The 55,530-nt window shown below is 67.9% G+C and carries 51 protein-coding genes and 1 riboswitch; of the genes, 29 read left to right on the plus strand and 22 right to left on the minus strand.

Annotation, left to right across the window (positions count from 1 at the left end; translation table 11 throughout):
* The 6 genes from GQ56_RS0129095 to GQ56_RS0129120 form a co-directional block, all read left to right on the plus strand.
* The coding region (locus GQ56_RS0129095) for an aminotransferase class III-fold pyridoxal phosphate-dependent enzyme (RefSeq protein WP_031402006.1) at positions 1 to 448 on the plus strand (448 nt) is incomplete at its 5' end.
* A gap of 61 nt (positions 449 to 509) precedes the next feature.
* The gene (locus GQ56_RS0129100) at positions 510 to 1,628 is read left to right on the plus strand and encodes a polyamine ABC transporter substrate-binding protein (protein ID WP_031402007.1); all 1,119 of its coding nucleotides are present in this window, start codon (positions 510 to 512) and stop codon (positions 1,626 to 1,628) included.
* Positions 1,629 to 1,816: 188 nt separating this feature from the next.
* Complete coding sequence (locus GQ56_RS0129105) at positions 1,817 to 2,971, plus strand: ABC transporter ATP-binding protein (RefSeq protein WP_031402008.1); 1,155 nt, start codon at positions 1,817 to 1,819, stop codon at positions 2,969 to 2,971.
* Positions 2,972 to 2,981: 10 nt separating this feature from the next.
* Positions 2,982 to 3,968 (plus strand): ABC transporter permease subunit, encoded by a 987-nt coding sequence (locus GQ56_RS0129110; protein ID WP_031402009.1) that lies wholly within the window; start codon positions 2,982 to 2,984, stop codon positions 3,966 to 3,968.
* On the plus strand, positions 3,965 to 4,804 hold the full coding sequence (locus GQ56_RS0129115; RefSeq protein ID WP_031402010.1) for an ABC transporter permease subunit: 840 nt from the start codon (positions 3,965 to 3,967) through the stop codon (positions 4,802 to 4,804). Before GQ56_RS0129110 ends, GQ56_RS0129115 begins: the two co-directional genes overlap by 4 nt.
* Before the next feature lie 159 nt (positions 4,805 to 4,963).
* The gene (locus GQ56_RS0129120) at positions 4,964 to 5,398 is read left to right on the plus strand and encodes a GNAT family N-acetyltransferase (protein ID WP_031402011.1); all 435 of its coding nucleotides are present in this window, start codon (positions 4,964 to 4,966) and stop codon (positions 5,396 to 5,398) included.
* 28 nt (positions 5,399 to 5,426) lie between these two features.
* On the opposite strand, the gene GQ56_RS0129125 is transcribed toward GQ56_RS0129120, so the two are convergent.
* The 3 genes from GQ56_RS0129125 to GQ56_RS0129135 form a co-directional block, all read right to left on the minus strand.
* The gene (locus GQ56_RS0129125; protein WP_152601896.1) at positions 5,427 to 5,942 is read right to left on the minus strand and encodes a hypothetical protein; all 516 of its coding nucleotides are present in this window, start codon (positions 5,940 to 5,942) and stop codon (positions 5,427 to 5,429) included.
* A 197-nt stretch (positions 5,943 to 6,139) separates the two neighbouring features.
* On the minus strand, positions 6,140 to 7,423 hold the full coding sequence (locus GQ56_RS0129130) for a cystathionine gamma-synthase family protein (protein WP_031402013.1): 1,284 nt from the start codon (positions 7,421 to 7,423) through the stop codon (positions 6,140 to 6,142).
* Between the two features lie 138 nt (positions 7,424 to 7,561).
* Positions 7,562 to 8,458 carry a LysR family transcriptional regulator gene (locus tag GQ56_RS0129135; RefSeq protein WP_031402014.1) on the minus strand — a complete coding sequence of 299 codons (897 nt, stop codon included), beginning with the start codon at positions 8,456 to 8,458 and terminating at the stop codon, positions 7,562 to 7,564.
* 124 nt (positions 8,459 to 8,582) lie between these two features.
* Here GQ56_RS0129135 and tam point away from each other — a divergent pair, with 124 nt between their 5' ends.
* The gene (gene tam, locus GQ56_RS0129140; protein ID WP_031402015.1) at positions 8,583 to 9,368 is read left to right on the plus strand and encodes a trans-aconitate 2-methyltransferase; all 786 of its coding nucleotides are present in this window, start codon (positions 8,583 to 8,585) and stop codon (positions 9,366 to 9,368) included.
* A gap of 39 nt (positions 9,369 to 9,407) precedes the next feature.
* Here the strand turns inward: tam and GQ56_RS0129145 are convergent, their stop codons facing one another.
* Positions 9,408 to 9,998, minus strand: a complete 591-nt coding sequence (locus GQ56_RS0129145) for a GNAT family N-acetyltransferase (protein ID WP_031402016.1) — start codon at positions 9,996 to 9,998, stop codon at positions 9,408 to 9,410.
* Positions 9,999 to 10,733: 735 nt separating this feature from the next.
* Between GQ56_RS0129145 and GQ56_RS0129150 the strand changes: the two genes are divergently transcribed.
* A complete protein-coding gene (locus tag GQ56_RS0129150; RefSeq protein WP_031402017.1) occupies positions 10,734 to 11,897 on the plus strand; it encodes a porin in 1,164 nt (387 codons plus the stop codon).
* A gap of 164 nt (positions 11,898 to 12,061) precedes the next feature.
* Positions 12,062 to 12,721 (plus strand): M24 family metallopeptidase, encoded by a 660-nt coding sequence (locus tag GQ56_RS0129155; RefSeq protein WP_031402018.1) that lies wholly within the window; start codon positions 12,062 to 12,064, stop codon positions 12,719 to 12,721.
* 97 nt (positions 12,722 to 12,818) lie between these two features.
* On the opposite strand, the gene GQ56_RS0129160 is transcribed toward GQ56_RS0129155, so the two are convergent.
* The 3 genes from GQ56_RS0129160 to GQ56_RS0129175 form a co-directional block, all read right to left on the minus strand.
* Positions 12,819 to 15,266, minus strand: a complete 2,448-nt coding sequence (locus GQ56_RS0129160; RefSeq protein WP_031402019.1) for a phosphocholine-specific phospholipase C — start codon at positions 15,264 to 15,266, stop codon at positions 12,819 to 12,821.
* Between the two features lie 349 nt (positions 15,267 to 15,615).
* Positions 15,616 to 16,296, minus strand: a complete 681-nt coding sequence (locus GQ56_RS0129170; protein WP_031402021.1) for an HAD family hydrolase — start codon at positions 16,294 to 16,296, stop codon at positions 15,616 to 15,618.
* A gap of 23 nt (positions 16,297 to 16,319) precedes the next feature.
* The gene (locus GQ56_RS0129175) at positions 16,320 to 17,264 is read right to left on the minus strand and encodes a choline ABC transporter substrate-binding protein (protein WP_031402022.1); all 945 of its coding nucleotides are present in this window, start codon (positions 17,262 to 17,264) and stop codon (positions 16,320 to 16,322) included.
* Positions 17,265 to 17,495: 231 nt separating this feature from the next.
* On the opposite strand from GQ56_RS0129175, the gene GQ56_RS0129180 reads away from it, so the two are divergent.
* From GQ56_RS0129180 to GQ56_RS0129195, 4 genes are all read left to right on the plus strand, one after another.
* The gene (locus GQ56_RS0129180) at positions 17,496 to 18,176 is read left to right on the plus strand and encodes an MgtC/SapB family protein (RefSeq protein WP_031402023.1); all 681 of its coding nucleotides are present in this window, start codon (positions 17,496 to 17,498) and stop codon (positions 18,174 to 18,176) included.
* Positions 18,177 to 18,220: 44 nt separating this feature from the next.
* Positions 18,221 to 18,988 (plus strand): DeoR/GlpR family DNA-binding transcription regulator, encoded by a 768-nt coding sequence (locus GQ56_RS0129185; RefSeq protein ID WP_031402024.1) that lies wholly within the window; start codon positions 18,221 to 18,223, stop codon positions 18,986 to 18,988.
* Between the two features lie 131 nt (positions 18,989 to 19,119).
* A complete protein-coding gene (locus GQ56_RS0129190) occupies positions 19,120 to 19,611 on the plus strand; it encodes a molybdopterin-dependent oxidoreductase (RefSeq protein WP_031402025.1) in 492 nt (163 codons plus the stop codon).
* 76 nt (positions 19,612 to 19,687) lie between these two features.
* Positions 19,688 to 20,053, plus strand: a complete 366-nt coding sequence (locus GQ56_RS0129195; RefSeq protein WP_235212787.1) for a winged helix-turn-helix domain-containing protein — start codon at positions 19,688 to 19,690, stop codon at positions 20,051 to 20,053.
* 116 nt (positions 20,054 to 20,169) lie between these two features.
* On the opposite strand, the gene GQ56_RS0129200 is transcribed toward GQ56_RS0129195, so the two are convergent.
* The 4 genes from GQ56_RS0129200 to motA form a co-directional block, all read right to left on the minus strand.
* Positions 20,170 to 21,516: a DUF2325 domain-containing protein gene (locus tag GQ56_RS0129200; protein WP_031402027.1), complete on the minus strand. Its 1,347-nt coding sequence runs from the start codon at positions 21,514 to 21,516 to the stop codon at positions 20,170 to 20,172.
* 120 nt (positions 21,517 to 21,636) lie between these two features.
* The gene (locus GQ56_RS0129205) at positions 21,637 to 22,182 is read right to left on the minus strand and encodes a hypothetical protein (protein ID WP_031402028.1); all 546 of its coding nucleotides are present in this window, start codon (positions 22,180 to 22,182) and stop codon (positions 21,637 to 21,639) included.
* 247 nt (positions 22,183 to 22,429) lie between these two features.
* Positions 22,430 to 23,386 (minus strand): flagellar motor protein MotB, encoded by a 957-nt coding sequence (gene motB, locus GQ56_RS0129210; RefSeq protein ID WP_031402029.1) that lies wholly within the window; start codon positions 23,384 to 23,386, stop codon positions 22,430 to 22,432.
* Positions 23,387 to 23,396: 10 nt separating this feature from the next.
* Positions 23,397 to 24,266, minus strand: coding sequence for a flagellar motor stator protein MotA (gene motA, locus GQ56_RS0129215; protein ID WP_031402030.1), 870 nt, complete (start codon positions 24,264 to 24,266; stop codon positions 23,397 to 23,399).
* A gap of 462 nt (positions 24,267 to 24,728) precedes the next feature.
* Between motA and GQ56_RS0129220 the strand changes: the two genes are divergently transcribed.
* Entirely contained in the window at positions 24,729 to 25,655 is a 927-nt protein-coding gene (locus GQ56_RS0129220; RefSeq protein WP_052007358.1) for a patatin-like phospholipase family protein, read from the plus strand.
* Positions 25,656 to 25,897: 242 nt separating this feature from the next.
* Here the strand turns inward: GQ56_RS0129220 and GQ56_RS0129225 are convergent, their stop codons facing one another.
* The 3 genes from GQ56_RS0129225 to GQ56_RS0129235 all read right to left on the minus strand — a co-directional run bounded on the left by GQ56_RS0129225 (position 25,898) and on the right by GQ56_RS0129235 (position 29,415).
* The gene (locus GQ56_RS0129225) at positions 25,898 to 27,379 is read right to left on the minus strand and encodes an aldehyde dehydrogenase family protein (protein WP_031402032.1); all 1,482 of its coding nucleotides are present in this window, start codon (positions 27,377 to 27,379) and stop codon (positions 25,898 to 25,900) included.
* A gap of 28 nt (positions 27,380 to 27,407) precedes the next feature.
* Positions 27,408 to 28,358, minus strand: coding sequence for an agmatinase (gene speB, locus GQ56_RS0129230; protein WP_031402033.1), 951 nt, complete (start codon positions 28,356 to 28,358; stop codon positions 27,408 to 27,410).
* 163 nt (positions 28,359 to 28,521) lie between these two features.
* Positions 28,522 to 29,415 (minus strand): helix-turn-helix transcriptional regulator, encoded by an 894-nt coding sequence (locus GQ56_RS0129235; protein WP_031402034.1) that lies wholly within the window; start codon positions 29,413 to 29,415, stop codon positions 28,522 to 28,524.
* Positions 29,416 to 29,613: 198 nt separating this feature from the next.
* On the opposite strand from GQ56_RS0129235, the gene GQ56_RS0129240 reads away from it, so the two are divergent.
* The 4 genes from GQ56_RS0129240 to GQ56_RS0129255 all read left to right on the plus strand — a co-directional run bounded on the left by GQ56_RS0129240 (position 29,614) and on the right by GQ56_RS0129255 (position 33,850).
* Complete coding sequence (locus tag GQ56_RS0129240) at positions 29,614 to 29,958, plus strand: cupin domain-containing protein (protein ID WP_031402035.1); 345 nt, start codon at positions 29,614 to 29,616, stop codon at positions 29,956 to 29,958.
* An 84-nt stretch (positions 29,959 to 30,042) separates the two neighbouring features.
* The gene (locus tag GQ56_RS0129245) at positions 30,043 to 31,500 is read left to right on the plus strand and encodes an NAD(P)/FAD-dependent oxidoreductase (RefSeq protein ID WP_031402036.1); all 1,458 of its coding nucleotides are present in this window, start codon (positions 30,043 to 30,045) and stop codon (positions 31,498 to 31,500) included.
* Positions 31,501 to 31,593: 93 nt separating this feature from the next.
* Positions 31,594 to 32,796 carry an MFS transporter gene (locus GQ56_RS0129250; protein ID WP_031402037.1) on the plus strand — a complete coding sequence of 401 codons (1,203 nt, stop codon included), beginning with the start codon at positions 31,594 to 31,596 and terminating at the stop codon, positions 32,794 to 32,796.
* Between the two features lie 133 nt (positions 32,797 to 32,929).
* Complete coding sequence (locus GQ56_RS0129255) at positions 32,930 to 33,850, plus strand: LysR family transcriptional regulator (RefSeq protein WP_031402038.1); 921 nt, start codon at positions 32,930 to 32,932, stop codon at positions 33,848 to 33,850.
* A gap of 41 nt (positions 33,851 to 33,891) precedes the next feature.
* On the opposite strand, the gene GQ56_RS0129260 is transcribed toward GQ56_RS0129255, so the two are convergent.
* Entirely contained in the window at positions 33,892 to 34,722 is an 831-nt protein-coding gene (locus GQ56_RS0129260) for a helix-turn-helix transcriptional regulator (protein WP_031402039.1), read from the minus strand.
* 249 nt (positions 34,723 to 34,971) lie between these two features.
* On the opposite strand from GQ56_RS0129260, the gene GQ56_RS0129265 reads away from it, so the two are divergent.
* From GQ56_RS0129265 to GQ56_RS0129280, 4 genes are all read left to right on the plus strand, one after another.
* Positions 34,972 to 36,696 (plus strand): amidohydrolase, encoded by a 1,725-nt coding sequence (locus GQ56_RS0129265; protein ID WP_031402040.1) that lies wholly within the window; start codon positions 34,972 to 34,974, stop codon positions 36,694 to 36,696.
* A gap of 228 nt (positions 36,697 to 36,924) precedes the next feature.
* Entirely contained in the window at positions 36,925 to 38,040 is a 1,116-nt protein-coding gene (locus tag GQ56_RS0129270) for a polyamine ABC transporter substrate-binding protein (RefSeq protein ID WP_031402041.1), read from the plus strand.
* 87 nt (positions 38,041 to 38,127) lie between these two features.
* Positions 38,128 to 39,696, plus strand: coding sequence for a DUF3138 family protein (locus tag GQ56_RS0129275; protein ID WP_031402042.1), 1,569 nt, complete (start codon positions 38,128 to 38,130; stop codon positions 39,694 to 39,696).
* An 89-nt stretch (positions 39,697 to 39,785) separates the two neighbouring features.
* On the plus strand, positions 39,786 to 40,862 hold the full coding sequence (locus tag GQ56_RS0129280) for a C45 family autoproteolytic acyltransferase/hydolase (RefSeq protein ID WP_031402043.1): 1,077 nt from the start codon (positions 39,786 to 39,788) through the stop codon (positions 40,860 to 40,862).
* A gap of 56 nt (positions 40,863 to 40,918) precedes the next feature.
* On the opposite strand, the gene GQ56_RS0129285 is transcribed toward GQ56_RS0129280, so the two are convergent.
* Positions 40,919 to 42,301 carry an MFS transporter gene (locus GQ56_RS0129285; protein WP_031402044.1) on the minus strand — a complete coding sequence of 461 codons (1,383 nt, stop codon included), beginning with the start codon at positions 42,299 to 42,301 and terminating at the stop codon, positions 40,919 to 40,921.
* 182 nt (positions 42,302 to 42,483) lie between these two features.
* The gene (locus GQ56_RS0129290) at positions 42,484 to 43,347 is read right to left on the minus strand and encodes an XAC2610-related protein (RefSeq protein WP_031402045.1); all 864 of its coding nucleotides are present in this window, start codon (positions 43,345 to 43,347) and stop codon (positions 42,484 to 42,486) included.
* A gap of 218 nt (positions 43,348 to 43,565) precedes the next feature.
* On the opposite strand from GQ56_RS0129290, the gene GQ56_RS0129295 reads away from it, so the two are divergent.
* A complete protein-coding gene (locus GQ56_RS0129295) occupies positions 43,566 to 44,114 on the plus strand; it encodes a YbhB/YbcL family Raf kinase inhibitor-like protein (protein WP_063962875.1) in 549 nt (182 codons plus the stop codon).
* On the opposite strand, the gene GQ56_RS0129300 is transcribed toward GQ56_RS0129295, so the two are convergent.
* Entirely contained in the window at positions 44,111 to 44,479 is a 369-nt protein-coding gene (locus tag GQ56_RS0129300) for a hypothetical protein (RefSeq protein ID WP_031402047.1), read from the minus strand. The genes GQ56_RS0129295 and GQ56_RS0129300 overlap by 4 nt on opposite strands.
* A 32-nt stretch (positions 44,480 to 44,511) precedes the next feature.
* A complete protein-coding gene (locus tag GQ56_RS0129305; RefSeq protein WP_031402048.1) occupies positions 44,512 to 44,904 on the minus strand; it encodes a winged helix-turn-helix transcriptional regulator in 393 nt (130 codons plus the stop codon).
* Positions 44,905 to 45,040: 136 nt separating this feature from the next.
* Between GQ56_RS0129305 and gstA the strand changes: the two genes are divergently transcribed.
* The gene (gene gstA, locus GQ56_RS0129310; RefSeq protein ID WP_031402049.1) at positions 45,041 to 45,673 is read left to right on the plus strand and encodes a glutathione transferase GstA; all 633 of its coding nucleotides are present in this window, start codon (positions 45,041 to 45,043) and stop codon (positions 45,671 to 45,673) included.
* A gap of 108 nt (positions 45,674 to 45,781) precedes the next feature.
* Here the strand turns inward: gstA and GQ56_RS0129315 are convergent, their stop codons facing one another.
* Positions 45,782 to 46,792, minus strand: coding sequence for a sodium:calcium antiporter (locus GQ56_RS0129315; protein ID WP_031402050.1), 1,011 nt, complete (start codon positions 46,790 to 46,792; stop codon positions 45,782 to 45,784).
* Positions 46,793 to 46,857: 65 nt separating this feature from the next.
* Positions 46,858 to 47,026: riboswitch (yybP-ykoY riboswitch) on the minus strand.
* A gap of 385 nt (positions 47,027 to 47,411) precedes the next feature.
* On the opposite strand from GQ56_RS0129315, the gene GQ56_RS0129320 reads away from it, so the two are divergent.
* The 4 genes from GQ56_RS0129320 to GQ56_RS0129335 all read left to right on the plus strand — a co-directional run bounded on the left by GQ56_RS0129320 (position 47,412) and on the right by GQ56_RS0129335 (position 51,241).
* A complete protein-coding gene (locus tag GQ56_RS0129320) occupies positions 47,412 to 47,870 on the plus strand; it encodes a DUF6402 family protein (protein ID WP_031402051.1) in 459 nt (152 codons plus the stop codon).
* Positions 47,867 to 48,172 (plus strand): hypothetical protein, encoded by a 306-nt coding sequence (locus tag GQ56_RS0129325; RefSeq protein WP_052007359.1) that lies wholly within the window; start codon positions 47,867 to 47,869, stop codon positions 48,170 to 48,172. The genes GQ56_RS0129320 and GQ56_RS0129325 overlap by 4 nt, the downstream gene beginning before the upstream one ends.
* A gap of 749 nt (positions 48,173 to 48,921) precedes the next feature.
* Positions 48,922 to 50,766, plus strand: coding sequence for a S10 family serine carboxypeptidase-like protein (locus GQ56_RS0129330; RefSeq protein ID WP_031402053.1), 1,845 nt, complete (start codon positions 48,922 to 48,924; stop codon positions 50,764 to 50,766).
* A 43-nt stretch (positions 50,767 to 50,809) separates the two neighbouring features.
* A complete protein-coding gene (locus tag GQ56_RS0129335; RefSeq protein WP_052001359.1) occupies positions 50,810 to 51,241 on the plus strand; it encodes a hypothetical protein in 432 nt (143 codons plus the stop codon).
* Positions 51,242 to 51,426: 185 nt separating this feature from the next.
* On the opposite strand, the gene GQ56_RS0129340 is transcribed toward GQ56_RS0129335, so the two are convergent.
* The gene (locus GQ56_RS0129340; protein WP_031402055.1) at positions 51,427 to 52,437 is read right to left on the minus strand and encodes a GlxA family transcriptional regulator; all 1,011 of its coding nucleotides are present in this window, start codon (positions 52,435 to 52,437) and stop codon (positions 51,427 to 51,429) included.
* 89 nt (positions 52,438 to 52,526) lie between these two features.
* Between GQ56_RS0129340 and GQ56_RS0129345 the strand changes: the two genes are divergently transcribed.
* Complete coding sequence (locus GQ56_RS0129345) at positions 52,527 to 53,648, plus strand: DJ-1/PfpI family protein (RefSeq protein ID WP_081894990.1); 1,122 nt, start codon at positions 52,527 to 52,529, stop codon at positions 53,646 to 53,648.
* Between the two features lie 216 nt (positions 53,649 to 53,864).
* Here the strand turns inward: GQ56_RS0129345 and GQ56_RS0129350 are convergent, their stop codons facing one another.
* Complete coding sequence (locus tag GQ56_RS0129350) at positions 53,865 to 55,355, minus strand: aminotransferase class V-fold PLP-dependent enzyme (RefSeq protein WP_031402057.1); 1,491 nt, start codon at positions 55,353 to 55,355, stop codon at positions 53,865 to 53,867.
* Positions 55,356 to 55,530: the final 175 nt, after the last annotated feature.

The following is a 55,530-nucleotide window of genomic DNA, read 5'->3' on the forward strand; positions in this document are numbered from 1 at the left end:
GCCGATCATCGACAACGGCGAATTCAACCACGGCCTCACGTACTCGGGGCACCCGGTGGCGGCGGCCGTCGCGGTCGCGAACCTGAAGCTTTTGCGCGACGACGGGATCGTCGAACGCGTGAAGACCGACACGGGCCCGTACTTCCAGGCACTGATGCGCGAAACGTTCGCGCGTCATCCGATCGTCGGCGAGGTGCACGGCCACGGCCTCGTCGCGAGCCTGCAGCTCGCCGAGTCGCCGGCCGAACGCCGCCGCTTCGCGAACGGCGGCGACGTCGGCACGATCTGCCGCGACTTCTGCTTCAACGGCAACCTGATCATGCGCGCGACGGGGGACCGGATGCTGCTGTCGCCGCCGCTCGTGATCTCGCGCCAGGAAATCGATGAACTCGTGTCGAAGGCGAAGAAAGCAGTCGACGCAACCGCCCAGCAACTGGGCATTTCGTAACGGTCTTGCCTACAGGCGTGCGGCGGGCGCCGCATGCCGCCTTTACCAGGGGAACTCCACCATGCGTGCTCGCTTCTTTCGCCAAGCCTGTTCTGCCGCCGCCCTTGCCGCGACGGCCGCGTTCACGTCGGTCGCCAGCCCGACGGCACACGCGGCCGACGAGTTGAACGTCTACAACTGGTCCGACTACATCGCGCCGGACACGATCCCGAACTTCCAGAAACAGACGGGCATCCACGTCAAGTACGACAACTACGACAGCGACGACACGCTGCAGGCCAAGCTGCTGGCCGGCAGCTCGGGCTACGACATCGTCGTGCCGACGTCGAACTACATGGCCAAGCAGATCCAGGCCGGCGTGTACCAGAAGCTCGACAAGTCGAAGCTGCCGAACCTCGCGAACCTCGACCCGCTGCTGATGAAGATGATCGCCGACGCCGATCCGGGCAACCAGTACGGCGTCCCCTGGGCCTACGGCACGGACGGCATCGGCTACAACGTGGAGGCCGTGAAGAAGGCGCTCGGCGACAAGGCGCCGGTCGACAGCTGGGCGCTGGTGTTCGACCCGGCCAACATGGAAAAGCTGAAGGGCTGCGGCGTGTCGTTCCTCGACCAGGCCGTCGACGTGTTCGCCGCCACGCTGCAGTACATGGGCAAGAACCCGAACAGCACCAACCCGGCCGACTACCAGGCAGCATTCGAAGTCCTGAAGAAAGTCCGCCCGTACATCACCCAGTTCAACTCGTCCGGCTACATCAACGACCTCGCGAACAACGACGTATGCGTCGCGCTCGGCTGGTCGGGCGACGTCGGCATCGCGCACCGCCGCTCGTCGGAAGCGAAGCGCAGCTACGAGATCAAGTTCGCGAACCCGAAGGAAGGCGGCCTGCTGTGGTTCGACGTGATGGTCATCCCGAAGGATGCGCCGCACCCCGAGGCCGCGCTGAAGTGGATCAACTACGTGTCCGATCCGAAGGTCAACGCGGCGATCACCAACACGGTGTTCTATCCGACCGCGAACAAGGCCGCGCACCCGTTCGTCACGCCGTCGGTCGCGCAGGACCCGACCGTCTATCCGCCCGAAGACGTGCTGAAGAAGATGGTGCTGATGAAGCCGATGCCGGCCGACATCCTGCGCCTCCAGAACCGCCTGTGGGCCCAGTTGAAGACCGGCCACTGATCGCGGCGCCATCCGGCGGCGCAGGCCGCGCTGCACGCCTGCCCGCCTGAGATCCGCGGACCCGCGTCCGCCCGCGCGCGCCGCGCGCACTGTTCCATCCGGCACGAGCCGTCGTCCGCGAGTCGCGTTGTGCGCCTCGCGCGGGGACGCTCACGCCTGCAATCCGTGAAGAACGAATGGTGAATCCCATGCAATCGATACCCTCTTCCGCTGCTGCACGACAGACCCAGCCGGCCCCCGCGGCCCGTACGCAAAACGACGCCTTCGTGCGCATCGAGAACGTCGTGAAGAAATTCGGCGACAGCACGGCCGTCGACAACGTGAACCTGACGATCGCCAAGAACGAGCTGTTCGCGCTGCTCGGCAGCTCGGGCTGCGGCAAGTCGACGCTGCTGCGCATGCTCGCCGGGCTCGAGACGGCCACCTCCGGCCGGATCTTCGTCGACGGCGAGGATCTCGCGTCGCTGCCGCCGTACCGCCGCCCGGTGAACATGATGTTCCAGTCCTACGCGCTGTTCCCGCACATGACGGTCGAATCGAACGTCGCGTTCGGCCTGAAGCAGGAGGGCACACCGAAGAACGAGATCAAGGAACGCGTGGCCGACGCGCTCGCGCTCGTGCAGATGAGCAAGTACGCGAAGCGCAAGCCGCACCAGCTCTCCGGCGGCCAGCAGCAGCGCGTCGCGCTGGCCCGCTCGCTGGTCAAGCGCCCGAAGCTGCTGCTGCTCGACGAACCGATGTCGGCGCTCGACAAGAAGATCCGCCAGAAGACCCAGCTCGAACTCGTGAACATCATCGAGAAGGTCGACGTGACCTGCGTGATGGTCACGCACGACCAGGAAGAGGCGATGACGATGGCCAGCCGCCTCGCGGTGATGAGCGAGGGCAAGATCGTGCAGATCGGCACGCCCGGCGAAGTCTACGAATACCCGAACAGCCGCTTCTCGGCCGAGTTCATCGGCTCGACCAACCTGTTCGAGGGCCGCGTGGTCGAGGACGAGCCCGACCACATCTTCGTCGAGAGCGACGATCTCGAGGCGCGCATGTACGTGAGCCACGGCGTGACCGGCCCGCTCGGGATGCCGGTGGGCATCTCGGTGCGCCCGGAGCGCGTGCACGTGTCGCGCGAGAAGCCCGGCTCGAAACACAACTGGGCGCGCGGCGTCGTGACCGACATCGCGTACATGGGCAGCTACTCGCTGTACCACGTGCGCCTGCCCAGCGGCAAGACGGTCGTGTCGAACCTGTCGAGCTCGCACCTGATGAACGACGGCGCGCCGGCGTGGAACGACGACGTGTTCGTGTCGTGGTCGCCCGCCAGCGGCGTCGTGCTGACGCAGTGAGGACGACGCGATGAGAACCTCCGCTTCCACTCCGTCCTCGCCGGTGTCGACCGGCGCCGCGGGCGCCGGCGCCGGCCGCGCGCGCGCAAGCCGCTTCGCCGCGCTGTCGCGCCTGCTGCCGTCGGGGCGCGGCGTCGCGATCGGCGTGCCGTTCCTGTGGCTCACGATCTTCTTCGCGCTGCCGTTCGTGCTGGTGCTGAAGATCAGCTTCGCCGACCAGGTGATGGGCATCCCGCCGTACACGTCGCTCGTCGAGGTCAAGGACGGCATCGTGCACTTCGCGCTGCAGCTGTCGCACTACGCGTTCCTGCTGCAGGACGACCTGTACATCGCGACCTACCTCAGCTCGCTGAAGATGGCCGCCGTGTCGACGGTGCTGTGCCTCCTGATCGGCTATCCGATGGCGTACTACATCGCGCGCGCCGAGCCGAACCGGCGCAACGTGCTGATGATGGCCGTGATGCTGCCGTTCTGGACGTCGTTCCTGATCCGCGTGTACGCATGGATCGGGATCCTGAAGGACGACGGCCTGCTGAACCACACGCTGATCGCGCTCGGCATCATCCACACGCCGCTGCGGCTGTACCACAGCGATGCGGGCGTCTACATCGGGATGGTCTATTCGTACCTGCCGTTCATGGTGATGCCGCTGTACGCGCACCTCGTGAAGATGGACCTCACGCTGCTCGAGGCCGCGTACGACCTGGGCGCGAAGCCGTGGGTCGCGTTCACGCGGATCACGCTGCCGCTGTCGAAGAACGGGATCATCGCCGGCAGCCTGCTGGTGTTCATTCCGGCGGTGGGCGAGTACGTGATTCCGGAGCTGCTGGGCGGCGCGGACACGCTGATGATCGGCCGCGTGATGTGGGACGAGTTCTTCAACAACATGGACTGGCCGATGGCGTCCGCGGTGACGGTCGCGATGGTGATGCTGCTGCTGGTGCCGATGGCGCTGTTCCAGTACTACCAGGTCAAGGAACTGGAGGAAGCGAAATGATCAAGCCGAGCAAACCGCTGTCGACGGGCGTCCTCGCCTTCGGCTTCCTGTTCCTGTACATCCCGATCATCAGCCTGGTGGTGTACTCGTTCAACGAGTCGAAGCTGGTGACGGTGTGGTCGGGCTTCTCGCTGAAGTGGTACAGCGCGCTGCTGGACGACGACGAGCTGCTGACGGCCGCGTGGCTGTCGCTGAAGATCGGGCTGCTGACGGCGACGGCGTCGGTCGTGATCGGCACGTGGGCGGGCTTCGTGCTGGCGCGCTTCGGCCGCTTCCGGGGCTTCACGCTGTACACGGGGATGATCAACGCGCCGCTGGTGATTCCGGAGGTGATCCAGGGGATCTCGCTGCTGCTGCTGTTCGTTGCGCTGGAGCAGATGTTCGGCTGGCCGAAGGGGCGCGGGATGGTGACGATCTGGATCGGCCACGTGATGCTGTGCGTGTCGTACGTGGCGATCATCGTGCAGTCGCGCGTGAAGGAGATGAACAAGTCGCTGGAGGAAGCGGCGCTGGATCTGGGGGCGACGCCGCTGAAGGTGTTCTTCGTGGTGACGCTGCCGCTGATCTCGCAGGCGCTGCTGTCGGGGTGGCTGCTGTCGTTCACGCTGTCGATCGACGACCTGGTGCTGTCGGCGTTCCTGTCGGGGCCGGGCTCGACGACGCTGCCGCTGGTGGTGTTCTCGCGCGTGCGGCTGGGGCTGAACCCGGAGATGAACGCGCTGGCGACGCTGTTCATCACGGCGGTGACGATCGGCGTGATCGTCGTGAACCGGATGATGATCGCGCGCGAACGCCGCCGCATGGCCGACATGAAGGCGGCCTTCGCGATGGCGTGAGCGCGGGGGCCGGCACGCACGGGCATTGCGTGCGAGACAGGTGACGCGGGCCGCGGCGGGCACTCCGCCCCGGCCTGCCGGGCGACGCGTTATAGTCATACGATTCCCGGCCCGGGCGGTGCACGCCCGGCGGTTCCCTGTCTCGATCGCCCCCGCCTCATGACGACGCAACCCGACGTATCTTTCCGGCTCACCGACACCGAGCAGCCGGCCGCGCGCGACTTCATCGGTCGCAAGCTCGGCGAATTCAACCATGCGATGACGGGGCGGGACGATGCGTCCGCGCTCGACGTGTACGTCACCGATCCCGCGACCGGCGACATCCTCGGCGGCCTGACCGGCCGCACCTCGCTCGGTCTGTTCTTCATCGAACTGTTCTACCTGCCCGAGGCGCTGCGCGGCGGCGGCTTCGGCAGCCGGTTGCTGCGCGAGGCCGAAGCGGAGGCGAAACGACGCGGATGCGCGCGCGCGGTGCTCTACACCATCTCGTTCCAGGCGCCGGATTTCTACCGGAAGCACGGCTACGAAGCGTTCGGCGAAGTGCCGTGCGAGCCCGACGGGACGTCGCGCGTATTCATGGTGAAGGTGCTCTGACGCGGATCGGCCGGCCCGCATCGCGCGGTCAGATTTTCGTGGCGATCGCCTTCTTCGGATCATTCGCGTGACGGGCCGGGTCGACGAAGCGGCCGCTGAAGGACCCGTCGCCGTTCCGGTCGGACTGGAGTACCTGCGTTCCCGGGGCCAGCATGCGGAGCCAGAAGTCGTTCCGGCGACGCAGGTTGTCGATCGTCTGCATCGTCCCGCGGATCATGCCGGTGAGCTTGGCATCCTTGCTGCTGAGTGCGCCGGTGAGGATCAGGGCATCGCGTGGCGGACGGGGAAGCGTTTCGTGGATCTTCGACCAGCACAGCGTGCCGATGCCCCGGCAGCACAATTCCGGCGGCAAGGAGAAGTCGCCGACGCGCATCTTGAACGACGCATCGTCGACGGGAAACCACGTTGCATCCAGCGGGAATTTCCTGACCCGGGTGGTCGTGCCGAACGATGTCGATTCATATTCGAGTTCGACGCATATGCGGCCCGTGCAGTAGCGCTCGGGCAGCCCGGCCGCCCGGTCGATCGCCTGCCCGATCGTCATCGTCGCGAGCGGCGTGCCCTGCGGATCGGTGATCGCGTATCGATGCCGCTCGATGTCCATGGTGCGACTCCCTGTTCGCGCAAGCAGGATGGCGCGGCCCGAGCGCCGGCATCCCGGCGCGCAGGGCGTTGCCGGTTGCCGGTCGCGCCGGCCGGCGCGCGCTCCGTGCGAGCCGGCACGGAGGCGCGCCGGGCGCGTCAGCAGTGCTCGAGCGCGTACGACAGGTCGGCGATCAGGTCGTCCGGATGTTCGAGCCCGACCGACACGCGAATCAGCCCTTCCGATACGCCGGCCGCGGCGCGGGCGTCGGCCGGCACGCCCGAATGCGTCGTCGATGCCGGATGGCAGATCAGCGACTCCGTGCCGCCGAGGCTGACGGCCGACTTGAAGAGCGTCAGGTGGTTGATGAACCGGAACGCCTGTTCGCGGCCGCCGTCGAGGATGAACGCGAACGTCGAGCCGGGCCCGCTGCACTGGCGCCGATAGACGGCCTGGTAGGCCGGATCGTCGATGAGTTCGGGGTGCAGCACGCGCACCGGACGATGCGGGTTGTCGGCGAGCCAGCGGGCGACGGCGCTGCCGCTGCGCGCGGCCTGCTGCATGCGCAGCACGAGCGTTTCCATCGAGCGCGTGATCATCCACGACGAATGCGGGTCGAGTTGCGAGCCGAGCGCGCTGCGGATCGAGCGGATCCGCGTGATCAGCTCGCGGCTGCCCGTGACGCCGCCGGCGACGAGGTCGCTGTGCCCGCCGATGTATTTCGTCAGCGAGTACACGCTCAGGTCGATGCCCTGCCGCGACGGCTTCTGGTACAGCGGCCCGAGCAGCGTGTTGTCGCAGACCGACAGCGGGCGGTAGCCGTGGCGCGCCTCGAACGCGTCGATCTCGCTGCGCAGCCCTTCGAGGTCGAACAGCGCGTTGGTCGGGTTGGCGGGCGTCTCGATGTAGCACATCCGCACGTTGCCCTTTTGCGCGGCCGCCTCGAGCGCGGTGCGGATCGCGCCGGTGGACAGCCCGTCGGCGATCACTTCGGAGCGGATGCCCCACTCGGGCAGGAACTTCGAGATCAGCGTTTCGGTGCCGCCGTAGAGCGGCACCGACTGGACGACGCAGTCGCCCGGCCGCAGGAACGTCAGCAGGATCGCGGCGATCGCGGACATGCCGCTCGACGTCACGACGGCGGCTTCGGAATCGTCGAGCAGCGCGAGGCGATCCTCGACGATCTCCAGGTTCGGATGATTGAAGCGGCTGTAGACGAGGCCCGCGCCTTCGCCTTCGGGCGACGGCTTGCGTCCGGCCACGACGTCGAAGAATTCGGCGCCGTCCTCGGCCGTGCGGAACGCGAAGGTGGACGTCAGGAACACGGGCGGCTTCACCGATCCTTCCGACAGGAACGGATCGTAGCCGTAGGACATCATCTGGGTTTCGGGATGAAGTTCCCGGTCTGCAATCTTGCGCTTGTGATAGTTGCGATAGGCCATGCAGTGCTCCGTGCAGGGGTGGTGAGGAACGGCCGTGCAGCGACGGCAGGGCGGGTGCGGCGCCGGGTAGGCGCCGGCCGTCTTGACCGCGAGTGGGGATACTACCCGAAGGTGCCGCCGCGCGGCGAGCCCGGGACGCTATCGCGCGGGCGATGCCTGTTCGGCAATCATGTCGTACAGCGCACGGGCGGCCGGCGACAGCTGCGCATGCCGGCGCGTGACGAGCACGAGCGTGCGCGACACGGACGGCTCGACGAGCCCGATCGTGCGGATCATCGGATATGCGTTCTTCTGGATCGCGAGCCTCGGTACCACGGCCGCGCCGAGCCCTTCCGCGACGAGCCCGAGCGCGGTCGAGCTGCGCTGCACTTCGTAAAACGAATGCAGCTCGACGCCGCTCGTCTTCAGCGCGCCGTCGAGCAGCCCGCGATTGCCGCTCACTTCGCCGGCGAAGATCAGCGGATGCGGCTGCAGCGCGACCCAGCGAACGCGTCGCCGCTTCGCGAGCGGATGATCGTCGCGGCACGCCAGCACGTACGGATCGCTCGTCAGCGGCACGTCGACCAGCTCCGGATGCCCGTCGCCGGCGATGCCGATGCCGAACTCGGCCTCGCGATGCAGCACGGCCTGCCGCACCGATGCGGACGCGTGATCGAGGATCTTCACGCGATCGTGCGGCCGGTGCGCGGAGAACGCGCGCAGGATGCGCGGCAGGTATTGCACGCCGACGGTCGGCACGCAGGCGATCGTGACGTCGCCGCGCTGGCTCAGGCCGGTCTCGCGAATTTCGGTGAGTGCGTCGGACAGCTCGTTCAGCAGCCGGCGCGCTTGCGGCAGGAACCGCCGGCCGATTTCGGTGAGCGTCGTGCGGCGTGTGGTGCGCTCGACCAGCGCGACGCCGAGGAAGGTCTCGAGCTTGCGCAGCCGCTGCGTGATGGCCGTCTGCGTGACGTGCAGCGTATCGGCTGCCTGCCGGAAGCTGCCGCCGTCGGCAATGGCGACGAAGGCCTGGACACCGAGCGTATCGATTTTCATCAGGAATTTGAATCAATCACGATATTAAATTCATTTTACTGAACTCCGTGCCGATTGCAGAATGCGTTGCATCGACGACCGTCGACATCCCGCGACACCGTCCACGCCGATCAGGAGGAACACCATGACGACCCCGCTCGACCGATATGCGGCGCAGTACGTGCAATTCGAGGATGAACGCACGCGGCCGATCCGCGACCTGCTGGCCGCCGTGCCGGATACGCCGATTCGCACGGCGATCGACATCGGCTGCGGGCCGGGCAATTCGACGGAGGCGCTGATCGCGCGTGCGCCGGATGCAACGGTGCACGGAATCGATGCGTCGGAAGACATGATCGCCGCCGCGCGCAAGCGCCTGCCGGACCTGCGTTTCGATGTCGCGGACATCGCGACGTGGGCCGATCCCGGCGGCTACGACCTGATTCTCGCGAATGCGGTGCTGCAGTGGGTCCCCGCGCACGACACGCTGTTTCCGGCGCTCGTCGGCCGGCTCGCGCCGGGCGGCCATCTCGCGGTGCAGATGCCGGACAACCTCGACGAACCCGCGCACCGGCTGATGCGGGAAGTCGCCGCGGCAGGGCCGTGGGCGGACAAGCTGAAAGGCGCGGCGCGCACCGAGCGGTTTGACGCACGGTACTACCATGCGCTGCTGTCGCCGCTGTGCTCGCGCGTGGACCTGTGGCGCACGACCTACTATCACCCGCTGCGCGGCGGCGCCGACGCGGTCGTCGAATGGTTCAAGGGCAGTGCGCTGCGGCCATTCCTCGCGGCGCTCGACGACGACGAGCGCACGGCGTTTCTCGCGCAGTACCGCGCGGCGATCGCGGGGCCGGGCGGCTATCCGGCGCTTGCCGACGGCACCGTGCTGCTGCCGTTCCCGCGCCTGTTCATCGTGGCGACGCGGAGCTGACGCGGCGGCCCGCGGCGGATGCCGCGTCGCGGCACCGCGTCACGGCAGCGGCCGCAGGGATTCCGGGTCCACCGTGCGGCTCGTTGCGCGCTGTCCGTCGCGCAGGTCCTTGTACCAGAACAGCGCCACCTCGCCGTCGTGCGGGCCGTCCGCGTACAGCAGGCGATCGTGTCCGCCGAGCACGAAGCCGAAGCGGGCACAGGTACTGCATGCGGCGACGTTGTTCGACTGCGTTTCCAGCCGCATGAAACCGAATCCATGGCCGCGCGCCCATGCTTCGGCGGCCGCCAGCAGCAGCTGCGCGATGCCGTGCCGCCGGCAGCGGCGCTCGACGGCCAGCGCCGCGATCCCGGCCATGCCGTTCCCGCTTTCCCGAATCGTCACGAAGCCGGCGAGCCGGCCGCCCGAGGTCGCACGGAACAGCGCCGTCCTGCCCGGTGAAGCGCCGTCTCCGCCGGCCGGATCGAAACCGTAATCCTGGTGCAAGACGGGCAGTGCGCGCAGGTCGAGCAGATCCTGGTAGGGCGCATTCAGCGTCCAGGCGATCTCGAACGAGAAGTCGCAGCCGTCCAGTTCGTCGCCGGTGAGCGCGGCCGCTTGCTCGATGCTGATGTGCTCGGCTTGATCCATGTGTCGATGTCCTGCCTCTGGCGAAATGGTGTGGTCTTGCCCGTGACGCGATCGTCGGCGCGATGCTGCGCGCCGGATCGTATGCTGTTCCGTTCTTCGTGTTTCGCACCTGCACAATTCGCCGCGAGCGCGAGCGGCACAGTCCGGCTGCGCTGTCGGCCACGGGGCACGGGCCGGCGGCGAGCCGGACGGCGTCGCACGCGGTTGCGGCACGCCCGCGCCGGCCGGGTGGCGCGGTCAACCGCCTGATTATGCTGGATTTCGGCGCGACTCCGGCCCGATGGCGCCGACCGTGCGCCGGGTCGACGCTGCGGTGTCGCCACCGATCGCCTGTGGATGAAAGACGACAGGAACCCGAATAATTGTTTACCGTTTGGTAACAACTCGATATATTTCGTCAGATATATCGAAGGTCGTGACGCCGCTTGGCGTCACGTCGTCCATCTGCTCCACGAAAGCCGGAAGAGATTCTGACCTGCATCGCCGGAGCAATACGTCGTCACGGCATGCGCAACCGGTGCGCGTGTTTCGCGACGCGGCAACCGGAGCGGCCGCCCGACGGCACGCCGCTTCAGCAAGCCCACCCAGGCATCGACACGAAACATCGTGCGTACGCATGAGGGGTCGGTGCGTCTGCCGGTCCGGGCTTGTGTTCGTTCGTCCAGCGTTTTTCGTCAACACGCCGCGCGCTCTGCCGCGACGCAGGCGCGTGCGCCCACAACAAAAGGAAAAAGCATGAAAAAGACCATCGTGGCCGCGGCCGCACTCGGGATGTTCGGCACTGCTGCGCAAGCGCAAAGCAGCGTCACGCTGTACGGGCTGATCGACGCGGGCGTCACGTATGCGAACAAGGTCGCGGCGACGGGCGGGCACGGCAAGCTCGTCAAGTACGGCGACGGCGTGGCGTCGGGCAGCCGCTGGGGCATTCGCGGCACCGAGGATCTCGGCGGCGGGCTGAAGGCGCTGTTCGTGCTCGAAAACGGCTTCAGCAGCGGCGACGGCACGATCGGCCAGGGCGGCGCGCTGTTCGGCCGCCAGGCGTTCGTCGGCCTGTCGAAGAACGGGATCGGCTCGCTGACGTTCGGCCGCCAGTACTCGTTCTCGACCGACTACATCGGCGCGAACTATTCGATGGGCAGCCAGACGCCGGCCGGCAACTATGCGTATCACATCAACGATCTCGACCAGCTGACGTCGAGCCGCATCAACAACGCGGTGAAATTCCAGAGCGCGAACTTCGCGGGCTTCACGTTCGGCGCGCTGTACGGCTTCTCGAACTCGACGCAGTTCGCGGGCACGCCGACCACGACCGGCGCGAACGGCTCGCAGGGTTCGTCGAGCGCGTACAGCTTCGGCGCGAACTACGCGCAAGGGCCGTTCGGCATCGGCGCCGCGTACACGAACATCCGCTTCCCGAACGGCGCGTCGCCCGCATTCGGCGTGAGCATCGCGAACGTCAACACGTACGGGCTGCGCGACCTCGAGACGGTCGGCGTCGGCGCGCGCTACGCGATCGCCGCGGGTCTCGTGTGGGCGAACTGGACGCATACGAAGTTCGCGCCGCTGTCGGGCGAATCGTCGAAGCTGAACAACTACGAAATCGGCGGCCGCTATGCGTTCACGCCGGCGCTGAGCGGCGGGCTCGGCTACACGTTCTCGAAGCTCGACGGCCGTTATGACGGCAAGTGGCACCAGGTCAATGCCGCGGTCGACTATGCCTTGTCGAAGCGCACGGACGTGTACGTGAGCGCGGCGTACCAGAAGGCGTCGGGCAGCAACACGATCAACGGGCGCGCGACGCCGGTGCAGGCCGAGATCGGCTCGTCGGGGTCGTTCATCGGCAACGCCGGCGCGAACACGCAGCTCGTCACGCGGATCGGCCTGCGCCACAAGTTCTGATCGGCCGCGCCGGGCGCGAACATGAGCGGGCGCTCCCGGCGGGGCGCCCGCTTTGCCATGAAGCAACGGAAAACGCGACCCGGCGCCGGTTCACGAAACGATATATTCTTTCGGATATATCGAAACGACGGACGACGCACCTTCACCCCCACGGGAGCACCATCTTGAATTCGACGCACCGAGAAGCCGTCGGCGAAGCCTTTTCGCTCGACGCGATGCAGCATGCAAGAACCATGACCTGGGAGGCCGTCGACGCGATCGCCGCGGGCGTCCGGCCGGGCATGCGGGAATCGGAGGCCAACGCACTCGGGCTGCGCGTCCTCGGGGAACTCGGGATGGATCGCATCTGGCATCCGGTTCTGGTCCGCTTCGGCGAGAACACGCTGAAGAAGTTCAACGAGCGTTCGACCGGCGACCCGGTGCTCGCGGACGACGACATCTTCTTCATCGATCTCGGCGCGGTATGGGCGAAGCACGAGGGCGATGCGGGCGCGACCTTCGTCTGCGGCGACGACCCCGACATGCGCGCGTGCGCCGACGCCGCGAAGGCGATCTACGCCGAGGTCGAGCACCACTGGCGCACCACCGGCTGCGCCGGCATCGCGCTGTACGAATTCGCCGCGCAACGCGCCGACGCGCACGGCTTCCGGCTGAACGTCGACATCAAGGGGCACCGCGTCAGCGATTTTCCGCACGCGATCTACAAGGCCGGCAACCTCGGCGATTTCGACGCCGTGCCGGCCGCCGGGCTGTGGATCCTCGAAATCCAGATCGCGCATCCGACGCGGCCGTTCGGCGCGTTCTACGAGGACCTGCTCGTATAAGCGCGGGCCGCGCGGCCGAACCGCATCCGGGCGCGGCACGTTGCACCCGGACGTGTGCCGGCCGCGGGGAGGCGCCCGGCACGGTCCGGCCGTCCCGTCAGATGCTGATCGTGACGGGGCCCGCGAGCGGCGTATAGCCGTCGTCGAACAGATACCACGCGTCGTACTGCCCGGACGTCAGCGTGCTGTTGGCCGTGGACGAGAACAGCAGCGAGCCGCTGCTCTTCGGCAGGTACGCCCACGACTTGTAGCTGCCCTTGGTCGGCTGCGCGCCATGCGCAAAGATGCCGACCCAGTTCTTCGGGCTGTGATTCCACGGCGGCGCGACGTAGTCGAACCGCAGCGTGCCGAACGTCGAGCCCTGCGCCGCGAGCGACGCGACGAACTTCCCGCCGGTATTGGCGATCGCCGAATCCGTGAGCAGCGCGCCGGCTTGCGTCTGCACGCAGCCGGCCACGCGGCGCAGGAAGTTCGGATCGTTCGCGTCGCGGACGCTCGCGTCGTACCAGCCGCCGTCGCCGTACCACGTGACGGCCTGCGTCGCGCCGGCCGCGACGGTGACCGACTGCCGCGCGTTCATGCCGTACGCGTTGTCGGTGAGCTGGAACGTCGTCGCGCGCGTGCCGGCGGAGTTGTCGAGCGTGATCTGCACGTTGCCGTTCGCCACGTCGTAGCACAGGCTGATCTCGCCGGTCGAGCCCGTGTTGCCGGACGAACCGATGTTGCCGCGCAACGTCTGCAGGAAGCCGTTCGGGCCGTAGACGGAGTAGTCGTAGCCGCCGGCAGTCAGCGGGAGCGAATCCGACAGGGACGTGCACGGGCTCGCACCGGCCGCGATCGTGTAATGCCGGGGGATCGTGCTCGTGCCGTCGACCCACGCCTGCAGATGCACGCCCGCGGCGCCGGTGTTGGTCATCGTCAGCGACAGCGTGTTGCCGGCGCGGTTGACCTTGCCCTGCACGAAGAACTCGTAGGGCAGGCGGCAGGCGCTGCTGCGGCCGGCGGTCTGTGCCGGCACGGCGGTGGTGGTCGGGTAGGGGATCAGGACGGCCGGGCCGTTCGGGTTCATGTTGCTCGCCGGCGGCTGGATCGCGGGAACCGTCTGGTCGGCGTTCGTGAAATCGAACGCCGAGGTCAGGTCGCCGCACACCGCGCGCCGCCACGGCGAGATGTTGGTTTCCTGGAAGCCGAAGCGCGTCTCCAGGAACCGCACCACCGACGTGTGATCGAAGACCTGCGAATTCACCTTGCCGCCTTTCGACCACGGCGAGATCACGAACATCGGCACGCGCGGCCCCAGCCCGATCGGCACGTCGCCGCTCGCGGAACCGTCCGATGCGCCGCCGCCGCTGGCGACGAATTCCGCGGCCGTCGACACGGTCGACTGCCCGGTGCCGGCGGCGGAACTGGCCGGGACGGCGGGCGGCACGTGATCGAACAGGCCGTCGTTCTCGTCGTACATCACGAGCAGCACCGTGCTGGCCCAGACCTTCGGGTTCGAGGTCAGCGCATTCAGCACGTTGCTCACGTACCATTCGCCGCCGCTCGCGGCCCACGACGGATGCTCGCAGTACGCGTAGGGCGCGGCGATCCACGACACTTGCGGCAACGCGTCGTTCGCGACGTCGGCGCGCAACTGGCTGAACAGGTTCGTGTCGTATTCCTTGCCGCCGCCGCTCGGGTCGATCTGCGTGCCGTTGAGCGCGGGCGCGAGCGGATCGCCGGCGCCGAGGTTCTGGTACTGCTTGAAATTGAGGACGATGTTGTCGCCGTAATTGCCGTTCCACCACAGCGTGCCGCCGGCGCTGTTCGAGTTGCCGTACGCATGGCCGGCGTCGAGGCCGTTGCCCTTGTCCTGGTAGAACTTCCACGTGACGCCGGCCGTGTTGAGCCGTTCCGGCAGGGTCGTCCAGCCGGTGCCCGTCATCGTGTTGTCCGTGTACGGCGTATAGCCCGGCACGTTGCCGCAGCACCCGGTCCACAGATACAGCCGGTTCGGATCGGTCGGCCCGAGCATCGAGCAGTGGTAGTCGTCGCACACCGTGAACGCGCTCGCCAGCGCGTAATAGAACGGAATGTCGTTCTGCTTGAAGTAGTACATCGTGCCGCTGGTCTTCGCGTCGGCCCAGTTGTCGTAGCGGCCGTTGTTCCATGCGCTGTGCGTGCCGCTCCAGCTGTGATCCAGGTCGCCGTAGTAGGTGTCGCCGTTCGCCGTGCCGAAGGGCGGGGTCGGGTTGAACGGGAACACGTAGGACAGCAGCCAGGGCTGGCGCCACACCGGATATCCGCTCGATATCACGACCGGCCGCGGATCGCCGAAGCCGCGCGCGCCGCCGAGCGTGCCGAGGTAGTGGTCGAACGAGCGGTTTTCCTGCATCAGGATCACGACGTGCTTCACGTCCTGGATCGTGCCGGTGACGGTGGCCGCCGGAATGGCCTGCGCGCGCGCAATGCTTTCGGGCAGCATGCCCGTGACCGCGGTGGCGCCGGCGAGCTTCAGCGCATCGGCGAGGAACTGGCGTCGGGTTGTGGGTTTGTTTTGCATGATCGTTGTCTGTCGTGGATGGCCGGCCCTGGGGCCTGCGTCGGTCAGTGGCACGCGCTCGCGCAGTGAAGGACCGGCGTGGACGCCGAGCCCGGTGCGGCCGCGCGCGCGGCCGCCACGCCGGCGGCCGCGCCCGGGTCGCCGTCGCCGCAAGCGGCCAGCGCGCACAGGAGCGCGATCGCGAAGACGCCGCGCCAGTGCGGAGCGCGGCCTGCCGGCCGGCGCGACTTGACGACATGCTTTCGATCCGATTCGAATCGGATTCCTGAATGATTGAGACTGTTGCTGCACGTTCCGTATTTCATTGCACCTCCGGACAAGAAATGGACAGCAGAGGATATTCCCCGAATCAGAACAACTTCATGACAGGCCACCCGCGCATGCCGGCCACGTGTGAAAGCTTCGGGTCGGGATTGGTCGCGACCGGATGCGTGACGTAGTCCAGCAGCGGCACGTCGTTGATCGAATCGCTGTAGAAGTAGGTCCGCTCGAAATCCGACGGCGCGTAGCCGAGCGACTCCAGCCATGCGGTCGTGCGCACGATCTTCCCTTCGCGGAAACTCGGCACGCCCGTGCTGCGGCCGGTGAACGCGCCGCCCGGCGTGCCGTCGTCGGTATCGAGCTCGATACCGAGCAAGTGCTCTATGCCGAATTCGGCCGCGATCGGCCGCGTGACGAAGACGTTGGTCGCCGTCACGATGCAGCAGAGATCGCCGTTCTCGCGATGCCAGTCGACCAGTGCGCGCGCCTGCGGCGTGATCGCCGGCCGGATCACCTCGTCCATGAACCGCGCGTGCCAGCGCTCGAGCACCTTGCGCGGATAGCGGGCGAGCGGCGCGAGCGTCACGGCGAGATACGCGTCCATGTCGAGGGTGCCGGCCTCGTAGTGCGCGTAGTGCTCGTCGATCAGCGCCACGTGTGCGTCGTCTTCGCGCCAGCCGACCTGCATGACGAAGCGGTTCCACGCCTGGTCGCTGTCGAGCGGCAGCAGCGTGTGGTCGAGGTCGAACAGCGCGAGATGCTTGTGCATAGGGAGTGCCTCGGGTTGCGTGGTCATGCGCCGATCCGCTTCTCGATCGCGTCCTTCGCGTTCTTGCCGTCGATGGTCGTGACGCCGTCGAGCCACTTCGACAGCACGCCGGGGTGCTGCTTCGCCCATTCCTTCGCCACCGCGACCGGATCGGCGTGATTCATGATCGGCACCATCAGCTGGTTCTCCTCGTCGGTCGTGAACGTCAGGTTGGTCAGCAGCCGGCCGACGTTCGGGCAGCGTTCGAGATAGCCGGGCGTGACGAGCGTATAGACCTTCGCGGAGCCGTAGTTCGGGCCGAACACGCCGTCGCCGCCGTCGAGGTAGGCGATCTTGTAGTTGATGTTCATCGGATGCGGCTCCCACGCGAGGAACACGATCATCCGGTGCTCCTGCACGGCGCGCGTCACCTGCACCAGCATCCCGGCCTCGCTCGATTCGACCAGCTTGAAGCCGCCCAGCCCGAACTCGTTCCGGTCGATCATCCGCTGGATCAGCGCGTTGCCGTTGTTGCCGGCGCCGATCCCGTAGATCTTGCCGTCGAGCTGGTCGCGGAACCTGGCGATATCGGCAAAGCCGCGGAGGCCCTTGTCCGCCGCGTATTGCGGCACGGCCAGCGTGTAGCGCGCGCCGACCAGGTTGGGCTGCGGCAACTGGTGCACGGCGCCGGCGTCGACGAACGGCTTCACCGTCGGCGTCATGCTCGGATCCCAGTAGCCGAGGAATGCGTCGATCTGCGCCTTCTTCACGCCGGCCAGGACGATCGGCGGCGAGGCGATCGTCTTGGTCGCCTCGTAACCGAGCCCTTCCAGCAGCATCATCGCGACCCCGGTGGTGGCCGCGATATCGCTCCAGCCGACGTCGCCGAGCGTCACCTTCCTGCAGACGTCGGCCTCCGACGCGTGAACGGGGGCCGTTGCCAGCGCCGCCAGCAACGTGGCGGACAACATCCATGCCTTCTTCATCATGTTGGTCTCCTAAGCAAGTGCGGATCGTACTGCCTGAATGGTATGACGATTGAACTGACTGACCGGATGAAACAAACGAACTCGGGTCTGGCTTTGTATTTTTTCGTACCGTATATTAGAAAACACAAAATCGCAACATCGCACAAAAATACAACCTGCCGGTCGCCGGATGCGGCCGGCGGGCCGCACTTCACCGGATGGGCAAATCAGGTCAAGCCAAGGAGGCCCCGAATGATCAGCCAGATGGAAATCGTTTCCCGCCTGTTGCTGGCGGCATTGCTCGGCAGCATCGTCGGCATCGAGCGCGAGCGCCTGTCGTGGGCGGCCGGGTTGCGCACGCATATGCTGGTGGCGGTGGGCGCCGCGCTCGTGATGGTCGTGTCGGCGTTCGGCTTCGCCGATATCCAGAACGCGCGGAACGTGTCGCTGGACCCGTCGCGCGTGGCCGCGCAGGTCGTGTCGGGCATCGGCTTCCTCGGCGCCGGGTCGATCATGCTGCGCGGCGAGATCATCCGCGGCCTGACGACGGCGGCGAGCCTGTGGGTCGTCGCGGCGGTCGGGCTGGCCGTGGGCGGCGGCATGTACGTGGCCGCGATCGCGGCCACGGCGATCGTGCTCGCGATCCTGGCCGGCCTGAAGCCGATCGAGAAGCGCTTCTTCGCCACGCGGCAGCGCTGGGGCGTGCGCATCCTCGCGTGCCGCGGCGCCGTGAAGCTGACGTCGCTGCAGGCGATGCCAGGCATCGACGCGGCGCGCATCGTGCAGTTCGTGATCGAGCGGGACGACGCCGCGCCCGACGACGACCGTATCCACCTGGTGTTCGCAAAGATGACGAGCAGCGAGTTCCAGGCGGTGCGTCAATCCCTGCAGACCCTCGTCGGCATCAAAAAGATGGAAGAGAGCGCAGCGTAGACAGCCGTTCGAATACCATTGACGAATATTTTCGGGGACAAGTCATGTGGCAAGAAGAGCGATATCAGAGGATCCGACTTCTGCTATCGAAGATGCAGCGCGTTTCCACCGACCGGATCATGGCCGACCTGAACGTGTCGCGCGAAACCGTGCGCCGCGATCTCGTCGACCTCGAAGCGCTGGGCGAGCTGAAGCGCGTACACGGCGGCGCGGTGCAGGTGGGCGACGAAGCGCCGATCGCCGAACGCGCGCAGACGCACGTGAAGTCGAAGCTGGCGATCGCCCGGGCGGCCGCGCGGCTGGTCGCGGGCTCGCAGACGCTGTTCATCGACGCGGGCACGACCACGATGCTGCTGGCCGACGAACTGGCCAAGCTGTCGGGCCTCACGATCGTCACGAATTCGATCGACGTCGCGCTGAAGATGCGGTCGAGCGACCCGGCGCACACGAGGAACGAGACGATCCTGCTCGGCGGGACGATCGGCGCCCGCGCGGCCGCGACCGTCGGCGACGGCACGGTCGCGGAAATCTTCCGCTACCGCGCCGATCTCGCGTTGCTGTCGCCGGTCGGCGTCGATTCCGTGCGCGGCGCGACCAACTTCGACCGGATGGAAACCGAAGTGGCGCGCGCGATGGTGAGCAACGCGGCGGAAGTCGCGATCCTCGCCGATTTCAGCAAGCTCGGCACGAACAGCCGGATCAGCTTCTGCGAGCCGGCGCGGATCGGCACGCTCGTGACGGACCGGAAGGCGGAATCGGCCGACAGCTTCAAGCGTCTCAGGAAGGTCGTCGGGCGCGTCGTGCTGTCGTAGCGCGGGGCACGATCGGCCGCCGTTATGCCGCGCATGCGGCAAGCATGCCGCCGGCCGTGGCGATCGCGGCGTAATATATCCGCCGATACGACGCAGGCCCGCCCACCGGCAGGCCGTCACGGAGGCGGGCGATGGATACGGAAAGGACGGCGGCGCCCTCGGCGCAACAGGCGGAGGCGGGCTCGATCGCGCTGACGGGCGCGTTCGTGCGGCCGATGACGGTGACGCTCGACGATCTGCGCCGGCACGCGAGCGCGACGGCCGAGCCGTTCGACCTGCGCTGCTTCACGACGAACCGCTTCATCCGCTCGGTCGCGCCGTATCGCGGCGCGCGGCTGAAGGACCTGCTCGACGCGGCCGGGCTGCGCAACGATACGCCGGGCGACTTCAAGCGCATGGTGTTCGTCGCGCATGCGCACGACGGCTACGCGGTCACGTTTTCCTGGCATGAACTGTTCAACACGCCCGTCGGCGAACACGTGATCGTCGCGTTCGAATGCGGCGATACGCCGCTGTCGATCGACGACGGCGCGCCGCTGCTGTTCTCGGGCGCCGATCTCCTGCCCGCGCCGCGCCACGTGAAGCGGCTGGCCGGCATCGTCGCGCGCGTGCTCGAGGTCTGAGCGGGCGCCCGGCGCCGGCGTTTGCCGTGGCGGCCATCGTGTATGCTTGGCCGCATCGTTCAAAGGGCGGCACAACATGAAGACACCGGTACACCCCAAGCCTGAGGTGCGGTTCAGGATGCGGATCCAGCAGGCCGACACGATCGCGCTGGGCCCGGGCAAGGTTGCGCTGCTCGAAGCCGTGCGCGAGCACGGTTCGATTTCGGCGGCGGCGCGCAGCCTGCAGATGTCGTACCGGCGCGCGTGGCTGCTGATGGACGAACTGAACCGCTCGCTGAAATCGCCGGCGATGGTGTCCGAACATGGCGGTCAGAGCGGCGGCGGCAGTGTGCTCACGCCGGTCGGCGAGGAGATCATCCGGCTCTATCGCGAGATCGAGGCGCGTGCTTACGCGGCGTGCGCCGACGACATCACCGCGCTCACGAAGATGGTGCGGCGCTGAAGGGGGCTCCGTGCGAACGCTCGCGCGGAGCCGGCTCCCGCTGACGACCGGCCTGCACCGGCCCGCCGAGGGGCCGCGCAACGGCGAACGCGTCGCAGCGAATCGGGCCCTGGGCCCTAGCCGTGCCGCAGGCAGAAGCGCGGCGTGTCGCCCGCGGCGGCATCCGGCGTCATGACATTGCGCGCCTGCGCATCGAGCCGCCCGATCAGTTCGACGAAGCTGGCGACGCTGGCCGTCCGCAGCGGGTAGTACGCGATGTGGTGGCGTTCGCAGATGCGCTTGAGCTGGTTCATCGAATCGTGGTCGATGCAGTCGACCGGGAACACCACCATCTGCGCGCCCGGTAGCGCCGCGGCCAGCAGGCCCTTGCGATCCTCGATGCCGCCGTCGTGCAGCGTCACGTCGCCGCCCGCCGCTTCGACGATCCGCGTGATCGCGCGGTTCGAGCCCGGGCGCCCGCCGACGTACACCACGCGCATGCCCTGCAGGATCGACAGCGGATCGATCGCGCGTTCGGCCGGGCTCTCCGTCGACGCCTGCACCGCCTGTTCGATCGCGCTCGCTTCGGCGCGCAGCGTCTTCACCATCGTCGTCAGGTCGTCGAGCCGCGCGCGCATCGCGCGGGCGCTCGCCTGTTCCGCGACGATCCGCTGCTCGGCCGCCTCGCGCCGGCTCGTGTGCAGCGCGAGCCGCTCGTCGCGCGCGGCCAGCGCCTCGCGCAGTTCGTGTACTTCGTCGCGCAATACGCTTTCAGCCGCCAACGGCTGCGCGTTCTGGCGCGCGGCGAGGGCGTCCCGCTCCTGCAGCGCCGCGTCGCGCTGCGCGCTCATCTCGTGCAGGCGCGCCTGCTGCCGTTCGATCTTCGCGTGCAGCGCCGCATTCTCTTCCTCCAGCGCGACGAGCCGCCGGATATCGGCGCGATTGGCCGCGCCGACCAGGTGCGACAGCATGTGCAGGTCGCCGAACGCGGCCTGGCGCACGCCCATCGTCGTGCGCGGATGCGTCATCAGCGCCCAGTAGGCGGGCGGAATGTCGCCGTTCTTCAGCGCGTCCTGCCACAGTGCGAGCAGCGCGTCGGCATCGTGTGCCTTGTCGAACAGTCGGATCGCGCCGGCGTAGCGCTCGTCGAGCGCCTTGTGCAACGCCTTGCCGCCGGCCGCGCCTTCGATCGCGAGTTCGACGGCCGCGTGGTGGATGTCGAGGTCGGTGGCGTGCTGGCGATCCAGGTCGGTGAATTTCGGCACGAGCTTGCGCAGTTCGTGCGTGGTCAGGCAGGTGCCGATGATCGAGCAGTGCAGGTGCGAATCGAGTTCGGACAGGCGCGCGCGGCGCTTCAGCTCGGCCTGTTGCGCGGCGGACGGCGCGCAGCATGCGTCGACCCGCGTGCCGGTCGACGCGGACGGATGACCGCCCGGCGACGAAAGATCCGCCGTGCGGGCCAGGCGAAAAGGCGGAGCGTGCATGTTGACCTCGATCCGGCGCGGTCGAGCCGGAGACGGATGCGCGAAAGATTCGCGAAATATACCACGGAATATAACGCTCGAAATTCCGGGGAAAGCGAGCAGCGGCGCGGGGCGGCGCGCTCAGCAGGGCACGGTCGCGCGCTCGGTGCGGGGCGGTGCGGACGGACCGGGCGCCGCCGGCGAAACGGGGAGGGATGGCGGCGCGTGACGCGCCATCACGGATTCGACGCACAGCCCGACGAGCAGCACGTCGGCACGCTCCAGCGCGGCCACCGCGTCGCGCATCGCGGCCGGGTCGTTGCTGAACGAATCGGAGAACACGTCGTCGCGGGTGCGTTCGAGGCGGCGCGCGTGCTCGATCGCCCGTTCGAGTTCGGGCAGGCGCGTGAAGCGGGCGGTGCGGGCCGCGTCTTCCAGCGTCGACAGCAGTTCGCGAAACCCCATGGCGGGCAGCGCGTCGTCCGGCGTGCCGTCGGCGTGCGCGGCCGGGAACATCCGGATGAAGCGCACGATGCTGCCGCGCAGCCGCCGGAACGCGTCGACGACATCCGTGACCTGCTGCGCGCGCGCGTCGCTCGACAGCGGCCTGAGCGCGCTGATCTTGCGCGCGAGCGGCTGTTCCCGTGCGGCGCGCTGCGGGGCGCGGTCCGTCGGCGTGCGGGGCATGGTGAATCTCCGGAAGTGCAGGTGTCGATATATTCTACGGAATATATCGGATGGGCAGAAAAACGGCGTCGTGCGCGAGACACGGCGCCGTCGGCGGCCCGAACACTCTCGCGGGCCGGTCGATGTCGCGCCCGGCCGTTCCGAACGCGACCGTGAAGCGGCGGAGATGCGCAGTCGGGCGCGAGGATGTGCGCGGCGGCCGGACCCGTCGGACCCGTCCGGCCCGCTTGCGTGGCTGCGTTCGCGCCTAATGCGGCCGCGCGAGCGCCGCCGGCAGCACGGCGGCCCGGGCGCCGGCCGCTTCGTCCACGGTCGTCCTGCCGCCGTCCCGAAAGAACGCCTGCTCGGCGGCATTGTTCATCACGAGGATGCTGATGCGGCGATTGGTCGGCTCGTCCGCGACGTTCCGGTCGAGCGGCAGGACATCCGCGAGCCCGCGCACCTGGAGCAGCTTCTCTTCCCGCAATCCGCCGGCGACCAGCGCGCGCCGCGCGGCGTTCGCGCGATCGCTGGAGAGCTCCCAGTTCGAATAGCCGGCGGGGCCGTCGGGATACGGCGTCGAATCGGTATGCCCCGCGATCGACACGCGGTTTTCGACGTCGTCGAGTGCCGTACCGATCTGGGTGAGGATGGCGGTGGCATACGCTTCGGGTTGCGAACTGCCCGACGCGAACATCGGGCGCTTGAGCGTATCGACGATCTCGATGCGCAAGCCCTCGTGCGTGATCGCGATCCGGATCTGGTCCTGGTACGCGCGCAATGACGGGCTGTGCGCAATCGCCGCGGTCAGCTTTTCCTTCAGGCGTTCGAGCTTTTGCGTATCGGCGATGCCGGCGAGTGCCGCGGGCGAACTGGCCGGCGCCGGTTGCGCGTTGGTGTCGATGGCCGGCGCCGGGTCCGACAGGTCGCGGCCGCCACCTTGCACGACGCTCGGACGAGGCGCCTGTGCATCTTTGCCGCCGGACAGGAGCGTCGACAGCGGCGTGTTGAAGTAATCCTCGATCCCCTGCCTGTCGTACTTCGAAACCGAGCCGAGGAGCCACATCAGCAGGAAGAACGCCATCATCGCCGTGACGAAGTCGGCGTAGGCGATTTTCCATGCGCCGCCGTGGTGGGCGTCGTGCTCCTCGCCTCGCTTGCGGCGCACGACGACGAGCGATGCCGGGACGGACTGCTTCGACGGGGTGGAGCGACTGTCGGCCATGACGCCTCCGTTACGCGGGCTTGGGCGACTTCGTTGCGCGGACGGCCTCGTCGAGCTCCTTGAAGCTCGGGCGATCGGCCGTGAACAGCACCTTGCGGCCGAATTCCACCGCCACCGCCGGCGCGTAGCCGCTCATCGACGCGAGCAGCACGGCCTTCACGCACTGGAACGGCTTGGCCGCGGCGCGGCCCTTCGCATTGAGCAGATCCGCGAGCGGACCGATGAAGCCATACGCGAGCAGGATGCCGAGGAACGTGCCGACGAGCGCGCCGGCGATCATCTTGCCGAGCACGGCGGGCGGCGCGCCGACCGAGCCCATCGTATGCACGACGCCCATCACCGCGGCGACGATGCCGAACGCCGGCAGGCCGTCCGCCATCTTCTGGATCGCATTGGCCGCGACCGACGCCTCCGCATGGTGCGTATGCAGTTCTTCATCCATGAGGTCCTGCATCTCCAGCACGTTCACGTTGCCGCTCGACATCATCCGCAGATAGTCGACGATGAAGTCGAGCAGGTGATGATCCTCGAGCACATGCGAGTACTTCTGAAACAGCGGGCTTTGTTCGGGCGCGTCGACGTCGGCCTCGAGCGCCATCATGCCGTCCTTGCGCGCCTTCTGCAGCAGTTCGTACAGCAGCGCGATCAGTTCGACGTATTGCTGTTTCGTATAGCCGCCGCCCTTGAAGCAGGTGGGCAGGCTCTTGATCGTCTTCTTCAGCGTCGTGACCGGATTGCTGACGACGAACGCGCCCAGCGCGGCGCCGAAAATGCACAGCAGTTCGAACGGTTGCAGCAAGGCCGGCACATGGCCGCCTACGCCGACAAAGCTGCCGATCACCGACCCGATCACGACGATCCACCCGATGGCTACGAACATGATTACCTCGTCCGCGACTTGCGCCGCTGCATGTGTTGTCGAAATGCGCGCGGGACGCCCGGTCGTCCCGCTCCATGCCCGCTCGGCCCCGGTTCGTCGCGCGCCGGATGCGGTTCGAGGCCTCCCGATGCGTCGCAACGCCATGGCCGTCGGCGGGTGTTGATGCAATAACGGCGATCGTCCGGACGACTGAACCCGTGATTCCGCGTATCGCGCGTGATTCACGGCCGGCACACGTTTGCGGGCGCCGATATGCGCGATTCTCTTGATCGAGGTCAAAAAGGGCACGGTCTTCGCGCGAGGCCCCGTATGGATGCGATCCGGAAACGGCGCGGCGAACGACGTCGCTGTCCCCAAATCGGGATCATGGCGGGATGCGGGGAGCGCGGCGCCGGTCGAACGGCCGGGGCCGCGTGCCGGCAGGGTTTTCATCAGGACATGCGGGGCGGCGTACGATCCATGATGGAGAACGCGCTGTCGCAGCCAACCGCAGGAGGGCGCACCGTGACGTCCGATTCCACTCCCTCGACCGCCTTCGTGTTTGCCGGCGGCGGCAGTCTTGGCGCGATCGAGGTCGGCATGCTCCGCGAGCTGGTCGCGAGCGGCGAACGGCCCGATTGCGTGGTCGGCGCGTCGGCGGGCGCGATCAATGCCGCCTATTTCGCCGGCCGGCCGGACGCGGACGGCGTCGCGATGCTCGCCGCGCTGTGGTGCAGGCTTCGCCGTCAGGACGTGATGCCGTTCTCGATGCGCAGCCTCGTCGCGATGCTGCTGCGCAACCGGCCCCATCTGGTCGAAGCCGATGCGCTGCGCCTGCTGCTGGAACAGAACCTGCCGTACCGGCGGATCGAGCAGGCCGCGTTGCCGCTCCACATCGTCGCAACCGACGTGCTGAACGGCCAGGAAGTCGTGCTGTCCGCGGGCCCCGTCGTGGATGCCGTGCAGGCCAGCGCGGCCATTCCCGGCGTGTTTCCGTCGGTCAGCATCGGCGGCGTGGAACTCGTCGACGGCGGCGTCGCGAACAATACGCCGATCTCCGTTGCGATCGCGCTCGGCGTCAAGCGGATCGTCGTGCTGCCGGCCGGGTTCGCCTGCGCGTTGCGCGTACCGCCGCGCAGCGCGATCGCGCATGCGACGCACGCGCTCACGCTCGTGATCGCGCGGCAACTGGTGCGCGATCTGGAGCTGTATGCGGCGCGTGCGCAAATCCATGTCGTGCCGCCGCTCTGTCCGCTCGACGTATCGTCATACGATTACTCGCGGTGCGCGCAACTGATCGACCAGGCCGCGGAACGCACGCGCGCGTGGATCGATGCGGGCGGGCTCGCGCAGTGCGCGATTCCGGGCGGGCTGCGTGAGCACGATCATTCCGCGGCGTTGTCGCATTGAGGGGTGTTCGAGCGTGTGCAAGCTTACGAACGGCGAACGGCGAACGGCGAACGGCGAACGGCGAACGCCAAACGCCAAACGCCAAACGCCAAACGCCAAACGCCAAACGCCAAACGCCAAACGCCAAACGCCAAACGCCAGGCTCGCCCCCCGGAAACCAATGAAGAAAAAAAACGGCGCCATGCACGAGACACGGCGCCGCGAACGGCCTGAACGGCCGCACTGGTCAGTCGATCAGTCCATCAGTCGATCGCGCGCATCGCGTGGCGCAGTTCCTGATAGCTGCGCAGCCCCGCGATGCCGAGTTCGCGGCCGATCCCGCTGAGCCCGAACCCGCCCCAGCACACGTGCGGATAGATGAGCTGCGGTGCATTGATCCACACGAGCCCCGCGCGCACGCGCTGCTGGAATTGCTTCGCGATATCCGCGTCGCGCGTCACGACGGTCGCGACGAGCCCGTAGCGGGTGTCGTTCGCGAGCGCAATCGCTTCGTCGTCGGTGCGGAACGACTTCACGCACGCGACGGGGCCGAACACCTCGTCGGTCCACAGCGGGTTGTCGGCCGCCGGCTCGGCGATCACGACGGGCGCCATGAAGAAGCCCGCGCCGCCGGCATCCGCCACCCGGCCGCTGAAGGCGACGCGTGCGCCCGCATCGATGCCGTGCTGGAGCATCGCCTCGACGCGCGTGCGCTGCGCGGCCGAGATCAGCGGCCCCATCGCGACCTGTGCCGAGGCGGGCGGCGCGACGACGAGCGCGCGCACGGCCGTCTCGAACGCGGCCATGAAGCTGCGGTACACGCTGTCGTGCACGAGGATGCGCGCGGTGGCCGAGCACATCTGCCCCGCGTTCGTGAAAGCACCGGCGACCGCGAGCGACACCGCGAGATCGAGATCGGCGTCGTCGCGCACGATCAGCGACGACTTGCCGCCGAGTTCGAGCGTCACGCGCTTCATGTCGACGGCGGCGGCCTGCATGACCTTGCGGCCGGCCGCCGTGCTGCCGGTAAACGAAATCTTGTCGATCAGCGGATGCGCGGTCAGTGCCGCGCCAACCTCGGCGCCGCCGTTCACGACATTGACGACGCCGGCCGGCACGCCGGCCTCGGCGACGATGTCGAGCAGCGCATGCTCGGCCGGCGACGTGAGTTCGGACGGCTTCAGCACGACCGCGCAGCCGGCCGCGAGCGCGGGCGCGAGCTTCCACGCGGTCGTGACCGTCGGGAAGTTCCACGGCATCACGAGCGCGGCGACGCCGACCGCGTCGTGGAAGCGTTCGGCCGTGACGGCGTCGCTCGGCAGCGCGACCGGTTCGGCCGCGAACAGCGCCGGGTCTTCGCATAGCGTCGCGTAGTACGCGAACGTCGCGGCGACGTCGCCGACATCGGCTTCGGCCTCGAACGGCGGCTTGCCGCTCACCTGCATCTGCAGCGCCGCAAGGCGCTCGCGCGAGGCTTCGACGCGCGCGGCGATCGTCGCGAGGATGCGGCCGCGTTCGGCCGGCGGCGTGTCGCGCCAGCCGGCGAATGCGTCGCGCGCGGCACGCACCGCGGCGTCGACGTGCGCGGCCGTCGCGAATTCCTGCCAGCCGATCGCCTCACCGGTCGACGCGTTGAAGATCGGCGCGCCGGGCGCGTCGGCATGCGCGCGCACGGGCCGGCCGGCGATGTGCGCCGCGGGCAGCACGAAGGTGGCGGTGGAACGGGAAAGCTCGGCGGTAGACATGCGGTTCATCCTGTCGAGGTCGGTCGGGTTAGCGGTAGGCGACGCCCGGCATCACGCAGAGCATCTCGAACGCGAGGTTCGCGCCGGTGAGCGCGGTGGTGCCGGTCGGGTCGTACGGCGGCGCGACTTCGACGAGGTCCGCGCCGACGATGTTCAGGCCTTTCATTCCGCGCACGATCTCGAGGCCCTGTTGCACCGTGAGGCCGCCGATTTCCGGCGTGCCGGTGCCGGGCGCGAACGACGGATCGAGGCCGTCGATGTCGAAGCTCAGATAGACCGGCGTGTCGCCGACACGTTCGCGCACCTGCGCCATCAGCGGCGCGAGCGACGTGTTCCAGCATGCCTCCGCCTGCACGACGGTGAAGCCCTGCTGGCGGCACCAGTCGAAATCGTCCGCGTGGTAGCCGGTGCCGCGCAGGCCGATCTGCGTGACCTTGTCGCATTGCAGCAGCCCGTCTTCCACCGCGCGGCGGAACGGCGTGCCGTGCGCGATCTTCTCGCCGAACATCGTGTCGTTCACGTCCGCGTGGGCGTCGACGTGGACGACGGCGACCTTGCCGTACTTCTTGTGCAGCGCGCGCAGGATCGGCCATGCGATCGTGTGGTCGCCGCCGAGCGTGATCGGCCGGCAGCCGTTCGCGACGATCGCGTCGTACGCCTCTTCGATGCGGCGCACCGAGTCCTTCAGGTCGTACGGGTTGGTCGCGACGTCGCCGATGTCGGCGACCTGCAGCGAATCGAACGGGGCGGCGCGCGTGGCCATGTTGTACGGGCGCAGCAGCACGGATTCGGTGCGGATCTGGCGCGGGCCGAAGCGCGCGCCCGAGCGGTTCGACGTGCCGAGGTCGAGCGGCACGCCGACGAAGCACACGTCGAGGCCGTCGGTCGTTTCGGCTTGCGGCAGGCGCATCATCGTGGCGATGCCGCCAAAGCGCGGCATCTCGTTGCCGCCCATCGGCTGGTTCAGTTCGCGGGGCATGGGCCGTCTCCTTTTTTCTGAGGTAAAGCGATCGGCCGATGGTAGAGGAGAACGTCCGCGCGAAGATTTTGAAGTCGCAACGTTTACATCGACGGGTCTCGATGCAAGTGGCGCGGCCGCATCGACGCGGCGCAACCGAAGGCGGGACGTTGGTGCGGCCGGGTCAGCCGGAGATCGTGGGCCGACCGTGCGGCAGCGCGCCGTCGTGCGATCCGGCGGCAGGGAACGCGGTCGCGGCCGAACCCCATGCGGCGAGTTCGCGCTTCGTGCGCACGCCGAGCTTCGCGAACGCGCGCTTCACGTACGACTCGGCCGACGCGACGCGCACGCCGAGGATCTCGGCCGTCTCCGGCACGGTCTTGCCGGAGAGCAGGTGCTTGCAGGTTTCGTATTCGCGCTTCGACAGCTTCACGCCGTCGGCCGCGACTCGCGCGTCGAACCGGGCGAGCGGGTGGACGTCGGGCGTCGGGTGCGCGATGCGCCGCGCGGCCGTGGTCGACGCGTGCAGTTCGAGCAGCGGGAACAGCACGTCGCTGATGCTGCGAAAGCGGTTCATTTCGGCGAGCGTGAACGGCGGCCGGTCGCGGCCGCGCTCCAGCGCGATCGAATGCTGCGAATAGCGCGTGCCGCGCGCGAGCACGCATTCGTGCCCGATCTGCACGTCGTCGAACAGGCGCTGACGGAATTCGCCGGGCGGGATCGCCGCGATGTCGCGCACGACCAGCATCGTGCCCGTCTTGCCGCGCAGCCCCGCGAACAGCGGGTCGCTGTCGAGAAAGCGCTCGTAGTAGAGCGTCATCACGTCGGAGATTTCGGCGGATGCGGCGCCGATGCCGCTGCTGCCGATCCATTCGCATCGGTAGCCGGTGGGTAGCGAGCCGTCGACGCGCGAGCGTTCGACATGTGCGACGTCGAGCGGCACCACTTCATTGAGCAGTTGCGTGAGGCGCGGCACGAAGTGCGGCGTGCCGACCGTCTCGATCAGCTCGCCCAGCGCCTTGAACGACACGTTGAAGCGGTCGGTGTCGCGGTGGAAGGGGTTCACGTCGAGCAGCATGCGGTTCCCCGGTGAAAGGCCGGCGGATTGTAGCGTCGGCAACGAAAAACGTCATTAGGGGGAAATACCGGCAGGTGTCCTTGCGACCTGTCCCGCCGCGGAAAACACCGCTTGTCCCCCCCGAAGGGGGGCATACCGGGGCAGTGTAAATGAGTAACTTTGTCCCTGCATTTTTCAATCGAGAGACAAAAGATCCAGATGACCAAACTGATCAAGGACATCCTGCCGCTCGGCGCAGGCATCGGCGAATTCACGAAGCTCGACTTCGGGATGGACGAAAGCGACTGGCGCGCGGCGGAAGGCAAGAGCGGCAACTACATCATCGGCTGGTGGGAAGGCAAGGTCGGCTCGGTGGAGTTTCCGGAAACCGCGGCCGACGAAGCGGTGTGGCTCGTCGAGGGCCGTATCGCGCTGACCGACGTCGAAGGCAACCGCAAGGAATTCGCGCCGGGCCAGGGCTACCTGCTGCCGGCCGGCTTCGCGGGCCGCTGGGAGACGATCGAGGACGCGAAGAAGTTCTACGTGCTGCTCGAGAAGTCGTGATGCCCGAAGCCGCCGCCGTGGCGTCGTCGTCCGTGTGACGCGCGAGCGGCGGCGGTTTCGTTTCCGCGTGTGATGGCTGGGATCATGGAAATGGAAGTCAAAACAAGAGAGACAGCGCCGGTGCAGGCGCACGCAATGCGTGGCGCGCCGGTCGCACTGGGCGCCGAGGCGGCGCTCGCGAACACGAAGCTGTTCCCGTACTGGCTCGACAACCCGGCCGCGCCGGCCGCCGAGCCGGAACTCGTTGCCGACGTGACGGCCGACCTGCTGATCGTCGGCGGCGGCTTCACGGGGCTGTGGTCGGCGGTGCAGGCGAAGGAACAGATGCCGCACCTGAACGTGGTGCTGATCGAAGCCGGCAAGGTGGCGCATGGCGCATCGGGCCGCGCGGGCGGGATCATCTCGACGTCGGTGATGCACGGGCTGCCGAACGCGGTGCGCGTGTTCCCGAACGACATCGCGCAGCTCGAGGCCTTCGGCCATCACAACCTCGACGGCTTCGAGGAGGCGCTGAAGCGCTACGACATCGACGCCGATATCGAGTGGAACGGCGAGATGACGGTCGCGGTCGATCCCGCGCATATCGCGCACCTGAAGGGCGATTACGACCTGCATCGCGAGTACGGCCACGACGTCGTGCTGCTGAACCGCGAGGAAACGCTCGAACAATTGAATTCACCGCTGTTCGCGGGTGCGCTGTGGTCGCGTAACCGGAGCGGCATCGTGCATCCGGCGAAGCTCGCGTGGGGGCTGAAGCGCGCGGCGCTGTCGCTCGGCGTGAAGCTGTACGAGCATACGCCGCTCGTGACCGTGACCGACGAAGGCGGCACGGTGTTCGTGAAGACGCCGAAGGGCGGCGTGCGCGCACCGCGCGTCGTGTTCGGCAGCGGCACCGCGAAGGTCGGGATTCCCGACATCAATCGCCGCGTGATGCAGGTGCGCGACCACGTGCTCGCGACCGAGCCGCTCACCGACGAGCAGCTCGCGCGGATCGGCTGGAAGAATCGCCAGGGCGTGTACGACACGCGCACGCAGCTGAACTATTTCCGCCTCACGAAAAACAACACCATCATCTTCGGCGGCCTCGTCAGCTATCACTTCGACGGCGATCCGGAGCCGCACCAGGATGGCCGGCGCGAAACCTACTACCGGCTCGCGGAAGCGTTCTACCGCACCTTCCCGCAACTGGCCGACGTGCGTTTCTCGCACGCGTGGGGCGGGCCGATCGACTACTGCTCGCGCGGCTCGGTGTTCGCGAAGCGCTATCTCGGCGACAAGGCCGTGTTCGTCGCCGGCTATACGGGCTTCGGCGTCGCGGCGAGCCGGTTCGGCGCATTCATGGGGCTGAACATCCTGTTCGACCGCGACAGCCCCGAGCGCAAGCTCGACATCGCGAACCAGAGCCCGAGCTACATCCCGCCGGAGCCGATGCGCTGGGTCGCCGCGAAGATCACGTTCCATGCGTTCGACGGCGCGGATGCCGAAGGCGGCTGGAAGCGCGCGTGGATCAGCGGCCTCAAGGCGATGGGCTTCCCGATGTAACGGCGGCGCGGCGGCCCGGGTCGGGCCGCCGCCGGACGAAGAACACTCCCCAGAGGAGACGGTCCGCACGGCGGACACGGAGAGAGACAACCCATGAATGGAGTGAACCTGCAGGATGACGCGCGTCAGGAGAGCGCGCGGTTCGTCGTCGTGATGCTGCTGCTCGGCATCCTCGGGCCGACGGTCTTCCTCGGCCTGCCCGCGATCGTCGGGCAGGTCGAGCGCCACTGGGGTTTCGGCGAAGCCGCGCTCGGGCTGTCGAGCTTCATCGAGGTGCTCGGCGAATCGACGGGCACGCTGCTCGTCGCGTTCGTGCTCGGCCGCCAGCCCGTCCGGCTCGTGCTCGCGGGCGCGGTGACGCTCGCGGCCGGCGCGAACCTCGGCACGCTCGCGACGCACGGGCTCGTCGCGTATTCCGCATTGCAGTTCATCGCGGGCGTCGGCTCGGGCGGGCTGAACGGCATCGCGCTGCGCTACCTGTCGTACTCGCGCGCGCCGGAACGCAATCTCGGGATCATGCTGATGGGGCAGGTGGCGTGGAGCATGGTGCTGCTTGCCTGCATCTTCCCGATGCTGAGCGATGCGTGGGGCGCGCACGGCGTGTTCGGTTTCGTCGCCTGCGTGCTCGGCGCGTTCGTGCTGGCGACGCCGCTGTTTCGCCGCGGCGAGACGATGGCCGCGCCGACGCCGGCCGGCGTCGGCGGCCGCATCGACCGCAACGGCGCGATGCTCGTGCTGTGCGCGCAGCTCGCGCTGTACGGCGGCGTCGGCGTGGTGTGGACCTTTCTCGAGAAGATCGGCACCGATGCGGGCCTGAGCGGCAAGTCGGTGTCGCTCGTGCTCGGCGTCGCGAACGTCGCGAGCCTCGTGATCTGCGCGGCGATGCCGAAGCTCGGCGCCGGCGCGGGCCTGCGCCGCTGGACGCTCGTGAACCTCGGCGGCTGCGCGGTCGCGGCGGTGCTGCTCGCGCTGCCCGCGTCGGTCGCGACGTTCACGCTCGGCGCGATCGTGTTCATCGGCTGCTGGACCGGCGGCGCGCTGCTGATCTACGCGACGATTCCGCAATACGACCTGATCGGCAAGTCTGCCGTGCTGTCGCCGGGCTGCGTCGCGCTCGGCTACGGCATCGGTTCGGTCGCGGGCGGCTCGCTGATCGAGCGCGCGGGCACGCAGTCGGCGCTGCTCGCGGCGATCGGGCTGTGCGCGCTGGCGTTCATTTGCTACAAGCGGCTGCGGCCCGCGGTGTTCGGCGTCGAGCACGGCATTGGGCGCGCGCTTCCGGTGGCGCCCGAATGACGGTTGCGACGCGCGCCGCTGCCGATGGCGGCGCGCGTCCGGTTCGGTTCATCGGCGCAGGCGGCCGGCGCGGCGCGGGATGCACGTCGCGCGGGCCGGCCGGGTAACGCGCATACGCGCAGCGGCTGGAAGCATGTTCTCGAATACCACCGATCTCGATCTCCGGCTCATCCGGGTCTTTCTGGCCGTCGTCGACGCACGCGGCATCACGGCCGCCGAAGCGTCGCTCGGCGTGCGGCAGTCGACGATCAGCACGCAACTGTCGGCGCTCGAGGCGCGCGTCGGCTTCAAGCTGTGCGATCGCGGCCGCGGCGGCTTTCGCCTGACGTCGAAGGGCGAACGCTTCGCGGCCACCGCGCGCACGCTCGTCGCGGCAACGTCCGAATTCGTCGCGCGGGTGCGCGACATCGACCGCAAGCTGGTCGGCACGCTGTCGATCGGCCTGATCGGCCAGGCGCCGCTGGTCGAGAACGCGCGGGTGGCCGACGCGATCGGCGCGTTCCGCAAGCGCGACCAGGCCGTCACGTTCGCGATGAAGGTCGCGTCGCCGCAGGAGCTGGAGGAAAGCCTGGTGAACAACCAGCTCGATCTCGCGATCGGCTATTTCTGGCATCGCGTGCCGGGGCTGCTCTACACGCCGCTGTTCACCGAGCAGCAGGTGATCTACTGCGGGCGCGGGCATCCGCTGTTCCACGCGTCGCGGCCCGTGACGGCCGACGAGCTGCAGCGTCACGACTGGGTGTGGCGCACCTATCCGGTGCCGGAGGAGCAGTATCCGCTGCCCGAGCGGCGCGTGACCGCGAGCGCGGACAGCATCGAGGCCGCGACGATCCTGATCCTGTCGGGCGGCCATCTCGGCTACCTGCCCGCGCACTACGCGGAACCGTTCGAGCAGCGCGGGCTCGTGAAGGCGGTCGGCCGCGCGACGTTCAGCTTCGACGTGCCGCTGCATCTCGCGATGAAGCGCAGCGCGAGCGACAAGCCGATCGTCGACGCGTTCTGCGAGGACCTGCTGCGCGCGTTCAACATCAAGGCGGCCGCACTGGCCGCCTAGGACCGGTGCGGCGGGCCCGCCGCCGGCCGCGCGCCGCGCGTTCAGCAGTCGACGAGCACCCAGTCGAACAGCTCGCGGCGCGTGCGCACGCCGAGCTTCGCGAACGCGCGCTTCACGTACGATTCGGCCGTCGACAGCTTGACGTCGAGCTGCTGCGCGGCCTCGGGCACCGAGCGCCCGCACAGCAGCAGCCGGCAGATCTCGTGCTCGCGGCGCGACAACTGCACGTCCTGCCGTTCGAGGCGCGCGTCGAACCCCGCCTGCGATGCGGCATTCACCGACACCGCCGCCACGCGCCGCGCCGCGCAGGTGCGCGCATGCAGCTCGAACATCGGGAACAGCAGGTCGACCATCTGCCGGAAGTGAAACAGTTCGTCCGTCGTGAACGGGGCGCGCCCGACCGTGCGCGCGAGCCCGAGCGCGTACTGCAGGTGCGCGCTGCCGTGCACGAGCAGGCATTCCTGCCCGATGCCGGGCTCGTCGAAGATCCGCCGGCGGAATTCGCCGTCGGCGATGCCGTCGACATGGCGCTGCACGAGCAGCGTGCCGGCCTTGCCGCGCAGCGGCGCAACCAGCGGGTCGACCTGGCAGTAGTCCTGGTAGTAGACATCCATCACGCGCAGCGTATCGGCCGCGAAGCGCAGGCTGCCGCTGCCGAGCCATTCGACGACGAAGCCCGACGTGCTGCCCGTGTCGGCGCGCCAGCGTTCGAGGTGGACGGCGTCGGCGTCGATGCTGTCGTTGACGAACTCCGTGACCGCGCCGACGAAATCCGGCGTGCCGACCGCGCGGAGCGTCGCGCCGAGCGTGTCGGGGCGCACACCGATCAGGTAGTGGCCGCGGGCGGCCGGGTCGGGCTGGAGAAGTCGCATGGTCGGGCGAGGAAGGCAGGGGACAGCGCGACGTTACGCGAACGCCGCGCATGCGTCAGCCGGGAATTCACCGGATTCACCCGGCGGATTTCGCGCGTTGTCCCCAAAACGACGACAGGAACGCGCGCGCGGCGCCCGGAACGCGCCCGGGCCCCCTCGGCGGGGGGGCAGACCGGCGCGAATCGTCTGCCTATAGTGAAAGCACTTCGAAAACCCGATCTCCCGAAAGATCACCCGAAAGGACAGCCCATGCAGATGCAACCGACGCACGCCGCCGCGACGCCGGCGGATTTCGTTCTCACCCATGCGAAGGTCTACACCGTCGATCCGCACCGGCCGTGGGCGCAGGCGGTCGCCGTGCGCGACGGCCGCATCGTCCACGTCGGCGATACGGCGTCCGTGCAGGCGTACGTCGGGGCGCGGACCAAGGTGGTCGACGCGGCCGGCCGGCTCGTGCTGCCGGGCTTCGTCGAATCGCACTGGCACTTCGAGACGACCGCGTTCGCGTTCCAGGCGTTCGTGAACCACGAGGATCCGCAGAAGGTGCTGGCCGCGCTGCGCGCGTACGTCGACGCGCATCCGGACGAGCCGGCGATCACCGGGATGGGCTGGGTGCAGGCGACGATTCCGCCGGCGCTGCTGCGCAAGGAGACGCTCGATGCGATCTGCGCGGATCGCCCCGTGTGCCTGCTGTCGACCGATTTCCATTCGATGTGGGTGAACTCGAAGGCGCTGGAGATCGCCGGGATCGATGCGTCGACGCCGCCCGTGCAGGAAGGCGCGAGCTGGTTCGAGAAGGATGCGCGCACGGGCGAGCCGACCGGCCTGATCGTCGACGGCGCCGCCTACTCGCTGCTGATGCAGCGGATCAGCGCGGCCGGCCTGTTGCCGACCGGCATCGACCTGTACCTCAAATCGATTCCGCCGTGGCAGAAGAAGCTGTGCGCGGCCGGCGTGACGACCGTGTTCGACGCGGGCTTCTTCGATCCGAGCGGCGACCAGTCGCTGCTGTACGAGACGCTGCAGACGATGGAGCGCGCGGGCGACCTGAAGCTGCGCGTGGTCGGCAGCGTCGCCGTGATCGGCGAGATCGACGATCCGGTCGGCACGCTCGTCCGCTACCGCGAGCAGTACGATTCGCCGCTCGTGAAGGCGCGCGCGCTGAAGCTGTTTCTCGACGGCACCGAGGCGAACCACACCGCGTACCTGCTGGAACCGTATGCGGACCGCCCCGACACCTGCGGCGCGCCGACGATGCCGGCCGAGACGTTCAACCGCTATCTGGTCGAGGCCGATCGCGCGAACGCGAACGTGATGGTCCACTGCGTCGGCGACGCGGCGGTGCGGATGGCGCTCGACGGCTTCGACGCGGTCAACCGCGCCAACCCGCCGCGCGACCGGCGCCACGTGATCACGCACGCGTTCCTCACGCATCCGGACGACATCCCGCGCTTTCGCCGCGCGGGCGTGATGGCGAACACGCAGCTGCAATGGGGCGTGGTCGACGCGTACACCGAGCAACTGCGCGACCACTACGGGCACGAACGCTGGAGCAACATGTACAAGTTCCGCACGTTCCTCGACGAAGGCGTGACGGTGTCGATCGGCATGGACGGCCTCGCGTGCCAGTGCCGCTGCCAGCACAAGCCGCTCGAGCACATCGAGTCGGGCCATACGCGCCAGCTTGCCGGCGAGCCCGATGCCCCGGTGTTCCCGGATCTCGCCGAGCGCCTGAGCATTCCGCAACTGATCGCCGCGTACACGATCCACGGCGCGTACCAGCTCGGGATGGAGCACGAGGTCGGCTCGCTCACGCCCGGCAAGCGCGCGGATCTGGTCGTGCTCGAGCACGACCTGTTCGAGGTCGGCCAGTACGACATCGGCCGCATCGACGTCGCGCTGACGATGATGGACGGCCGCGTCACCCACGTGGGCGACGACTTCGGCGCGCGGACGGGCGTGCAGGCCTCCTGAGCGGGGGCGGCCGGCGATGCGGCGCCGCCGGCTTTCAGGCGGCTTGCGCCGCGCGCCGGCCGGCGCGTCCGGCCAGCGCCGGGTGCGCCGGATGTGCCGAATGTGTCGATTGTGCGGCGTGTCCCCCTATCGGCAGGGCAGACCGGCCAATTTCCTCTGGCTACATTTTTCCGGACCGAAGCACACACCGTTCGTGACGGACGGATCATGAAATCCACGGAGGAAACCATGGCAGGGGATTGGAGCAGGCATCTGAAAACGGCGTGCGCGGCGCTCGCGCTCGGCGGGCTCGCATGGGCCGGCGCGCCCGTCGCGCACGCGGCTGACGTCGTCAACGTGTACAACTGGGGCAATTCGATCGGCAAGGCGACGATCGCGAACTTCGAGAAGGCGACCGGCATCAAGGTCGTCTACCAGGAGTTCGATTCGAACGAGACGCTGCAGGCGAAGCTGCTGTCGGGCACGTCGGGCTACGACGTCGTCGTGCCGTCCGACATCTTCTGGGCGCGGCAGCTGCAGGCCGGCATCTACCGCAAGATCGACAGGAGCCAGGTGCCGAACTACGGGCTGCTCGATCCGGAAATCATGAAGGTGCTGGCGAAGGACGATCCGGGCAACCAGTACGGCATTCCGTGGACGTGGGGCACCGACGGCCTCGGGATGAACGTCGAGAAGGTGAAGGCCGCGCTCGGCAACGACGCGCCGCTCGACAGCTGGGCGCTGCTGTTCGATCCGAAGTATGCGCAGAAGCTGAAGCATTGCGGCGTGTCGGTGCTCGATTCGCCGGTCGATGCGTTCGGCATGGCGTTCGTCTACCTGAAGAAGGATCCGAACACGACCAACCCGGCCGACTACCAGGCCGCATACGAGCTGCTGAAATCGGTGCGGCCGTACATCACGCAGTTCAATTCGAGCAGCTACATCAACGATCTCGCGGGCGGCGACATCTGCCTCGCGCTCGGCTGGTCGGGCGACGTGAACTCCGCGCGGATCGCGGCCGCTTCCGCGAAGAAGCCGTATCACATCAAGTACGTGATCCCGACCGAGGGCAGCGCGATGTGGTTCGACATGATGGCGGTGCCGAAGGACGCGCCGCATCCCGACGCCGCGCTGAAGTTCGTCAACTTCGTGCTGTCGGAGAAGGAAAGCGCGAACCTGACCAACGACACGTCGTACCCGTCGGCCGTGCCGTCGTCGAAGCGGCTGGTGCGCGCCGAGGTGACGAGCGATCCGGCCGTGTTCCCGCCCGCCGACGTGATCCGCCGGCTGAGCCTCAGCAAGCCGGTTCCGCCCGAGCTGATGCGCCTGCAGAACCGTCTCTGGACCAAGCTGAAGACCGAGTAAGCCGGCCGCCTTCCCGCCCATCCTTTGCGCGTCCCGCCGCCGATCGCGGCGGGCGGGGGCGCGCTCGTCCCGACGATCACCCACCACATGACCATCAAACACATGACGGCGCTGTGCCTGCTCGCGTTCGAAGCGGCTGCGGCATGCGCACACACTCCGCAGGCGACCGACGCCGGCACGATGAAGGCGCTGCAGGCGCAGGTCGCCGCGCTGCAGCAGCAGGTGAACGAACTGCGCGCGAGCATGGCGGCCGCGAAGGCGCCAGCCGCGGCGGCCGCCGCGTCGCCCGGCACGGCCGGCCCGCTCGGCACGGCCGCGGCCGTCGCACCGGCAGCCGATTCGGCGCCGGCGTTCACGAACGACGACCTGCAGCAGATGCGCGAGCAGATCGCGAATGCGTCGCTGAAGGTCGATTCGCTGCAGGAGGCCGCGACCACCGGCCCGCTGGCGGGCCTGAGCATCACCGGCTACGTCGATCCCGTGTACCTGTTCAACCGCGCGCAGCGCACGTCCGGCTTTCAGTTCCTGAACCACGATCCGGGCGCGTACGACTACTACAACAGCACGATCGGCGATATCTACCTCGACATCAAGAAGACCTTCGGCGTCGGCCCGATGGCGCCGTCGGCGGAGATCGTGATCCAGCCGAACCGCGGCTTCGGCAACGTGTTCAGCAATGCGCACGGCGGCATCGGCAACAACATCGTCACGCAGGCGCAGGTCACCGTGCCGCTGAGCACGACGCGGACCTTCGAGATCGGCATGATGCCGAGCCTCGCCGGCTACGAAGTGCAGCCGTCGAACCAGATGCTGACGCTCACGCACGGGCTGCTGTACGACTTCAGCGAGCCGGGCAACCTGATCGGCGTCGGGCTGAAGGGCTCCAACGCGGCCATGACGCGCTTCTGGCAGGTGGTGATCGGCAACGAGGTGCTGCGCACGGCCGGCGCGATCGCGAATGCGGCGAACAACACGACGAAGACCAACTGGACGCCGACGATCACCGCGCGCTTCGACAACGCGACGTCGACGGCCTACGATTTCGGCATCTCCGGGATGCTGGGCCGGCAATCGCTGTTCTCGCCGTGCGCGCAGGCGGGCGGCTACGGCTACCAGTGCAACGGTTCGTCGCCGACCGGCCTCTACAAGTACGTCGAGGCCGACATGACCTATACGCACGACAAGACCCAGGTGAACGCGCAGGTCGACTACGGCGAGCTGCAGAAGGGCGCATGGAACGGCGGCACCGCGCGCTGGTACGGGATGTCGCTGCTCGGCCATACGAAGTGGACGACCTCGTGGATCGGGCGGATGGGCGCGACGCTGCGCTTCGACTACCTGAACGACACGGCCAACGGCGGCGGCGGCACGAACATCCAGTACGGGCTCGCGGGCGGCAACCCGTCGGTGAACGGGACGAGCGGCTTCGGCATCGATCCGTCGTGCTTCCAGGGCTCGTCGACGAACGGCACCGAATGCAAGGGGGCGCAGCGCTATGCGATCACGGCCGACCTGCTGTTCTACCCGACGCAGCAGATCACCGTGAAGCTCGAATACCGCCACGACGCCGCGAACCATCCGGTGTTCCTGAAGAACAACGGCACGTACTCGCGCAGCAACGACCTGGCCGGGATGCAGTTCATCTACACGTTCTGAGCGCCGCGTGCGCCGTCCGACCGGCGCCGCCGCGCATCACGCTCCGGGCCGTCGGGGCCCGGATTTCTTTCGACACAGGAGACTTGACCTTGAAGCTGCACACCTTCGTGACCGACCTTGCCGACCCGCGCGAGCGGGGCCGCCTGACCGGCGAGCGCTTCGCGCCGGAGATCCGCGAGACGGTCGCGCTGTATCTCGCGTTCTTCCCGAGGCTCGGCATCGCGCCGCAGCGCGCGCGGGCGATCGGCGAGGCGAGCCTGGCCGCGCTCGATGCCTGGTGCCCGCGCCTCGCCGCCGAGATCGAGGCGATCGCCGACGGCGTGGACCTGCCGCGCTGGCAGCTCGCCTGCCTGAACGCGCGCACCGAGATTCTCGCGAGCGCGCCCGCGTCGGCCGAAGGCGAGTGCTCGACGACCGTCTACGCGCCGGCCGGCCCGCACGCGCCGCGCACGCTGCAGACGTGGGACTGGCACGACAGCCTCGCGCCGCAGGGGCTGCTGATGCGGTTCGCCGCGCCGCACGGCCGCACCGTCAAGCTGTTCGCCGAATTCGGGATGCTCGCGAAGCTCGGCGTGAACAGCGCGGGGCTCGGGCTGCACTTCAACATCCTGCATCACGCGAGCGACGACGGTAGCGCCGGCGTGCCCGTGCATGCGATCGCGCGGCGCATGCTCGAAGACGCGACGACGGTGCAGGAGGCGATCGAACTCGCACGCACCGCACGCGTGAGCGCGTCGACGGTGCTGACCGTGTTCACGCGGCATGACGAGACCCCGCGCGCGGCGAGCATCGAACTGAGCCCGTCGGGCATGGCGGTGGTCGTGCCGCGTCCGGACGGCTGGCTGCTGCATACGAACCACTTCCTCGACCGCGCGTTGAGCGGCGGCGACTGCATGCCCGACAGCTCGACCACGCGCGAACGCTTCGCGCACCTGAACACGGTCGTCGGCGGGATGACGGGCGCCGACCTGCGCGAGCGCGCGGCGGCGATGTGCGGCGCGGCCGGCGACCGGGCCATCGTGTGTTTCCATCCGGACCTGTCGATGCCCGACACCGAGCGCTGGGAAACGCTGCTGACCGTCGGCATCGATACCGATGCGTGCGCGCTCGACTACGTGGCCGGCAATCCGCACGCGCTTGCGCGCGACGGCTTCCTGCGGTTCTGACGGAAGGGCCGGCGGGCGGCGGGTGGCGCGGCATGCGCGCGCCGCCCGCGCGCGGCTCACGCGTCGATGCGCTCGACCTTGCCGACCAGCAGCCCGTACGACAGGCTGCCCACGAGCGCCATCGCGGCGATGTAGGTGATCGCACGCGAGAAGTCCGCGCCGTTCACGAGCAGCCCGATCACGATCGGCGTCGCGATCGCGGACAGGTTGCCGATCAGGTTGAACACGCCGCCCGTGAGGCCGAGCAGCCGCGCGGGCGCGAGCCCAGACACCAGCGACCACGTGATCGACGCGAAGCCGTTGCCGAAGAACGCGATCGTCATGAACGCGATGACCCAGCCCGTCGAACTGACGTAGTTCGCGCCGATGATGCAGGTCGAGATCAGCAGCCCCGAGATGATCGGCAGCTTGCGCGCGAAACCCTGCGACGCGCCGCGCCGCATCAGCCAGTCCGACAGCACGCCCGAGCACAGCACGCCGACGAACGCGGCGAGGAACGGCAGCGACGCGAGGAAGCCCGACTTGATGAAGTCCATCCCGCGATACTTGACGAGGTAGGTCGGAAACCACGTGAGGAAGAACCACAGCGTCGAGTTCAGCGCGAACTGGCCGAGATAGATGCCCCACAGCTTGCGCCGGCCGAGCACGATGCCGAGGTCGCGCCACGTCGACGGCGTGCGCGCGCCGCGCGCCGCGATGCGGTCTTCCAGGTCGACCAGCCCGCCGCCGTCGCGGATCAGCGCGATCTCGGCCGCATTGACGCCGCGAAACGCGCGCGGCTCGCGGTACACCGCGTACCAGATCGCGGCCCACGCGATGCCCGCGAGACCGGTCGCGACGAACACCATGTGCCAGCCGAGATGCACCTGCAGCCACGCGAGCACCGGCGTGAGGAACGCGAGGCCGACGAACTGGCCCGACGTGTAGCCGCCGATCGCGCTCGCGCGTTCGCGGGTCGGGAACCACGTCGTCACCACGCGGTTGTTGATCGGGTAGGCGGGCGCTTCGAGCGCGCCGACCGCGAGGCGCAGCACGATCAGCCCGACGAACGAGCCCGCGAAGCCCAGCAGCAGCGTCGCGGCCGACCACAGCGCGAGCGCGCCGGCATACAGCGCGCGCGGCGACACCTTGTCGACGAGCCAGCCGCCGGGAATCTGCATCAGCGCATAGGTCCAGCCGAACGCGGAGAACACGAGGCCCGCGCGAACCGGATCGATGTTCAGCTCCTTGAACAGCGCGGGCGCGGCGATCGACAGGTTGCTGCGGTCGAGATAGTTGATCACGACCGTGACGAACAGCAGCGCGAGGATCAGCAGCCGCTTGCGGCTCGGCGTCGCGTGTGCCGCTTCCGCGCGAACGGCGGAACCGGATGGCGTGCCGGCATGCGCGGGCAATGGCTCGGGCGGGTTGGCGCGGGTGCGCGACGCGGAAGGGGCCACGGTTGTCTCCTGTGTTCTGTGCGCGGCCGGCGCCCGTGAACGGGGCGGCCGGAGCGAATGGCGTTGGGGCGAACGTTAGAGCCGTGGCGCGCGGTGCGTCAACATTTGAACAGGTATCCCTATTAATGGGACGTCACGCGCTCAATATGTGGGAAACGGCGGCTGCAACGCCGCCGCGTACATCAGCCGCCCATCGCTTCCTTCGCGCTGACCCAGCCCTGCACCGCGCCCGCATGCGGATTGCGATAGCGCACCTTCAGCCACTGGAAATCGTCGCTCGCGTCGATCAGCTCGACCGTGTCGCCCGCGACGACGTAGCGGCGCGCGGGCGTGTCGGCCATCGTGTCGTGCAGCGGCAGGCGGGCCGGGCGCACCTTGAACGTGACCTTGCCGGCGTCGTACGCCTGCGGGCGTCGCGACACGCGCTTGCCGTGTTCGTCGTAGGTCAGCAGCATCGACGACGGGCCGCTGTCGCCGTCGAGCAGGTCGCGCAGGTCGTCCGGAATCGCTTCGCTGGACTGGTACAGGTACATCTTTCCGCCGGCGTCGAAACGGTAGGCATCCGTGTACCAGATCGGGCCGCCGCGGCACGAGCTGTACAGCGTGCGCTCCTTCGGCTTCGCCTGCACGTTGATCAGGTCGTCGCAGTTGCCGTGCGGCATGTTGGCCGCCGGCATCTGCAGCGGCGCGAACTGCTGGCGGGCCGGGTCGTACAGGTAGATGCCGTAGCTCTCGTTGACCATGCCGAGCATCGCGTACACGGCGAGGTCGCGGTGGCCGTCGAAGTTGTAGTCGTCGGCGGCGAGGTGGTAGTGGCCGTCCTCGTCGGTGACGGTCACGTCGAGCGTCTGCGTTTTCCCGCTCGGCAGGAAGCGGACCGTGAGGTGCTGGCCGTCGGCGCGCTCGACGCGGGCGGTGACGGTGTCGTCGACCTTGAACGTGAGCAGCGGTCCGGCCGCATGTGCGGCGAGGGCCGGCGATGCGCAGGCGGCGAGCAGCAGCGCGGAGCGGCGGAGCAGCGAACGGAGGCGCGAGGGAGGCGTCATGATCGGGGCGAGGAAGAAGGACGTGAACGATACGGAGCCGGCCGGGGCCGGCCCCCGCTGGGCAGCAATGTACCGGCATCGGGTTTTTTCCGCGAGCGGGACGGGACAGGACGGGCGCTGCCGGGTAGTCGCGATACCGGTACCGCCGCTGGTCTTGTTCGAGGCCGGCGCGGTTGCAAGAATGGCCGCTCCATTCCTGCTTGCCGGCGAGACAGACGATGAAAATATTCAAGCCCGGGTTCGCGCTTTGCGTCGCGATGATTGTCGCCGGAACGGCGCGCGCCGGCGATTTCTCGATCGAAAGCGTAGAACTTGCCGGCCGCGCGTTCGACGACGCACAGATATCGGACGGCTTCGGCTGCCACGGCCGGAACGTCTCGCCGTCGATACGATGGCACGATGCGCCGGAAGGCACGCAAGGCTACCTGCTGACGATGTTCGACGCCGACGCACCGACCGGGTCGGGATTCTGGCACTGGGTCGTCGCCGACATTCCGGCGTCGGCCGGCGGCATCGAACGCGGGTCGGGCAACGACGCCGCGCGATTGCCGGCGGGCGCCGTCGCGATGAAGAACGACACCGGCCGAGCGGGCTATCTCGGCCCGTGTCCGCCGACGGGCGAGACGCATCGCTACGTCATCACGCTGACGGCGCTCAGGGCGGCGAAGCTGCCCGTCGATCGCGACGCGACGCCGGCGGTCGTCGGCTACGTCGCGCACGGCGAGGCCATCGCGAAGGCGACGATGGTAGTGCGGATGAGCCGCTAGTCGCGGGTGCGCTCGTCGCGATACCCGCTCTTGCCGACGAAGATTTCCTTCAGCGCCGCGCGCAGCCTGACCGGATCGTAGTCGCCCGGCGCGAGATGAATCACGTAGCGGGTCTGGCCGTCGAGCCGCGCGGCGACGTCGGGTTCGAGTTCGACGTCGATCGTATGGTCCGTCAGGCGCACCGACAGATCCTCGACGCGCCAGTTGAGCTGGTCGAGCACCATCACTTCGATCTGGGAATCGTCCGGAAAGCGCAACAGCGAAAAGCAATAGTTCTGCTCCGCGTCGAGGCAGTAGATGTTGGCGAAGCTGTCGTCGTCGTCGAGATCGGACGTCGCCGCGCCGACGGTGGCGTGAAGTTCCATGTACGGGGTTCCTGCTTGGGGGTTGTCGGGAATTACCGGCCAGCGTGGCTGGCCGTTTCGAGGGTGCGCGCGGTGTCGGGCATCGCGCCGGCATCGCACGACGCATCGGCGTCGCGCGCCTTCAGCCACAGCCCGAATTCGCGCATGACGTCGACCACGGGCCGCAGCCGGTCGCCGTCCGCGGTCAGATCGTATTCGACCCGCACCGGCACTTCCGGGTAGACGGTGCGCCGCACGAGGCCCGCGTCCTCGAGCGCGCGCAGGTCGAGCGTCAGCATCCGCTGCGAGATGCCCGGCATGTCGCGCCGCAGGTCGCTGAAGCGCCGCGGCCCGTCGAGCAGATACGACACCAGCAGCAGCCGCCAGCGGCCGCCGAGCAGGCGCATCGCTTCTTCAACGGAACATCCTGTCGCACTCGTTTTCATCGTGCTGAATCCTGATCGGTAAATTTTTTGTGACTACGGCACAAACGACTGCCGTCTTCTCAGCCGTGCGCCAATGCGAGATATTAGCGTCCGCGTCGCGGCGAATCGATACACGGACAACCCACGAAGGAAATACATGAAGCTCTACCACGCTCCCGGAAGCTGTTCGCAGGCCATCTGCATCGTGCTGCGCGAAGGCGGCCTCGACGCGGAGATCGTCAAGGTCGACGCGCGCAAGCATCTCGTCGAGGACGGCCGCAACTACTACGACGTGACCGAACTGGGCTACGTGCCGCTGCTCGAACTCGACGACGGCACGCTGCTGCGCGAAGGGCCGGTGATCGCGCAGTATCTCGCGGATCGGCGGCCGGAAACCGGGCTCGCTCCCGCATACGGCACGCTCGACCGCTATCGGCTGATGGAGTGGCTGAACTTCCTCACGGCGGAAATCCACAAGGGTTTCATTCCGCTGCTCTACGCGGTGCAGGCGGGGAAGTACGTCGATCCGGCGAGAACCAAGCTCGACAGCCGCTTCGCGTGGATCGACCGTCAGCTCGCCGGCAAGACGTTCCTGACGGGCGACACGTTCACCGTCGCCGATGCGTACCTGTTCGCGCTGACGGGCTGGGGCAAGGCCGAATGGATGCGATCGGTGTACAACGCGGATATCGACCTCACCCGCCATGAACACCTGCGTGCGTGGTACGAGCGGGTGCGGGCGCGGCCGGCGGTGCAGGCCGCGCTGGCGGCGGACGGGCTGGCGGCGTAGCCGGCGTCGTCACCTGGCGCGGCGCGGGCGATCGAGGCGATGGCGCATCCTTCGCGCCGGCATGCTGCGGTCGCCCCGCGTCAGCGGGATCGCGGCGGCTGGGGACGCTCAGCGGCTCAACGTCAGGAACAGATACCCCGCATACCCCGCGCCGTTCGCGAGCAGCGCCCAGATCGCGAGGCCGCGCGTGCGCGCATTGAAGCGCAGCCACGCGGCCGCCGCGAGCGTGACGATCACGCCGGTCAGCACTTCGGGGCGCGGCTCCCACGGCGTCAGCATGATGCCGATCGCCGGCAGCAGCGTGCCCTGGAACACCATCGCGCCGGTGATGTTGCCGAACGCGAGCGTGTCCTTCCGGCGGCGGATCCACAGCACGCTGTTGACCTTCTCCGGCAGCTCCGTCGCGATCGGCACGATGATCAGCGACAGCAGCAGCGCCGAGATGCCGAGCGCATTCGACACGCCTTCCACGCCGTGAATGAAACCCTTCGCGCCGCCGACCAGCAGCGCGAGGCCGATGAGCAACTGCAGCGCGATGGTCGCCAGGTTGGTCGGCACGCCGAGGCGCGACAGGAACATCGTGTGCGGCGCTTCGGTGCCGTGCCCGGCATCGACGAGCCGGTTCGACGCGCGGAACGTCATCACCACATACAGCACGTAGATACCGACCAGCATCGCGGCGAGCAGCGCGCGCACGGCCCACGCGTGATGCGGGACGAACATCGCGGCGGTGGCCAGCGAGAACGCGGCGAGAAAGTAATTCAGGTCGCGCACGAAGCCGGTCCGTTCGGGCGCGATCGTGCCGCGCAGCCCGCGCGAACGGATCACGGCGAGCGTCATCAGGAAGGTGGTGAGCGTCGCGAGCATCAGCGGCGCGCCGAGGATCGCGCCGACGCCGATTTCCTCGTTCACGGCCCGGTTTGCCGTGCCGCCGGCCAGCGCGAGCAGCGGCACCATCGTTTCGGGCAGCGCGGTGCCGACGGCGGCGAACAGCGAACCGGTGACGCCTTCGGAAATCTTCAGGCGTTCGCCGAGGTGTTCGAGCGCATTCGTGAAGACTTCGGCGGCGATGAGGATGACGACCAGCATGAACGCCAGTTCGAGAAACATGAAGGTCATGCGGCACCTCCGCAGGCGGCGGTGCAGGGGGAGAAGGCGGCGGGGAACATGGGGACTCCGTGGTCGGACGCTGACGAACCATGGCGCATCCGCCGACGTCCGACCAGGAACGACGCGATGCGCCCATGGTCTCGCCAAGCCGATCAGGCCGAACGCGCCACGGCCGCAGGCCGAGTGTGTTGACGCGTTCGCTTTCCGGGGATGGAAAGCAGGCTACTCCCCAAAGACGAAGGGCAGTCTAGCCGAGCGAATCGCTTTCGACAAGCCTTCATTTCGAACGGCATTGTCGGGTCGGCGGGTATGGGGAGATGCTGAATGACCGAGCACGCAATTACCTGGCCGATGTGTCGTGTCGGTCGTGGGGCCGACAGATTTGGGCGCAAAAGAGGCGGAAGTGCTCCTTGTCAAAGACGAGGTTGACCTGACCGCCCGGCAGAACCGTCGCTGCCGTACACGCGCATCTCGTCGGTGACGTGCTGCAACTGCCCTTTTAGGGCCGGCAGGCCAACCATGCCGGAGCGACTGACATGGACCGACAATCTGCGACGGTATTGATGGGCGATTGGCGACCCTCTTCGTGTGATCGCGGTGCGATTTCGTCAAGGACGTTCGTGGCGGGATGCGAGACACATTCTGTCTCGAGCCTCTCGTTCGGATTACCCACGTCTATGTCTGCATCAAGGACAGCTATTCGTTCAACGACGATTCGCTTTCCAAGAGCCAATACCTCGGCCACTGGAACAGGAACGGGATGGTTCTGTCCTTTGCCGCGGCGGTCAACGATTTTTTCAAAAGCAGTCACTTGAGCGTCGGGAACTCGACTATTGAAGAATGGCGTTATCTCCCCGCGGGCGAGGAGGTCAACAAGCCGATCGACAAACGCACCAGCTTCTTTCGGAAGTTCCTGGCGAAGGATGTCTACCGGCCAGTTCATGACAAGACGTACTGCGACTGGAGGTCGGCGCACAATCGTGGTGGCGACTTCATGGTCTACAGTCGCCCCAAACGCATCAAGCTGGACAAACCGATCATTCTGAAATTCGATACCGGTTGCAGAACCGTCCCGGCCGAGCAATGAAGGCGACCGCCGTGATTCTCAAAGCGGTCTCGACCGTTGTCGTCACATGCCTGGTTGTCGCCATTGCGTGGATGTTCCTGCCAGCGGACGCCACGAACGCGATCGCGCTTTTCTCGCTCAAGAATGCGAAGAGCACGATCTTCGCCATCACGTCGATCATCTTCGTGCTCTGCGTCTACCGGCTTGTTGGAAATATCGGCCATTTCAGCAGAACGATGCCCGCGGGACTGACGATCGTCACGCTGGGCTTCCTGGCATGCTTCTATCTCGTCAGCCTTCGCGGGATCACGATCCGGTGCTGATCGACATCGCGATGCCGGGCGGCTGGCGCTGGTAACGGCGTGAACGCGGGCGAGGGGCGGTCGCGCGGCACGCCGCCCTTCGCTCCTCGCCTCGCCGGGCAAAGTCCGTGGGAATCCGGGTAAATAATTCCGCCGAAATCATTTCGAATTGGCGTAATCGGTATTTTATGGGCGATGCGATCCGGGCTGTTGTTGCGATTGAAGAATGGCCGGATTGAATCGAATAGCTGAATGAATGACTATGCGCGCCTTCGTGCTGCATTAATCGATGGAAGATAATTAAAATGAAAGAAAAATCCTGTCGATCTGAAGGCTTTCGGCGTGCCGCGTCAAGGCAGTAAAGGCCGCCTGGCGGTGCGAAAAAAGTAAGGTATTCGGCGCAGCATTGCGAATGAGGCGCCCGAATCGCGAATAATCCGCCTTTCTTTCAATTGCCAGACACTGCCGGCCGTTAGCATCATTGCGGGATTTTTAATATCCGAATGATCTTTGACAACGCAGCGCAGCACCGCCTATTTTGATGTTGTTGTAAATTTTGGTTATATAAAAGTTGTTCAAACTGCAGGGGGCGCGTCCGAGCACCATTCTCGCCAGCAGTTTGCTGTGTCTGTATCAAGTTCAGTCTCCGAGAAGTCCCATCCCCAACCGCCGACTGCCGACCGTGCAACGCGAGTGGCGGGTCGGCCTGCGCGTGTCGCAGGCGTTGGCGGCCTTTGTGAAGTGGTATCCGAACCAGCACAAGGATAGAGATGAAACCAGACAGGAGCAGTACCGGCAGCCGCCGTGGTCGTCACGGCCGGTGGGCCGGGCTAGGTGCATTGACCGTCATGACACTGGCGCTCGCGGCATGCGGCGGCGACGATTCGTCGTCCGTCGGCGCGTCGAGCCTCGCGCAGGCCACCGCGAGCCAGCAGGCCAGTGCGCAAGCGGCCGGCAACCAGACGCCGGCCAACCAGCCTTACGTCGACCCGGTCGCGTATTCGATGAATGCGACCGACGGCCTGGCCGCCGCGCAGGTGTCCGAAAAAGCGGCGGTCATGCATTACCAGTGGAAAAACGGCGGCACGACCGTCAACTACACGACGACCACCGGCCACCTGACCGCGCAGGACGCGAACGGCAACGCGGAAGCGTCGATGTCGTATGTCGCGTACACCGCGCCGAGCAAGAACGGCAAGCCGCGCCCCGTCACGTTCGTCTATAACGGCGGCCCCGGCTCGTCGTCGATCTGGCTGCGTCTCGGCTCGTTCGCGCCGACGCGCGTGGCCACGCCCGATCCGCTGTTCGGCAACAACTGGCCGAACTATCCGATCGTCGACAACGCCGACAGCCTGATCGACACCACCGACCTCGTGTTCATCGACCCGCCCGGAACCGGGCTGTCGGAAGCCGTGTTGCCGAACACCAACCAGAAATACTGGGGTTCCGACGCGGACGTGAACATCATGCGCGATTTCATCCAGCGCTACCTGAACGTGAACAGCCGCAGCACGTCGCCGATCTATCTGTACGGCGAATCGTACGGCACGCCTCGTACCGACATGCTCGCGCTCGCGCTCGAATCCGCCGGCGTGCACCTGACGGGCATCGTGCTGCAGTCGGCGATCCTGAACTACTTCGCGGATGCGACGGAAGCGGTGGCGATCACGCAGTCGACGGAAGGGCTGCTGCTCGATACCGATACCGTGGCGGGCTACCTGCCCGGCTACGCGGCGGTCGCGGCGTACTTCAACCAGGTGTCGCCGGCCCCGGTGAACCAGGGACTGTACGCACTGCAGACGGAACTGTTCACGACGCTGATCTACAGCCAGCTGCAGAAGTACTCGCAGTCGTGGGTGTTGAGCCAGCTCGGCATTCCGGATGCGCTCGGCACGCCGGTGTTCCCGAGCAATGCGACGCTCAGGCTGTGGTCGATCCCGTCGAGCCTCACGCAACAGGCGCTGAGCGGCTACTTCAACGCGAACCCGTTCGGCACGAGCCTCCTGCCCGGCACGACGATCGGCCGGTATGACGGACGCGTGTCGCTGCCGAACTCCGATCCGCGCCTGCAGAGCGACGGCGATCCGTCCGACATCCTGATTTCGCAGCCGTTCACGAACGCGCTCGCGACGCAGATGCCGGATTACCTCGGCTACACCGCGCCGAATGCGACGTACCTGCCGCTGAACGACAACATCATCGGCGTCTGGGACTTCACGCACGACGGCCAGCCGATGCCCGACACGATCCCCGATCTGCTCGGCGCGCTGCAGCTCAACCCGCAGCTTCGCGTGCTCTCGGAGAACGGCTTCCACGATCTCGCGACGCCGTTCTTCAACACCGAGAAGCAACTCGCGCGGCTGCAGACGGTGACGGGCCTGAATCCGAAGCTGCAGGTGAACTTCTTCCAGGGCGGCCACATGATCTACCTGGACGACGTCGCCCGGCCGCAGATGAAGCGGGACCTGAGGACGTTCTATCACGGCAAGCGGATTCCGACGGCGCTGACGCTGCACACGCTGCCGCCGCCGTGGCCGGACGAGAACCCGGCCAGCGTGCCGACCGGCAGCATCCCGGGCGCGACGGCCGCGACGACGCTGGCGGCGGCGCCCTGAGCGACGGACTCCTTGTCAGAGGAACCCTCAATTCATCCATTGAATGCGAGTGATCATGTCCCTAATCAATTTGATGCGGCGTATGTCTCCGTTGATCGTCCTCGGTGCCGTGATGAGCAGTGCCCATGCGTTGCCGCCGCAGGCGGTGGCGCCGGTGAAGCTGCCGCACGGCGGGCGCGGTGTCGACGGTCCGTTCTTTCCCGCCACGCGGGTGGCGCCGGTGCTGCCGTCGACCGGCTCGACGCTGCAGCAGCAGGCCCAGCAGCGCGTCGACGCACGGCTCGGCGCCAATACGGTGCTGAGCAACGGCGCGGCGGTGACGAAGGCACAGGCGCAGAGCAGCGGGCTCGGGTTCGTGTCGAAACACTTCGACGAGATCGACTCGAAGCACACGGGCCGCGTGACGCTGAGCGACGTGCGGCAGTTCATCCAGCAGCGGCAGGTGCAGGCGCAGCAGGAACAGCAGGACGAGTGACGTAACGGTGTAGCGGCATGACGGCCGGCCGCCGGCGCGACGATGTGCGCCGGCGGCCGCCGTCCGATTCATTTCTACCGATCTCCACGCGGCCAACGCGTGTCGGCGCCGGGCGCATTCGGCCCGGTAGCCCGATGCGAACCTTTCCCCGCAGCTTCTTCGCGCGCCGTGCCGTTGCGGACGGCTTACGCTGCCGGCTGCCCGTGGCGTCGCGCGCCGAAGCGTGCGCGATAGTCGCGCGGCGTTACGCCCACCTGCTTCGCGAACGCGCGCTGCAGCGCGTCGACACTGCCGAATCCCGACCGCTCGGCGATTCGTTCGAGCGGCCAGTCGGCTCGTTCGAGCAGCGCCTTCGCGCGCTCGACCCGCGCCGCCAGGACGAATTGCGCGGGCGATCGCCCGGTTTCCCTGAGGAAGTTGCGCGCAAACGACCGCTCGCTCATGTGCATGCGCGCGGCCAGCGCGGCGACGCCGAGATCGCCGGTCGGATCGTCGGCGATCTCGGCGAGCAGCGTGCGCATGCGCGGCGTTGCGCCGGCCAGGGTGCCGAGTCCGACGCTGAACTGCGCCTGCCCACCGGGGCGATGCATGAAAAGGACGAGTTCGCGCGCGACGGCGACGGCGGTCGGCGTGCCGCAGTCCGCCTCGACGAGCGCGAGGCACAGGTCGATGCCGGCCGTCACGCCGGCCGAGGTATGAAAGGGCGGATCGCTGACGTAGATCGCGTCGGGCTCGACGCGAATCGCGGGGCGCAGCGCCTGCAGCGTCGCACACTGGTTCCAGTGCGTGGTCGCGCGCCGGCCGTCCAGCCAGCCGCCCGCGGCGAGCACGAACGCGCCGGTGCAGATGCTCGCGATGCGCCGCGTGTCGGCGACGCGCGCCCGCAGCCACGGCAGCACGCCCGCGTCGGACGCCGCGTGCCGCAGCGCCGCTTCGCTGCCGCCGGCGACGACGATCGTGTCGAGCCGCGCGGGCAGCGCCGCGAGCGCGGTCGGGCCCGCGAGCCGCAGGCCGGCATGCGTGACGAGGTCGCCTCCGTCCTGCGACGCGAGCGTCAGCCGGTACGGCGTCGCATGATCCGGCAGGTAACGGTTCGCGACCGCGAACACTTCCATCGGGCCGGTGATGTCGAGCGACTGGACGCCTTCGAAGCCGACGATCACGACGTCGCGTACCGGTTGCGGGGGCTGGGGCATGGCGGGAAGTGCGGTGGAGTTGTCCTTGTGACCGCGAGCATGATCCTTGTAATTTCCCGGACGTGCAATCGAATGACGCGGGGCGGGCGATGCGAACGGGAACGGGACGGAATGCGCGGTGCGCATGGGCGGCGCTGCTTGCGTGCGCGCTGGCCGGCGTGTGGGCATGGACGGCGGCGATCGCGTACGCCGCGACGGTGGACGCACCGGCTGCGGCACGGGCCACGGCCGCACCGAAGGACGGGCGCGCGCGGCCGCTCGTCGCGATCGTCGCGATCGTCGCGGACAACGCGGGAACGGAGACGACCGATTTCATCGTCCCTTATTCGATCCTGAAGGCGTCCGGCGCGGTGGATGTCGTCGCCGTGTCGGCCGACACGGGGGCCGTCGAGCTGATGCCCGCGCTGCGCATGCTGGCCGACACGACCTTCGAACGGTTCGACGCCGCGACGCCTGCCGGGGCCGATGCGGTCGTCGTGCCCGCGCTGCATCGCGCGGACAGCCCGGCGGTACTGGCGTGGCTGCGCAAGCAGGCCGCCGGCGGCGCGACGATGGTGGCGATCTGCGACGGCGCGGAGGTGCTCGCGAACGCCGGCCTGCTGCGCCACCGTGTCGCGACGTCCCACTGGTATTCGCGCGATGGTCTGCGCCGCCGCTTTGCCGATACGACCTGGATCGACGATCGCCGCTACGTGATGGACGGCAACGTGATGACGACGAGCGGCGTGTCGGCGTCGCTGCCGGCGTCGCTTGCATTGGTGAGCGCGCTGGCCGGGCCCGCGGCGGCGCGCGAGACCGCGCGGCACATCGGCGTGCAGGCGTGGAGCGATCGACACGACGGCCGCCGGTTCGCGTTGAGCGCGCGCACGACGATGGCGGCGCTGGCGAACCGGGTGGCGTTCTGGCGCTACGAGACGTTCGACCTGCCGGTCGACGACGGGTTCGACGAGTTGCCGGTGGCGCTGACCGCCGATGCGTGGGCGCGGACGTGGCGCAGCGGGGTCGTCGCGACGGCCGACGCGCGCGAGATCGTATCGCGGCACGGGTTGCGGCTGCTGACGCAGCCGGCCGGCGCCGCGCATGCACGCATCGTCGTGCCGGAAGGGCGGCGCGGCGATGCGGTGCTGCCCGGGGTGCTCGACGACATCGCGTCGCGCTACGGCGCCGCGACGTCCGACTGGGTGGCTTTGCTGCTGGAATATCCGAGGTAGCGGCGCGGCCGCGCATCGTCGCGGCGCCGCCTGTCGGTCGAATGCGAATGGAGGGCGCCGGATGCGGATGGCGCGCGATGGCGTGTGGAAGACGCCGTGCGCTGCCGATGCGGTTTCATTCTATGTTGCCGCCCGGCAGCGCATTGAAGCATCGACGCATCGGCTTCGTGCGCGAACGCGTGTGGCGCGGCATGACGCGACGGATGGTGTCCCGGTTCAGGCCGGCGTGGCGGCCATGCGCCGCGCGGACCAGCGATTCCACAGCATGCCGGCACGGCTGCCGCTTCCGCAGTACGCGAGCACCGGCTTCTGCAGCGTATCGACCAGCGCACCGAACGCATCGACTTCCGCGTCGCCGATCCGGTCGCGCTCGACCGGCAGGTAGCGCGCGTCGAGGCCCAGTTCGCGGGCCGCCGCGGCGATCTCGTCGAACGCCGGCTGGTCGGCGCCTTCGCCGTCGGGCCGGTTGCAGATCACCGAACGGAAGCCGGCATTGCGGATCGCCTTCAGGTCGGCTGGCGTGATCTGCCGTGAAGCGGAAAACCCGTTCGCGGCCGTCGCGCGACACTGCTCGATCGCGTTGCGAAAACCGGCGATCGCGGCATCGACGTCCTGCTCCGTCGTGAAACGGCCGAAGCTCACGCGCACGGTGCGGCCGGCGGTTTCCGCATCGAGGCCGATCGCGGTCAGCACGTGCGACGGCGCGCCGCTGGTCGAGTTGCACGCGGAGGTCGACGACACCGCAAGCGCCTCGCCGAGCATGAACGGAAAGAAGCCGGGCGCATTCACCGTCAGGCTCAGCGTGTGCGGAATGCGGCGCGCCGCGGCTGCGTTCTGCGTGACGTCGCCGAGCGCGGCCAGCGCGTTCGTCAGGCGCGCGCCGAGCGCCGCGATCCGCGCGGCTTCGCCGGCGAGCTTTTCAGCGGCGAGTTCGCAGGCCACGCCCATGCCGACGATCTGATGCGTCGCGAGCGTGCCCGAGCGCAGGCCGCGCTCGTGGCCGCCGCCGTGAATCTGCGGGGCGATCCGGGCCGCGATGTCGCGGCGCACGAACAGCGCGCCGATGCCCTTCGGGCCATACACCTTGTGCGCGGACATCGACAGCATGTCGATGCCGAGCGCGCGCACGTCGATCGGCGTCTTGCCGAGCGCCTGCGCGGCGTCGACGTGAAGCAGTGCGCCCGCGGCGTGCACGATGCGGGAGATGGCGCCGATATCCGTCAGCGTGCCGAGCTCGTTGTTCACGAGCATCAGCGACACGAGGCCCGTATCGGGGCCGATCGCGGCGGCCACCGCATCGGGCGTGATTTCGCCGTCGCGCGTGGGCGTCAGCAGCGTGACCGACATGCCGCGCGTCGACAGGTTCGCCATCGTGTCGAGAATCGCCTTGTGCTCGATGCGGCTCGTGACCAGGTGGCGCTTGCCGGTCGCGGTTTCCGCATGGCCCTTCAGCGCGAGGTTGTTCGATTCGGTCGCGCCGGACGTCCAGACGATCTCGTCGGCGTCCGCGCCGATGAGCGCGGCGACCTGTGCGCGTGCGCGCTCGACCTTGTCGCGCGCCAGCCGGCCGGCGGCGTGAGAACTCGACGCGGGATTGCCGAAGATGCCGTCGAAGCCGAGGCAGGCGGTCATCGCTTCGATCACGCGCGGGTCCGCGGGCGTCGTGGCGGCGTAGTCGAGGTAGTGCAGCGGGGTGGGTTCGCTCATGTCCTTCTCTTGCTCTTTTCTTTCGGAATGGAAGAAATGATACGGGGGACAGGCGGGAAAAAGGATCCAAAGTTGGCTGTCGGTTCAGCTTGATATGGAATAACGTTTTCGTAATTAGTGGAATGGGAGAATTCGATTTTCTTGCGGCGAGATCGTGCGCCTGCCGGGGCCGGCG

Origin of the sequence: Burkholderia paludis, from assembly GCF_000732615.1 — a bacterium.
GTDB lineage: Bacteria > Pseudomonadota > Gammaproteobacteria > Burkholderiales > Burkholderiaceae > Burkholderia > Burkholderia paludis.

Excerpts from the sequence above, each read along its gene's own strand:
- GQ56_RS0129255 (WP_031402038.1), top strand. The coding sequence starts at position 32,930 with ATGTTCTCGAATACCACCGATCTCGATCTCCGGCTCATCCGGGTCTTT.
- GQ56_RS0129175 (WP_031402022.1), bottom strand. The coding sequence starts at position 17,264 with ATGATGAAGAAGGCATGGATGTTGTCCGCCACGTTGCTGGCGGCGCTG.
- motB (WP_031402029.1), bottom strand. The coding sequence starts at position 23,386 with ATGGCCGACAGTCGCTCCACCCCGTCGAAGCAGTCCGTCCCGGCATCG.
- GQ56_RS0129185 (WP_031402024.1), top strand. The coding sequence starts at position 18,221 with ATGTGGCAAGAAGAGCGATATCAGAGGATCCGACTTCTGCTATCGAAG.
- motA (WP_031402030.1), bottom strand. The coding sequence starts at position 24,266 with ATGTTCGTAGCCATCGGGTGGATCGTCGTGATCGGGTCGGTGATCGGC.
- GQ56_RS0129225 (WP_031402032.1), bottom strand. The coding sequence starts at position 27,379 with ATGTCTACCGCCGAGCTTTCCCGTTCCACCGCCACCTTCGTGCTGCCC.
- GQ56_RS0129305 (WP_031402048.1), bottom strand. The coding sequence starts at position 44,904 with ATGAAAACGAGTGCGACAGGATGTTCCGTTGAAGAAGCGATGCGCCTG.
- GQ56_RS0129325 (WP_052007359.1), top strand. The coding sequence starts at position 47,867 with ATGAAGGCGACCGCCGTGATTCTCAAAGCGGTCTCGACCGTTGTCGTC.
- GQ56_RS0129335 (WP_052001359.1), top strand. The coding sequence starts at position 50,810 with ATGCGAGTGATCATGTCCCTAATCAATTTGATGCGGCGTATGTCTCCG.
- GQ56_RS0129200 (WP_031402027.1), bottom strand. The coding sequence starts at position 21,516 with ATGCACGCTCCGCCTTTTCGCCTGGCCCGCACGGCGGATCTTTCGTCG.
- speB (WP_031402033.1), bottom strand. The coding sequence starts at position 28,358 with ATGCCCCGCGAACTGAACCAGCCGATGGGCGGCAACGAGATGCCGCGC.
- GQ56_RS0129150 (WP_031402017.1), top strand. The coding sequence starts at position 10,734 with ATGAAAAAGACCATCGTGGCCGCGGCCGCACTCGGGATGTTCGGCACT.
- GQ56_RS0129125 (WP_152601896.1), bottom strand. The coding sequence starts at position 5,942 with ATGACGATCGGGCAGGCGATCGACCGGGCGGCCGGGCTGCCCGAGCGC.
- GQ56_RS0129290 (WP_031402045.1), bottom strand. The coding sequence starts at position 43,347 with ATGACGCCTCCCTCGCGCCTCCGTTCGCTGCTCCGCCGCTCCGCGCTG.
- GQ56_RS0129245 (WP_031402036.1), top strand. The coding sequence starts at position 30,043 with ATGGAAATGGAAGTCAAAACAAGAGAGACAGCGCCGGTGCAGGCGCAC.
- GQ56_RS0129240 (WP_031402035.1), top strand. The coding sequence starts at position 29,614 with ATGACCAAACTGATCAAGGACATCCTGCCGCTCGGCGCAGGCATCGGC.
- GQ56_RS0129195 (WP_235212787.1), top strand. The coding sequence starts at position 19,688 with ATGAAGACACCGGTACACCCCAAGCCTGAGGTGCGGTTCAGGATGCGG.
- GQ56_RS0129265 (WP_031402040.1), top strand. The coding sequence starts at position 34,972 with ATGCAGATGCAACCGACGCACGCCGCCGCGACGCCGGCGGATTTCGTT.
- GQ56_RS0129220 (WP_052007358.1), top strand. The coding sequence starts at position 24,729 with ATGGAGAACGCGCTGTCGCAGCCAACCGCAGGAGGGCGCACCGTGACG.
- GQ56_RS0129295 (WP_063962875.1), top strand. The coding sequence starts at position 43,566 with ATGAAAATATTCAAGCCCGGGTTCGCGCTTTGCGTCGCGATGATTGTC.
- GQ56_RS0129300 (WP_031402047.1), bottom strand. The coding sequence starts at position 44,479 with ATGGAACTTCACGCCACCGTCGGCGCGGCGACGTCCGATCTCGACGAC.
- GQ56_RS0129345 (WP_081894990.1), top strand. The coding sequence starts at position 52,527 with ATGCGAACGGGAACGGGACGGAATGCGCGGTGCGCATGGGCGGCGCTG.
- GQ56_RS0129170 (WP_031402021.1), bottom strand. The coding sequence starts at position 16,296 with ATGCACAAGCATCTCGCGCTGTTCGACCTCGACCACACGCTGCTGCCG.
- GQ56_RS0129250 (WP_031402037.1), top strand. The coding sequence starts at position 31,594 with ATGAATGGAGTGAACCTGCAGGATGACGCGCGTCAGGAGAGCGCGCGG.
- GQ56_RS0129160 (WP_031402019.1), bottom strand. The coding sequence starts at position 15,266 with ATGCAAAACAAACCCACAACCCGACGCCAGTTCCTCGCCGATGCGCTG.
- gstA (WP_031402049.1), top strand. The coding sequence starts at position 45,041 with ATGAAGCTCTACCACGCTCCCGGAAGCTGTTCGCAGGCCATCTGCATC.
- GQ56_RS0129270 (WP_031402041.1), top strand. The coding sequence starts at position 36,925 with ATGGCAGGGGATTGGAGCAGGCATCTGAAAACGGCGTGCGCGGCGCTC.
- GQ56_RS0129130 (WP_031402013.1), bottom strand. The coding sequence starts at position 7,423 with ATGGCCTATCGCAACTATCACAAGCGCAAGATTGCAGACCGGGAACTT.
- GQ56_RS0129105 (WP_031402008.1), top strand. The coding sequence starts at position 1,817 with ATGCAATCGATACCCTCTTCCGCTGCTGCACGACAGACCCAGCCGGCC.
- GQ56_RS0129145 (WP_031402016.1), bottom strand. The coding sequence starts at position 9,998 with ATGGATCAAGCCGAGCACATCAGCATCGAGCAAGCGGCCGCGCTCACC.
- GQ56_RS0129115 (WP_031402010.1), top strand. The coding sequence starts at position 3,965 with ATGATCAAGCCGAGCAAACCGCTGTCGACGGGCGTCCTCGCCTTCGGC.
- GQ56_RS0129135 (WP_031402014.1), bottom strand. The coding sequence starts at position 8,458 with ATGAAAATCGATACGCTCGGTGTCCAGGCCTTCGTCGCCATTGCCGAC.
- GQ56_RS0129235 (WP_031402034.1), bottom strand. The coding sequence starts at position 29,415 with ATGCTGCTCGACGTGAACCCCTTCCACCGCGACACCGACCGCTTCAAC.
- GQ56_RS0129350 (WP_031402057.1), bottom strand. The coding sequence starts at position 55,355 with ATGAGCGAACCCACCCCGCTGCACTACCTCGACTACGCCGCCACGACG.
- tam (WP_031402015.1), top strand. The coding sequence starts at position 8,583 with ATGACGACCCCGCTCGACCGATATGCGGCGCAGTACGTGCAATTCGAG.
- GQ56_RS0129275 (WP_031402042.1), top strand. The coding sequence starts at position 38,128 with ATGACCATCAAACACATGACGGCGCTGTGCCTGCTCGCGTTCGAAGCG.
- GQ56_RS0129120 (WP_031402011.1), top strand. The coding sequence starts at position 4,964 with ATGACGACGCAACCCGACGTATCTTTCCGGCTCACCGACACCGAGCAG.
- GQ56_RS0129205 (WP_031402028.1), bottom strand. The coding sequence starts at position 22,182 with ATGCCCCGCACGCCGACGGACCGCGCCCCGCAGCGCGCCGCACGGGAA.
- GQ56_RS0129180 (WP_031402023.1), top strand. The coding sequence starts at position 17,496 with ATGATCAGCCAGATGGAAATCGTTTCCCGCCTGTTGCTGGCGGCATTG.
- GQ56_RS0129320 (WP_031402051.1), top strand. The coding sequence starts at position 47,412 with ATGCGAGACACATTCTGTCTCGAGCCTCTCGTTCGGATTACCCACGTC.
- GQ56_RS0129190 (WP_031402025.1), top strand. The coding sequence starts at position 19,120 with ATGGATACGGAAAGGACGGCGGCGCCCTCGGCGCAACAGGCGGAGGCG.
- GQ56_RS0129315 (WP_031402050.1), bottom strand. The coding sequence starts at position 46,792 with ATGACCTTCATGTTTCTCGAACTGGCGTTCATGCTGGTCGTCATCCTC.
- GQ56_RS0129110 (WP_031402009.1), top strand. The coding sequence starts at position 2,982 with ATGAGAACCTCCGCTTCCACTCCGTCCTCGCCGGTGTCGACCGGCGCC.
- GQ56_RS0129100 (WP_031402007.1), top strand. The coding sequence starts at position 510 with ATGCGTGCTCGCTTCTTTCGCCAAGCCTGTTCTGCCGCCGCCCTTGCC.
- GQ56_RS0129330 (WP_031402053.1), top strand. The coding sequence starts at position 48,922 with ATGAAACCAGACAGGAGCAGTACCGGCAGCCGCCGTGGTCGTCACGGC.
- GQ56_RS0129340 (WP_031402055.1), bottom strand. The coding sequence starts at position 52,437 with ATGCCCCAGCCCCCGCAACCGGTACGCGACGTCGTGATCGTCGGCTTC.
- GQ56_RS0129260 (WP_031402039.1), bottom strand. The coding sequence starts at position 34,722 with ATGCGACTTCTCCAGCCCGACCCGGCCGCCCGCGGCCACTACCTGATC.